At 56.3% G+C, this 56,958-nt stretch carries 54 protein-coding genes and 1 other annotated feature (1 of these 55 only partly in view); of the genes, 22 read left to right on the forward strand and 32 right to left on the reverse strand.

Annotated elements, in window-relative coordinates:
- The 3 genes from MMW58_RS22300 to ybaK form a co-directional block, all read left to right on the forward strand.
- On the forward strand, positions 1-355 hold the final stretch of the coding sequence (locus MMW58_RS22300; protein WP_241722133.1) for a TraB/GumN family protein. 440 nt of this gene lie to the left of the window's left edge; 355 of the gene's 795 nt are visible here — the last part of the coding sequence; its start codon lies off the left edge, out of view; its stop codon occupies positions 353-355.
- Positions 356-607: 252 nt separating this feature from the next.
- Entirely contained in the window at positions 608-1,630 is a 1,023-nt protein-coding gene (locus tag MMW58_RS22305; RefSeq protein ID WP_000156887.1) for an IS110 family RNA-guided transposase, read from the forward strand.
- 291 nt (positions 1,631-1,921) lie between these two features.
- A complete protein-coding gene (gene ybaK / locus MMW58_RS22310; protein ID WP_095094513.1) occupies positions 1,922-2,401 on the forward strand; it encodes a Cys-tRNA(Pro)/Cys-tRNA(Cys) deacylase YbaK in 480 nt (159 codons plus the stop codon).
- 68 nt (positions 2,402-2,469) lie between these two features.
- Here ybaK and ushA read toward each other — a convergent pair whose 3' ends face one another.
- Positions 2,470-4,122, reverse strand: coding sequence for a bifunctional UDP-sugar hydrolase/5'-nucleotidase UshA (gene ushA / locus MMW58_RS22315; protein WP_123706809.1), 1,653 nt, complete (start codon positions 4,120-4,122; stop codon positions 2,470-2,472).
- A gap of 163 nt (positions 4,123-4,285) precedes the next feature.
- Here ushA and MMW58_RS22320 point away from each other — a divergent pair, with 163 nt between their 5' ends.
- Positions 4,286-5,506, forward strand: coding sequence for an MFS transporter (locus tag MMW58_RS22320; RefSeq protein WP_134525344.1), 1,221 nt, complete (start codon positions 4,286-4,288; stop codon positions 5,504-5,506).
- A gap of 323 nt (positions 5,507-5,829) precedes the next feature.
- Entirely contained in the window at positions 5,830-7,506 is a 1,677-nt protein-coding gene (gene ybaL, locus MMW58_RS22325; protein ID WP_045854259.1) for a YbaL family putative K(+) efflux transporter, read from the forward strand.
- Between the two features lie 81 nt (positions 7,507-7,587).
- On the opposite strand, the gene MMW58_RS22330 is transcribed toward ybaL, so the two are convergent.
- The 9 genes from MMW58_RS22330 to MMW58_RS22370 all read right to left on the reverse strand — a co-directional run bounded on the left by MMW58_RS22330 (position 7,588) and on the right by MMW58_RS22370 (position 16,991).
- On the reverse strand, positions 7,588-8,892 hold the full coding sequence (locus MMW58_RS22330) for an inosine/guanosine kinase (RefSeq protein ID WP_241722134.1): 1,305 nt from the start codon (positions 8,890-8,892) through the stop codon (positions 7,588-7,590).
- Positions 8,893-8,955: 63 nt separating this feature from the next.
- Positions 8,956-9,918, reverse strand: coding sequence for a ferrochelatase (gene hemH / locus MMW58_RS22335; RefSeq protein ID WP_133596469.1), 963 nt, complete (start codon positions 9,916-9,918; stop codon positions 8,956-8,958).
- A gap of 127 nt (positions 9,919-10,045) precedes the next feature.
- On the reverse strand, positions 10,046-10,690 hold the full coding sequence (adk, locus tag MMW58_RS22340) for an adenylate kinase (protein ID WP_128878903.1): 645 nt from the start codon (positions 10,688-10,690) through the stop codon (positions 10,046-10,048).
- Positions 10,691-10,882: 192 nt separating this feature from the next.
- Positions 10,883-12,757 carry a molecular chaperone HtpG gene (htpG, locus tag MMW58_RS22345; RefSeq protein ID WP_132511343.1) on the reverse strand — a complete coding sequence of 625 codons (1,875 nt, stop codon included), beginning with the start codon at positions 12,755-12,757 and terminating at the stop codon, positions 10,883-10,885.
- Between the two features lie 159 nt (positions 12,758-12,916).
- Positions 12,917-13,522: a recombination mediator RecR gene (recR, locus tag MMW58_RS22350; RefSeq protein WP_041144365.1), complete on the reverse strand. Its 606-nt coding sequence runs from the start codon at positions 13,520-13,522 to the stop codon at positions 12,917-12,919.
- Positions 13,522-13,854 carry a YbaB/EbfC family nucleoid-associated protein gene (locus MMW58_RS22355; RefSeq protein ID WP_041144364.1) on the reverse strand — a complete coding sequence of 111 codons (333 nt, stop codon included), beginning with the start codon at positions 13,852-13,854 and terminating at the stop codon, positions 13,522-13,524. Before MMW58_RS22355 ends, recR begins: the two co-directional genes overlap by 1 nt.
- Before the next feature lie 57 nt (positions 13,855-13,911).
- Positions 13,912-15,819, reverse strand: a complete 1,908-nt coding sequence (gene dnaX, locus MMW58_RS22360) for a DNA polymerase III subunit gamma/tau (protein WP_241722135.1) — start codon at positions 15,817-15,819, stop codon at positions 13,912-13,914.
- Positions 14,515-14,579, reverse strand: a sequence feature (DnaX frameshifting element). It overlaps the preceding gene by 65 nt.
- Before the next feature lie 92 nt (positions 15,820-15,911).
- The gene (gene apt, locus MMW58_RS22365; protein ID WP_041144362.1) at positions 15,912-16,463 is read right to left on the reverse strand and encodes an adenine phosphoribosyltransferase; all 552 of its coding nucleotides are present in this window, start codon (positions 16,461-16,463) and stop codon (positions 15,912-15,914) included.
- 150 nt (positions 16,464-16,613) lie between these two features.
- Positions 16,614-16,991: a DUF454 family protein gene (locus MMW58_RS22370; protein WP_041147537.1), complete on the reverse strand. Its 378-nt coding sequence runs from the start codon at positions 16,989-16,991 to the stop codon at positions 16,614-16,616.
- A gap of 69 nt (positions 16,992-17,060) precedes the next feature.
- On the opposite strand from MMW58_RS22370, the gene priC reads away from it, so the two are divergent.
- Both priC and rsmS read left to right on the forward strand, forming a co-directional pair.
- A complete protein-coding gene (gene priC, locus MMW58_RS22375) occupies positions 17,061-17,588 on the forward strand; it encodes a primosomal replication protein N'' (protein ID WP_133596465.1) in 528 nt (175 codons plus the stop codon).
- Positions 17,589-17,602: 14 nt separating this feature from the next.
- Positions 17,603-17,776, forward strand: coding sequence for a pleiotropic regulatory protein RsmS (gene rsmS, locus MMW58_RS22380; RefSeq protein ID WP_072051774.1), 174 nt, complete (start codon positions 17,603-17,605; stop codon positions 17,774-17,776).
- Between the two features lie 39 nt (positions 17,777-17,815).
- Here the strand turns inward: rsmS and mscK are convergent, their stop codons facing one another.
- Both mscK and acrR read right to left on the reverse strand, forming a co-directional pair.
- Positions 17,816-21,160, reverse strand: coding sequence for a mechanosensitive channel MscK (mscK, locus tag MMW58_RS22385; protein WP_159235927.1), 3,345 nt, complete (start codon positions 21,158-21,160; stop codon positions 17,816-17,818).
- Between the two features lie 142 nt (positions 21,161-21,302).
- On the reverse strand, positions 21,303-21,953 hold the full coding sequence (gene acrR / locus MMW58_RS22390; RefSeq protein WP_159235926.1) for a multidrug efflux transporter transcriptional repressor AcrR: 651 nt from the start codon (positions 21,951-21,953) through the stop codon (positions 21,303-21,305).
- A 142-nt stretch (positions 21,954-22,095) separates the two neighbouring features.
- On the opposite strand from acrR, the gene acrA reads away from it, so the two are divergent.
- The 5 genes from acrA to maa all read left to right on the forward strand — a co-directional run bounded on the left by acrA (position 22,096) and on the right by maa (position 28,269).
- Positions 22,096-23,277 (forward strand): multidrug efflux RND transporter periplasmic adaptor subunit AcrA, encoded by a 1,182-nt coding sequence (acrA, locus tag MMW58_RS22395; protein WP_133596460.1) that lies wholly within the window; start codon positions 22,096-22,098, stop codon positions 23,275-23,277.
- A 34-nt stretch (positions 23,278-23,311) separates the two neighbouring features.
- Positions 23,312-26,458, forward strand: a complete 3,147-nt coding sequence (acrB, locus tag MMW58_RS22400) for a multidrug efflux RND transporter permease subunit AcrB (RefSeq protein WP_133596458.1) — start codon at positions 23,312-23,314, stop codon at positions 26,456-26,458.
- Positions 26,459-26,933: 475 nt separating this feature from the next.
- Positions 26,934-27,308: an Hha toxicity modulator TomB gene (gene tomB, locus MMW58_RS22405; protein WP_041144356.1), complete on the forward strand. Its 375-nt coding sequence runs from the start codon at positions 26,934-26,936 to the stop codon at positions 27,306-27,308.
- Between the two features lie 26 nt (positions 27,309-27,334).
- Positions 27,335-27,553: an HHA domain-containing protein gene (locus tag MMW58_RS22410; RefSeq protein WP_041144355.1), complete on the forward strand. Its 219-nt coding sequence runs from the start codon at positions 27,335-27,337 to the stop codon at positions 27,551-27,553.
- Positions 27,554-27,702: 149 nt separating this feature from the next.
- A complete protein-coding gene (maa, locus tag MMW58_RS22415) occupies positions 27,703-28,269 on the forward strand; it encodes a maltose O-acetyltransferase (protein ID WP_241722136.1) in 567 nt (188 codons plus the stop codon).
- Here the strand turns inward: maa and MMW58_RS30365 are convergent.
- Positions 28,241-28,378, reverse strand: a complete 138-nt coding sequence (locus MMW58_RS30365; RefSeq protein ID WP_371823018.1) for a hypothetical protein — start codon at positions 28,376-28,378, stop codon at positions 28,241-28,243. The genes maa and MMW58_RS30365 overlap by 29 nt on opposite strands.
- Here MMW58_RS30365 and MMW58_RS22420 point away from each other — a divergent pair.
- Positions 28,368-28,835 carry a YlaC family protein gene (locus MMW58_RS22420; protein ID WP_133596456.1) on the forward strand — a complete coding sequence of 156 codons (468 nt, stop codon included), beginning with the start codon at positions 28,368-28,370 and terminating at the stop codon, positions 28,833-28,835. The two genes, MMW58_RS30365 and MMW58_RS22420, sit on opposite strands and share 11 nt — an antisense overlap.
- Here the strand turns inward: MMW58_RS22420 and pdxR are convergent.
- Entirely contained in the window at positions 28,807-30,264 is a 1,458-nt protein-coding gene (pdxR, locus tag MMW58_RS22425) for a MocR-like pyridoxine biosynthesis transcription factor PdxR (RefSeq protein WP_241722137.1), read from the reverse strand. The two genes, MMW58_RS22420 and pdxR, sit on opposite strands and share 29 nt — an antisense overlap.
- Positions 30,265-30,365: 101 nt before the next feature.
- On the opposite strand from pdxR, the gene MMW58_RS22430 reads away from it, so the two are divergent.
- Entirely contained in the window at positions 30,366-31,076 is a 711-nt protein-coding gene (locus MMW58_RS22430; protein WP_241722138.1) for a GNAT family N-acetyltransferase, read from the forward strand.
- Here MMW58_RS22430 and ykgO read toward each other — a convergent pair.
- The 3 genes from ykgO to MMW58_RS22445 form a co-directional block, all read right to left on the reverse strand.
- On the reverse strand, positions 31,073-31,213 hold the full coding sequence (gene ykgO / locus MMW58_RS22435; RefSeq protein WP_003859006.1) for a type B 50S ribosomal protein L36: 141 nt from the start codon (positions 31,211-31,213) through the stop codon (positions 31,073-31,075). The genes MMW58_RS22430 and ykgO overlap by 4 nt on opposite strands.
- A complete protein-coding gene (locus MMW58_RS22440; RefSeq protein WP_133596451.1) occupies positions 31,213-31,476 on the reverse strand; it encodes a type B 50S ribosomal protein L31 in 264 nt (87 codons plus the stop codon). Before MMW58_RS22440 ends, ykgO begins: the two co-directional genes overlap by 1 nt.
- A gap of 118 nt (positions 31,477-31,594) precedes the next feature.
- A complete protein-coding gene (locus MMW58_RS22445) occupies positions 31,595-32,668 on the reverse strand; it encodes a LacI family DNA-binding transcriptional regulator (protein ID WP_041144349.1) in 1,074 nt (357 codons plus the stop codon).
- Between the two features lie 269 nt (positions 32,669-32,937).
- On the opposite strand from MMW58_RS22445, the gene MMW58_RS22450 reads away from it, so the two are divergent.
- Positions 32,938-34,209, forward strand: a complete 1,272-nt coding sequence (locus MMW58_RS22450) for a maltoporin (RefSeq protein ID WP_045854243.1) — start codon at positions 32,938-32,940, stop codon at positions 34,207-34,209.
- A gap of 217 nt (positions 34,210-34,426) precedes the next feature.
- On the opposite strand, the gene MMW58_RS22455 is transcribed toward MMW58_RS22450, so the two are convergent.
- The 6 genes from MMW58_RS22455 to MMW58_RS22480 all read right to left on the reverse strand — a co-directional run bounded on the left by MMW58_RS22455 (position 34,427) and on the right by MMW58_RS22480 (position 41,741).
- On the reverse strand, positions 34,427-34,741 hold the full coding sequence (locus tag MMW58_RS22455) for a glucose PTS transporter subunit EIIB (protein ID WP_041144347.1): 315 nt from the start codon (positions 34,739-34,741) through the stop codon (positions 34,427-34,429).
- Positions 34,742-34,808: 67 nt separating this feature from the next.
- Complete coding sequence (locus tag MMW58_RS22460) at positions 34,809-36,866, reverse strand: beta-galactosidase (protein WP_241722139.1); 2,058 nt, start codon at positions 36,864-36,866, stop codon at positions 34,809-34,811.
- A gap of 131 nt (positions 36,867-36,997) precedes the next feature.
- Complete coding sequence (locus tag MMW58_RS22465) at positions 36,998-38,200, reverse strand: glycoside hydrolase family 53 protein (protein ID WP_241722140.1); 1,203 nt, start codon at positions 38,198-38,200, stop codon at positions 36,998-37,000.
- A gap of 4 nt (positions 38,201-38,204) precedes the next feature.
- A complete protein-coding gene (locus MMW58_RS22470) occupies positions 38,205-39,056 on the reverse strand; it encodes a sugar ABC transporter permease (RefSeq protein WP_041144345.1) in 852 nt (283 codons plus the stop codon).
- A 10-nt stretch (positions 39,057-39,066) separates the two neighbouring features.
- The gene (locus tag MMW58_RS22475) at positions 39,067-40,374 is read right to left on the reverse strand and encodes a carbohydrate ABC transporter permease (protein ID WP_045854241.1); all 1,308 of its coding nucleotides are present in this window, start codon (positions 40,372-40,374) and stop codon (positions 39,067-39,069) included.
- Between the two features lie 134 nt (positions 40,375-40,508).
- Positions 40,509-41,741 carry an extracellular solute-binding protein gene (locus MMW58_RS22480; protein WP_241722141.1) on the reverse strand — a complete coding sequence of 411 codons (1,233 nt, stop codon included), beginning with the start codon at positions 41,739-41,741 and terminating at the stop codon, positions 40,509-40,511.
- Between the two features lie 354 nt (positions 41,742-42,095).
- On the opposite strand from MMW58_RS22480, the gene MMW58_RS22485 reads away from it, so the two are divergent.
- Together MMW58_RS22485 and MMW58_RS22490 are read left to right on the forward strand one after the other, a co-directional pair.
- The gene (locus MMW58_RS22485; RefSeq protein ID WP_133596445.1) at positions 42,096-43,205 is read left to right on the forward strand and encodes an ABC transporter ATP-binding protein; all 1,110 of its coding nucleotides are present in this window, start codon (positions 42,096-42,098) and stop codon (positions 43,203-43,205) included.
- A 265-nt stretch (positions 43,206-43,470) separates the two neighbouring features.
- Positions 43,471-45,030 carry an EAL domain-containing protein gene (locus MMW58_RS22490; RefSeq protein WP_241722142.1) on the forward strand — a complete coding sequence of 520 codons (1,560 nt, stop codon included), beginning with the start codon at positions 43,471-43,473 and terminating at the stop codon, positions 45,028-45,030.
- A gap of 67 nt (positions 45,031-45,097) precedes the next feature.
- On the opposite strand, the gene MMW58_RS22495 is transcribed toward MMW58_RS22490, so the two are convergent.
- Together MMW58_RS22495 and yczE are read right to left on the reverse strand one after the other, a co-directional pair.
- Complete coding sequence (locus MMW58_RS22495) at positions 45,098-45,451, reverse strand: DUF1428 domain-containing protein (RefSeq protein WP_045855408.1); 354 nt, start codon at positions 45,449-45,451, stop codon at positions 45,098-45,100.
- A 92-nt stretch (positions 45,452-45,543) separates the two neighbouring features.
- A complete protein-coding gene (yczE, locus tag MMW58_RS22500; protein ID WP_133596443.1) occupies positions 45,544-46,158 on the reverse strand; it encodes a membrane protein YczE in 615 nt (204 codons plus the stop codon).
- Positions 46,159-46,245: 87 nt separating this feature from the next.
- Here yczE and yczR point away from each other — a divergent pair, with 87 nt between their 5' ends.
- On the forward strand, positions 46,246-47,673 hold the full coding sequence (yczR, locus tag MMW58_RS22505; RefSeq protein ID WP_159235921.1) for a MocR-like transcription factor YczR: 1,428 nt from the start codon (positions 46,246-46,248) through the stop codon (positions 47,671-47,673).
- 132 nt (positions 47,674-47,805) lie between these two features.
- On the opposite strand, the gene MMW58_RS22510 is transcribed toward yczR, so the two are convergent.
- The 3 genes from MMW58_RS22510 to yeiL all read right to left on the reverse strand — a co-directional run bounded on the left by MMW58_RS22510 (position 47,806) and on the right by yeiL (position 49,445).
- On the reverse strand, positions 47,806-48,021 hold the full coding sequence (locus MMW58_RS22510) for a hypothetical protein (protein ID WP_041144338.1): 216 nt from the start codon (positions 48,019-48,021) through the stop codon (positions 47,806-47,808).
- Positions 48,018-48,275, reverse strand: a complete 258-nt coding sequence (locus tag MMW58_RS22515) for a hypothetical protein (RefSeq protein ID WP_045854235.1) — start codon at positions 48,273-48,275, stop codon at positions 48,018-48,020. The genes MMW58_RS22510 and MMW58_RS22515 overlap by 4 nt, the downstream gene beginning before the upstream one ends.
- Positions 48,276-48,749: 474 nt before the next feature.
- Positions 48,750-49,445 (reverse strand): transcriptional regulator YeiL, encoded by a 696-nt coding sequence (gene yeiL, locus MMW58_RS22520; RefSeq protein WP_159235920.1) that lies wholly within the window; start codon positions 49,443-49,445, stop codon positions 48,750-48,752.
- Positions 49,446-49,584: 139 nt separating this feature from the next.
- Between yeiL and rihB the strand changes: the two genes are divergently transcribed.
- The 3 genes from rihB (at position 49,585) to MMW58_RS22535 (ending at position 52,605) form a co-directional block, all read left to right on the forward strand.
- Positions 49,585-50,517: a ribosylpyrimidine nucleosidase gene (gene rihB / locus MMW58_RS22525; RefSeq protein ID WP_241722143.1), complete on the forward strand. Its 933-nt coding sequence runs from the start codon at positions 49,585-49,587 to the stop codon at positions 50,515-50,517.
- 76 nt (positions 50,518-50,593) lie between these two features.
- Positions 50,594-51,844, forward strand: a complete 1,251-nt coding sequence (locus MMW58_RS22530; protein WP_133596438.1) for a NupC/NupG family nucleoside CNT transporter — start codon at positions 50,594-50,596, stop codon at positions 51,842-51,844.
- A 194-nt stretch (positions 51,845-52,038) separates the two neighbouring features.
- Positions 52,039-52,605: an HD domain-containing protein gene (locus MMW58_RS22535; RefSeq protein WP_133596437.1), complete on the forward strand. Its 567-nt coding sequence runs from the start codon at positions 52,039-52,041 to the stop codon at positions 52,603-52,605.
- Positions 52,606-52,765: 160 nt separating this feature from the next.
- Here MMW58_RS22535 and arsC read toward each other — a convergent pair whose 3' ends face one another.
- From arsC to MMW58_RS22555, 4 genes are all read right to left on the reverse strand, one after another.
- Positions 52,766-53,191, reverse strand: coding sequence for a glutaredoxin-dependent arsenate reductase (gene arsC / locus MMW58_RS22540; protein ID WP_095094441.1), 426 nt, complete (start codon positions 53,189-53,191; stop codon positions 52,766-52,768).
- A gap of 15 nt (positions 53,192-53,206) precedes the next feature.
- On the reverse strand, positions 53,207-54,496 hold the full coding sequence (locus MMW58_RS22545; RefSeq protein WP_241722144.1) for an arsenic transporter: 1,290 nt from the start codon (positions 54,494-54,496) through the stop codon (positions 53,207-53,209).
- 46 nt (positions 54,497-54,542) lie between these two features.
- A complete protein-coding gene (locus MMW58_RS22550) occupies positions 54,543-54,863 on the reverse strand; it encodes a metalloregulator ArsR/SmtB family transcription factor (RefSeq protein ID WP_241722145.1) in 321 nt (106 codons plus the stop codon).
- A gap of 185 nt (positions 54,864-55,048) precedes the next feature.
- Positions 55,049-55,957: a LysR family transcriptional regulator gene (locus tag MMW58_RS22555; RefSeq protein ID WP_095094437.1), complete on the reverse strand. Its 909-nt coding sequence runs from the start codon at positions 55,955-55,957 to the stop codon at positions 55,049-55,051.
- A gap of 95 nt (positions 55,958-56,052) precedes the next feature.
- Here MMW58_RS22555 and MMW58_RS22560 point away from each other — a divergent pair, with 95 nt between their 5' ends.
- Complete coding sequence (locus MMW58_RS22560) at positions 56,053-56,889, forward strand: SDR family NAD(P)-dependent oxidoreductase (protein WP_241722146.1); 837 nt, start codon at positions 56,053-56,055, stop codon at positions 56,887-56,889.
- Positions 56,890-56,958: the final 69 nt, after the last annotated feature.

A 56,958-nucleotide genomic window follows, 5' to 3' on the forward strand; every position in this document is an offset into this window, starting at 1 on the left:
GGCGCGCGAAAGCCGCGTGCGGGTGATGGAGCTGGAGGGGACCGATAGCCAGATTGCGCTGCTGCGCGATTTACCCGACGGCGGGCTGGCGCTGCTGGAAGACACGCTGACCCACTGGCGAACCAACGCCCGTCTTCTGCAGGTGATGATCGGCTGGTGGCTGGAGCAGCCGCCGGCAAAAGGGGCCACCTCGCTACCCACGACCTTTAGCCAGTCGCTGTACGATGTTCTGATGCATCAGCGCAACCTCGCCTGGCGCGAGACGCTGCTGGCTCTGCCTCCGGGGCGCTACGTTGTCGCCGTCGGCGCGCTGCATTTATACGGTGAAGGGAACCTGCCTGATATGCTGACGTAAAAAAATGGCCAATATTTCTATTGGCCCGTCAAAGAGGAATTTCATCATTATTATTATCCCGAGATTCGCACCTCGGATCGTTCGATTGTCGCTCAAAGTGACCATCACTGCCAATACTATTGCGCAAGATGGTACTATTTTTTACACAATCATCAGGCGTATGCTTAACGAATGGAAGGGACTTCCCCTGATTATGCGCCTGATTAACTCTTGTGCAATCATGGGGTACACATCGTCCCGGAGGAATTCGTTATGACTATCACGACTGTCGGTATCGATCTTGCTAAAAATGTGTTTGCTGTTCACGGTGTTGATCAAAATGGTAGAACTGTTCTGGTTAAGCCTAAAGTATCGCGTGCTGCACTTCCTGAGTTAATTGCAAGTTTGCCTCCCTGTGTTATCGGGATGGAAGCATGCTCCGGGGCTCACTACTGGGCAAGATTGTTTCGGCAGTATGGTCATGAGCCACGTCTGATGGCTGCTAAGTTTGTATCGCCTTATCGTATGGCCGGAAAATCAGGAAAAAATGATGCAGCTGATGCTCAGGCTATCTGTGAAGCTGTTCGTCGTCCGCATATGCGGTTCGTACCAGTGAAAGACGAAAGCCAGCAGGCCATGCAGTGTTTACATCGTACCCGTCAGGGTTTTATCGAAGAGAAAACAGCAACGTATAATCGTCTGCGAGGATTGATATCTGAATTCGGTGTCATCGCGCCACAAAGTGCTGATGCCCTGCGCCACATGGTTTCTGTGCAGAAGAGCTCTTTACCGCTTCAGGTTCAGCAATGTGTTGATGATTTGATGGAACACGTTGATCGCATTGAAGCTAACATCACTGAATATGACCGAATTTTGTCCCACATAGCCAAAACAGATCATCGCAGTCAGCGGCTGATGGAGCTAAAGGGCGTTGGTCCCACAACGGCCTGTGCACTGGTCGCCAGTATCGGTAATGCACATGATTTTAAAAATGGACGTCAACTGGCAGCCTGGCTGGGGCTGACGCCATCACAATACAGCAGCGGGGGAAAGTCGAAACTCGGCAGGATCACAAAAGCCGGTGATTCGTATCTGCGAACGCTTCTGGTTCAGGGGGCTCGTTCAGTGCTTATTGGCGCCGGGAAAAGGACTGACTCATTCAGCCGTTGGGTTTGTATGTTGGTTGAGCGCAGAGGGTACTGGCGGGCTGTTGTGGCCATCGCCGCCAAAAATGCGCGGCTGTGTTGGGCATCACTACATTACGGTGATGATTTCCGGCTGTACTCAGTCAACTAAAGCTCGAAGCTGTATAACCATCTGACCTGCAATTCGTTGATGATAAAGGGTTAGACCCCGTGAGGCCTATCTGGCTATTGTACAGGATATACGTATCCGCTTAACGAACAAGAACCTCACGCGCGTCTTTCATCAGGGCCCGAATCGATGACGATTCATCATGGCCGTTTATAGTACCGCAGTCTCTCCCCTTTATTTTTACTGAAGAGCAGACAGAAACCATAAATACCGGCTTTGACATGCCGGGGAAGTCCTTATAGTACATTAGATCGGTTGGTAAGAAGGATAGCGATGACTCCCGCCGTTAAGTTACTCGAAAAAAACAAAATTGCTTTTACGATCCACAGCTACGATCACGATCCCGGCGAAACCAATTTCGGCGACGAAGTGGTGCGCAAACTCGGCCTGAACGCCGATCGGGTTTATAAAACGCTGCTGGTGGCGCTCAACGGGGATATGAAGCATCTGGCCGTCGCGGTCACCCCGGTTGCTGGTCAGCTGGATTTGAAAAAAGTGGCCAAAGCCCTGGGCGCGAAGAAAGTGGATATGGCCGACCCGATGGTGGCGCAGCGGGTAACCGGCTATCTGGTCGGCGGCATCAGCCCGCTTGGACAGAAAAAACGCCTGCCGACGGTGATTGACGCCCCGGCGCAGGAGTTTGCCACCATGTATATCTCAGGCGGCAAGCGCGGGCTGGATATCGAGCTGGCGGCCAGCGATCTGGCGAAAATCCTGGATGCGAAGTTCGCCGATATCGCCCGCCGCGATTAATCCTCGCAGCCGGATCGCGCTGCGCTTCGCCGGGCTAAACTGACGACCCGGCGAGCGCCGCAGTTCCGTTACTGCCAGCTCACCTCGCCTTTCGGCTCAAACGCCGCCGCGTCCAGCGGGGAGTTCTTCTGGATATACTCCTTCAGCACTTCGGCGTCGATGAAGCCGGTATTGACGTAGCCTGGCTTAGCGTCGATATGCGGATAGCCGTCGCCGCCGGTGCCGTTAAAGCTCAGGGTCGCCATGCGGTAGGTTTTCGTCGGATCGACCGGCTGGCCTTTGATTTTCAAATCATTCAGCTTGCCGTCTTTCGCCACAAAGCTGACGTTGGCGAACTGCGGATAGGCCCCGGAATCGGGCTTCATCTGCGCCACTGCGGTGAGATACTCCGTCACCTCCTGGCCGTTCATATCGACATACACCAGCACGTTGCCGAACGGCTGCACCTTCATCACGTCTTTATAGGTAATATCTCCGGCTTCGATGGAGTCGCGAATACCGCCGCCGCTCATCACCGCAAAGTCGGCGCCGCTGCGCGCCATCTGCGCCGCCAGCAGCAGCTGCCCCATGTTGGTCTGCACGAAGCGCACCTTGCTGCGATCGCCCTCAAGATGGCCGTTGACGCTGCCGATTTTCACCTGCAGCTGCGCTTTGCCCTTATTCTGGAACGGCGTCAGCAGCGATAGCATCTGCGCGTTTTCCGGGATCTGCGGCGTATAGAGCACGCGTTCGCTCTGGCCGTTGTCGTAGGTCACCTTTTTCTTCAGGTTGACCGGGATCAGCTGATAGTGCACCAGCTTCATTTCGCCGTTGCGGAATTCAAAATCCGCGCGGCCCACGTATTTACCCCATTCATGCGCCTGAACTATCCAGATACCGTTTTGCCTGTCCGGCGCGCACGGCGTACCGGGAACGTAGTCCACCTGCTTTTTATTCTCCGCCGCCATGCATACCGGGTCCTGCGAATGGCCGCCGACGATCATCGCCAGCGCTCCGGCAGGGAGGCTGCGCGCCATCTCCACGTCGCCCGGGGCATTCGAACCGTGAGCGCCGTTGTCATAATGGCCCATATGGGTCGTAGCCAGAATGACGTCCGGCTTTTCATTCTGCTGCAGCTCCTGAATCACCAGCTTCGCTTCTTCCGCCGGGTTGCGGAATTCAATATCGGTGAAGTACTCCGGGTTGCCAATTTTCGCCGTATCGTCCGTCGTCAGGCCAATCACCGCGATATTCAGCCCGCCGCGCTTAAACAGGGCCCAGGGCTTAAACAGGCGCTCACCGGTGCTTTTCTGGTAAATATTGGCCGACAGGAACGGGAATTTAGCCCACTTCTCCTGCTGGCGCAGCACGCTGAGCGGATTATCAAACTCATGGTTGCCCACCGCCATCGCGTCGTAGCCCACCAGGTTCATGCCGCGAAAATCAGGCTCCGCATCCTGTAAATCAGACTCCGGAACCCCGGTATTAATATCGCCACCGGATAGCAGCAGCACGCTGCCGCCCTCGCTGGCAACCTCTTTGCGAATACCGTCCACCAGCGTTTTTTGCGCCGACAGGCCGTATTCACCGTAATCGCTGCGCCAGAAATGTCCGTGATGATCGTTGGTATGCAGGATGGTGATTTTATAGGTTTTATCCTGCTCATAGGCCTGCGCCGACAGGCTTCCCAGCGATAGCGCCGCCAATAACGCCAGCGCCACGCCCTGTTTCACAAATTGCATCTTTCACTCCCTGATTTAATAACAAGTGCCGAAAGTATAGCGAGTTAAGCCATTAGACAAATATGTTTTCAGAATTGCGGCTTCCTTCAAACCTTAGGCGCGGGTATGTTAGTCAGATAATAATTCCACCTGCATCCTCTAATAAGAACCTTTAAGTGAATCTATGGCAATGAATCAGACCGCTCAACCCTTACCCGGCTCCGCTGCGCCGCCGCAAAAAGCACGCACCTCGTTTCGCATTCTGGGGGCCATCAGCCTTTCCCACCTGCTGAACGATATGATCCAGTCGCTGATCCTCGCGATCTACCCGCTGCTACAGTCGGAGTTCTCCCTCTCCTTTGTGCAGATCGGCATGATCACCCTTACCTTCCAGCTCGCATCTTCGCTCCTGCAGCCGGTGGTGGGCTATATAACCGATAAGCACCCGATGCCGTGGTCGCTGCCCGTTGGCATGTGCTTTACCCTCTGCGGGCTGGTGCTGCTGGCGCTGGCGGGAAGCTTTGGCACAGTGCTGCTGGCCGCCGCGCTGGTCGGTACCGGCTCCTCGGTCTTCCATCCGGAATCTTCTCGCGTGGCGCGCATGGCCTCCGGCGGACGCCACGGCCTGGCGCAGTCGCTGTTCCAGGTTGGCGGAAACTTTGGCAGCTCGCTGGGCCCGCTGCTGGCGGCGGTCATCATTGCCCCTTACGGCAAAGGCAACGTTGCCTGGTTCGTGCTGGCCGCGCTGCTGGCTATCGTTGTGCTGTCGCAAATCAGCCGCTGGTACGCCGCGCAGCATCGGATGAACAAAGGTAAACCTAAGGCCGTCATCGCCAATCCGCTGCCCAAAAATAAAGTTATTCTGGCGGTAAGCATCCTGCTGATGCTTATTTTCTCGAAATACTTCTATATGGCGAGCATTAGCAGCTATTACACCTTTTATCTGATGGATAAGTTTGGCTTATCGATCCAAAACGCGCAGATTCACCTGTTTATCTTCCTGTTCGCGGTTGCCGCAGGAACGGTTATTGGCGGGCCTGTCGGCGATAAAATCGGGCGGAAATACGTAATTTGGGGCTCTATCCTTGGCGTAGCGCCGTTTACCCTTATTTTACCCTATGCCACCCTCGAGTGGACGGGGATTTTGACCATGATAATTGGTTTTATCCTCGCATCGGCGTTTTCTGCCATTCTGGTTTACGCCCAGGAGCTATTACCGGGCCGAATTGGCATGGTTTCCGGCCTGTTCTTCGGCTTTGCATTCGGAATGGGCGGCCTGGGAGCCGCGGTGCTGGGGCTGTTAGCCGATCACACCAGTATCGAGCTGGTCTATAAAATCTGCGCTTTCCTGCCTCTGCTCGGCATATTGACGATATTCCTCCCTAACAATCATCAAAAAGCGTGATTATACGGTAGCCAAAGTGAAACTTTGGCTACCGTCACCCCTTACCCCATCAGGATCGCCCGGCATTACCTGCCCCTGTTTTCCGATCTGTGCTTTTTTGCGGGCTAATTCCAGTTTTCAGCATAATTCAATAATTATTCATAAACAAAACGGCTAAAAGTGTCATAAACTATTACTCGGTTTTTTAGGTTTATGCACCATACCATTCGAGTTGCATCAGGGCCGCGAGCAGGATGAACGCGCGAAGCTAACGCCGAGGCAGCCTGAAGGATGAGGTGCTTAATACCGAAAATGGATTGGCTCACCACATGCAAGGAGACGGAATGCACCACGCAACACCGCTTATCACCACCATTGTCGGCGGGCTGGTCCTCGCTTTTATTTTTGGCATGATCGCCAATAAGCTACGTATTTCTCCACTGGTGGGCTACCTGTTAGCGGGCGTACTCTCCGGCCCTTTTACCCCGGGTTTTGTTGCTGATACCAAGCTGGCGCCAGAGCTGGCCGAGCTTGGGGTCATTTTGCTGATGTTCGGCGTCGGTCTGCATTTCTCTTTAAAAGATTTAATGGCGGTAAAGTCGATAGCCATCCCCGGCGCGATTGCCCAGATAGGCGTGGCAACGCTGCTAGGTATGGCGCTTTCAGCGATGCTGGGCTGGTCGCTTATGACCGGTATCGTTTTTGGCCTGTGTCTTTCTACCGCCAGTACCGTGGTGCTGCTGCGCGCGTTGGAAGAACGCCAGCTTATTGATAGCCAGCGAGGGCAAATCGCCATCGGCTGGCTCATCGTCGAAGATTTAGTGATGGTGCTGACGCTGGTCCTGCTGCCCGCCGTCGCCGGAATGACGGAAAAAGGCGACGTCGGCCTGGCGTCGCTGGCCGTGGATATGGGCATCACCATCGGTAAAGTCGTCGCCTTTATCGCCATTATGATGCTGGTTGGCCGCCGCCTGGTGCCGTGGATTTTGTCGCGCAGCGCCGCGACCGGCTCGCGCGAACTGTTTACGCTTTCGGTGCTGGCGCTGGCGCTCGGCATTGCCTTCGGCGCGGTTGAGTTGTTTGACGTCTCCTTTGCCCTCGGCGCCTTTTTCGCCGGCATGGTGCTCAACGAATCCGAACTCAGCCACCGCGCCGCCCACGATACGCTGCCGCTTCGCGACGCGTTCGCGGTACTGTTCTTTGTTTCCGTTGGCATGCTGTTCGACCCGATGATCCTGCTGGAGCAGCCGCTGGCGGTGCTGGCAACGCTGGCGATTATCATCTTCGGTAAATCGGTGGTGGCCTACTTCCTCGTGCGGATGTTCGGCCACTCTCCGCGCACCGCGCTGACCATCGCCGCCAGCCTGGCGCAAATCGGCGAGTTCGCCTTTATCCTCGCCGGCCTCGGTATGGCGCTGGATCTGCTGCCGCAGGCCGGGCAAAACCTGGTGCTTGCCGGGGCGATTATCTCCATTATGCTCAACCCGGTGCTGTTCGCGCTGCTGGAGAAATACCTCGATAAAACCGAAACCCTCGATGAGCAAACCCTCGAAGAGGTGCTGGAAGAAGAGAAGCAAATTCCGGTCGATATCTGCAATCACGCGCTGCTGGTCGGCTTTGGCCGCGTCGGCAGCCTGCTCGGCGAGAAGCTGATGGCGCAGGGTATTCCGCTGGTGGTTATCGAAACGTCACGCACCCGCGTGGACGAGCTGCGCGAACGCGGCATCCGCGCGGTGCTGGGCAATGCGGCAAACGAAGAGATTATGAATCTGGCGCATCTGGACTGCGCCCGCTGGCTGCTTCTGACCATCCCTAACGGCTACGAGGCGGGAGAAATTGTGGCCTCTGCGCGCGAGAAGTGCCCGAACATCGAGATTATCGCCCGCGCGCACTATGATGACGAAGTGGACTATATTGTCGAACGCGGCGCGAACCAGGTGGTCATGGGCGAGCGCGAAATCGCCCGCGCCATGCTGCTGCTGCTGGAAACGCCGCCGGCGGGTGAAGTGGTCACCGGCTAGGCTCTGACGCCCTCTCGCCTCGGCTGAGGGCGCTCCTGTCCGTCTAACGGTTTCCCTCCCCCTGCGGCGAGGGAAACGCGCCTAGCGCTCCCAGTACGCCTCTTCGAGGCTGTCTTCCCGCTCCGGCAGCCCGCGGGTTAAACGCGGCGAGTGCTGATTCAGTACCTGATAGCTCACGCGGTTCGCGTACTTGCACACCTGCGCCAGGGATGAGTAGGTCAGCCACTTGCACTTGTGCTTGCTGGAGTTGGGGACGTTATTGCGGTGGTAGTTGTTGGCCGTGATATCGTGCAGCAGCGCCGCCAGCGCGCCGTCGCCGGCACCGTTGGTATTCATGATTTTCTCAGGCCCGCCCATGTACGGGGCGATGTGGGAGTAAATACGCAGCGGGTTTTGACAATCCTGATGGCGCATCGCGCGGCTGAACTCGTACTGATTAAACTCGGCAATGGCTCCCGGCAGCAGCGGGTGCTGGGTTTTGCGTTTCGCCTCGTCTTCGGTGAAGCTGGCCATATACAGGCCCGCAGGCCCGGCGGTGCATAGCACCAGATCCACCCACTCCAGCGCCTTATCCGAGGCCAGCAGCGGATCGGCAAGCCCGGTCAGCGCCTCGGCCTCTTCTTCGTTCATCGCCAGAATCGAGACATTTTCCTTCAGGAAGTCCTTCCACCACTGCGGGTTGTCGGCAATGACGTATTTGGTGCCCAGCGTCAGCACCACCGGCACGTCGTGTTTTTTCGCATACTCAATCGCTTTCATCGTGGCATCCGGCATCGGTTCGCCGGGCTTGCAGCGCACCAGATAAGAGGTCAGGACCAGCGCTGAGGCGCCGGCAATCACCTCTTCCGGGATACTTTCCGGACGCAGCTTATTCATGTGCCCAGGGCTGATGGCGAAGGTGCGTTCGCCGGAGTCGCCGATCAGGGTGAAGCAGCGGCCGATCGCCCCGTCCACGCCCTGAAGATAGTTAAGATCGGTACGGCTGGAGGTATTACAAAGATAGCGATAGGCGTAGCCGCCGATGTCGATATTGCTGCACATCACGCCAAGCAGCACCGAGCGATCGTCCGCCAGCACCGAATAGTTGTGCATGGTATTGCCGATGGTGCCACCGGCAAACTGGTGGGTGATAAGATCGTTATGCAGCAGATCCTGATAAAGCGCCTCGGCGATATCATCTTCAATCACCAGCGAATGTCCGGCGCTCAGGCCGTAGCGCTCGATAAACGCCTCATCCACTTTCGCTTCGATATCTACCAGCGTCTGGTCGATGCCGACCACCCAGGAGATAGCGGATTCATTTTCCGGCTGAATTTGCTGCAGCAGCGGATCGCGGGCGTTGACGGGGAAGTAGTGTTTAGATTTGCGTTTACCGGGAAATTTCATAGTGGTGGTTTAGTGGCAGTGGACAGGCGGGGAATAGTAGCATATTCCCCGCGCCGCACGCGATTAGCGATACGCTGCCGTCAGGTTAACCATCATTTCAATATGCGCAGCGTCGGCGTTGAGAGCGGGAATATATTCATATTTCTGCCCGCCGGCCTCGAGGAAGAACTCGCGGTTCTGCACGGCAATCTCTTCCAGCGTCTCCAGGCAGTCGGCGGAAAATCCAGGACAGATAACCTGGACGTGCTTCACGCCCTGCTCGCCCAGCATTTTCAGCGTCTCGTCGGTATACGGAGTCAGCCACGGCTCGCGGCCAAAGCGCGACTGGTAGGTCATCATCACCCGGTCGGGAGAGAGATCCAGCGCGGAGACCAGCTCACGGGTGGTATCGCGGCAGCGCTGCGGGTAGACATCCCCTTCGCGAGCGTAGCGCTGCGGAATACCGTGATAGGAGAGCAGCAGCACGTCCGGCTCGCCGTGTTCGGCAAACGAAGCGCGAACGCTGGCGGCGAGCGCCGCAATGTAGTCCACGTCGTCGGCATAATCACGGATAAAGGAGACACCCGGGATCGCCCGCTTTTTGCCGAGGATCCGCGCCAGCTCGTCCCATACCGCCGCTACGGTGGAACAGGAGTACTGGGGATAGAGCGGCAGCACCACGATATGGTCAACGCCCTGGGCCAGCAGCTCGTCCACGGCGCTTTCAAGCGCAGGCGAACCGTAGCTCATCCCCAGCGCCACCGGCGTTTCCGGCAGTCGGGCGGCCAGCGCCTGCTGCTGCTGACGGCTGTAGACCATCAGCGGCGAGCCCTCTTCCATCCATACCGCCTGGTAAAGCTTCGCCACCCTCGGGGAGCGCAGAGGGAGGATCGCGCCGCGCAGCAGCGGCCACCACAGCAGACGAGGCGTATCAACGACCCGTTTGTCGCTCAGAAATTGTCGCAGATAGCGCTTCACCGCGTCGGGCGTGGGCGCATCGGGAGTGCCTAAATTGGCCAGCAAGATACCTGTTTTCGTCTGATGCATTACCGCCTCTTAACCATTTGAATCGCAGCCAATTGTAGCTGAAATGGCGCTAAACGGAACCAATCATAGAAAAAGGTAGAATGAGAGGTGTTCTCACCCCGTAATGACGGGATGAGAACGCACGGGATTAGCCGAGGATTTTTTCCAGCTCAACGCGAACTTCAGCCACGGCTTTGGTGCCGTCAACTTTGGCGTATTGGGTGTTGCCCGCCTGCGCTTCTTTCTGGTAGTAGCCGATCAGCGGCGCGGTCATCTGATGGTATTCCACCAGGCGCTTACGCACGGTCTCTTCCTGATCGTCTTTACGGGTGCTCAGCTCTTCGCCGGTCACGTCGTCTTTGCCTTCAACCTTCGGCGGGTTGAATTTGATGTGGTAAACGCGGCCGGAAGCGGCGTGGACGCGGCGACCGATGATGCGATCGACGATCAGCTCGTCCGGTACGTCAAACTCAAGGACGTAATCGACGGCGATGCCCGCTTCTTTCATGGCGTCAGCCTGAGGAATGGTGCGCGGGAAGCCGTCGAGCAGGAAACCGTTGCGGCAATCTTCCTGGGTAATACGCTCTTTCACCAGCGCAATCACCAGCTCATCGGTCACCAGCTTGCCGGCGTCCATAATGTCTTTGGCTTGCTTACCCAGCTCAGAGCCAGATTTCACAGCCGCGCGCAGCATATCACCGGTAGAGATTTGCGGAATACCGTATTTCTCCATGATGAACTGAGCCTGAGTTCCTTTACCCGCGCCCGGAGCGCCAAGCAGAATAATACGCATTACGAAAATCCCCTCAAAAGTCGATTCTATTTTTCAAAAACGCTAAACCATACCACCAGAACGCAGATGGCTCAAGGAAGGCAGAACGGCTGAAACGGTTAATGGTCAGTTTATTTTGGCTGAAGAGGGTATTTCGGAAGGTTTGATGCAGATACCCTCCCCCGTTTCGGGAGAGGGTATTGAGGGCAGGAGTTAGGATGCCAGCAGCTGGTTCATGCGGCGGATAAACTGGTTAGGATCTTCCAGCGTACCGCGCTCGGCCAGCAGCGCCTGATCGAGCAGCAGCTCAACCCATTCGCCAAACTGAGCATCATCCTGGGTATCCGCGGCGCGTTTAACCAGCTGATGAGCCGGGTTCAGTTCAAAGATGTACTTCACTTCCGGCGCCGCCTGGCCCGCAGCGGCGAACAGCTTCGCCATCTGGGTGCTCATCTCATCCGCATCGGTGGTGACGATGGCCGGCGTATCGGTCAGACGGTGGGTCAGACGAACCTCTTTCACCCGCTCGCCCAGCAGCGTTTTCACGCGGTCAACGAACGGCTCCAGCGCCTTTTCGGCCTCTTTGGTGCTTTCATCGACTTCATCCGCCAGCTTATCCAGCGACTCGTCGGTTTTGGCTACCGACTGGAACGCCTTGCCGTCGAACTCGGTCAAATAGCTCATCATCCACTCGTCAATGCGGTCAGAGAGCAGCAGCACTTCGATGCCTTTCTTACGCAGCAGCTCGAGGTGCGGGCTGCTCTTCGCGGCGGCGTAGCTGTCGGCGGTGATGTAGTAAATCTTCTCCTGCCCTTCTTTCATGCGGGAGACGTACTCTTCCAGCGACACGGTCTGGGCGGCGGAGTCGGTATGCGTGCTGGCGAAGCGCAGCAGCTTAGCAATGGTCTGCTGGTTCGCAGCGTCTTCCGCCGGGCCCTCTTTCAGCGCCAGGCCGAACTGCTGCCAGAAGGTCTGATATTTTTCACCATCGTCTTTCGCCAGCTTTTCCAGCATCTGCAGCACGCGCTTGCTCAGCGCGCTGCGCAGGTTGCGGGTGACGCTGCTATCCTGCAGGATTTCGCGCGATACGTTCAGCGGCAGGTCGTTGGAATCAACGAGGCCGCGGACGAAGCGCAGGTAGTTAGGCATGAACTGCTCGGCGTCGTCCATGATGAAGACGCGCTGAACGTACAGCTTCAGGCCATGTTTATGATCGCGGTTCCACATATCCCACGGCGCCTGGGACGGGATATACAGCAGGCTGGTATACTCCTGCTTCCCTTCAACGCGGTTGTGGCTCCAGGTCAGCGGATCGCTATAGTCGTGGGCAATGTGCTTATAGAACTCGTGGTACTCGTCGTCTTTAATTTCCGACTTATTGCGCGTCCACAGCGCCTGCGCCTTGTTGATTTTCTCCCAGGAGATAACGGTTTCACCGTCAACTTCTTCCTGTTTTTCAATCTCTACCGGCAGCGCGATATGGTCGGAGTATTTGCTGATGATCGAGCGCACGCGCCAGTCGTTGAGGAAATCATCCTCGCCTTCGCGCAGATGCAGAGTGATCTCGGTCCCGCGATCGGCCTTGGTGATGTCGGCAACGGTGTAGTCACCTTCACCGGCGGACTCCCAGAATACGCCGTTTTCGGCGCTGTCGCCCGCGGCACGCGTGCGTACGGTGACCTTATCAGCAACGATAAACGCGGAGTAGAAGCCGACGCCAAATTGACCGATCAGCTGGCTGTCTTTGGCCTGATCGGAGCCCATCGACTCGAGGAACGATTTGGTGCCGGATTTGGCAATCGTCCCGAGATGATCGATAACCTCGTCGCGATTCATCCCGATGCCGTTGTCGGCGATGGTCAGAGTGCGGTCGTCTTTGTTAAAAGAGACCCGTACGCGCAGCTCGCCGTCGCCCTCGTAGAGATCCGGCTGCGACAGCGCGCGAAAGCGCAGCTTGTCGGCCGCATCGGAGGCGTTGGAAATAAGCTCGCGCAGGAAGATTTCTTTATTGGAATAGAGAGAGTGGATCATCAGGTGCAGAAGCTGTTTTACTTCTGACTGAAAACCGCGAGTTTCTTGTCCTTTCATCTAGCTTAACCTCAACAATGCCATGTTTAATGGTAAAAAAACCGTTGAGTGTGAGATGGGGACGACGGGAAAATTTTTCAAGCAACGGCGGCGAAAAATGCCGAATGCGCGAAATAATTCAGGCTGCGGGCGACGCGCGCCAGCAGCCTGAATGTCGGACTAAAGCCGGATCTTATGCCGTCCGGCGAGGGAGTGCGACAGCGTGGTGCCGTCAACCATCTCCAGCTCGCCGCCAACCGGCACGCCGTGGGCGATGCGGCTGGCCTCGACGCCGTACTGCGCGCAGAGTTCGGCAATGTAGTTCGCGGTCGCTTCGCCTTCCACCGTGGGGTTGGTGGCGAGGATCACTTCCTGCATCGATTCGTCACGCAGCCGCTGCTCCAGGCGGTCAAGCCCGATGTCATCCGGGCCGATGCCGTCAAGCGGCGACAGGTGGCCCATCAGGACGAAGTAGCGGCCGGAAAACTGCCCGGTCTGCTCGATGGCGTAGATGTCCGCAGGACTCTCCACCACGCAGATCTGCCCGTTCTCCCGGCGGCGCGGATTGCTGCAAATATTGCACACCTCCTGCTCGGTGAAGGTGCGGCAATCGGCACAGTGGCCGATTTCCGACATGGCGCGCGTCAATGACTGCGCCAGACGCATCCCGCCGCTACGATCGCGCTGAAGTAGCGTAAACGCCATACGCTGCGCCGACTTCGGGCCAACGCCCGGTAGGCAGCGCAGTGCTTCCATAAGCTGAGTTAACAGCGGGCTGGTTTGCATCAGAACGGCATCTTAAAGCCAGGCGGCAGCTGCATACCGGAAGAGACGGAGGCCATTTTCTCTTTCTGGGTCTCTTCAATGCGGCGCGCCGCGTCGTTGAAGGCCGCAGCCACGAGGTCTTCCAGCATATCTTTGTCATCTTCCAGCAGGCTTGGGTCGATCTCCACGCGACGGCAGTTGTGCGCGCCGTTGATGGTGACTTTAACCAGTCCTGCGCCGGATTCACCGGTCACTTCCAGCCTGGCAATCTCTTCCTGCATCTGCTGCATTTTGTCCTGCATCTGCTGGGCCTGCTTCATCAGGTTACCCAGGCCGCCTTTTCCACCAAACATAGGCTTCTCTCTCAGTAAGTCATCGTTAAGGATGATGATGGCAAGTCGAACTTGTCATCAAATGGGGCGAATACTCTCTTCATCCAGGTCTGCATCGAAGAACCGGCGCAGCGTCTGGATGTTGTTATCCGCAATAATCGCTTCACGCGCCTGCGTGAGCTTCTCTTCATAAATTGCCTGCCGCCACTCCAGCGGCGTGCGCATCGCGGGATTATCGTCTTCCACGATGGTCAGTTCAACCGCTGCGCCGTATAAAACGCCGAGCGCTTCCGCCAGCTTTTGCTGCGCGCCAGCGGAGTTGAGATGCCGCTGGCTCGGCCGCAGATGCAGGCAGATACGGTTACCGTCCTGCTCTTTCCATGCGTTGAGCGCCACCTGCTCGACCAGCTTCGGCACCGCAAGCTGGTTAACTTCCGCCGCCCAGCTATCGCGTTCGACCGCTTCAACGGCAAGCTTTGCCGCCAGCTCCGGGGTTTTCTCATGCTCCAGCGCTTTCTTCAGCGCCTTCGGCGTGGCGACTTCTTCCTTCACCGTTTCGACGACGGTCGTCGATTTCCAGCGATAGGCTTCTTTCTTCGCCGGGGCCTGCTCCAGCGCCGCTGCAGCAGGTCGTGCCTGCACGCGCTCGGTAATCGAACTCAGACGCTCCAGCGCAGAGTTATTCACCGGCCGCGCGCGTGATGCGGCTGCCGGTTCACTCTTTTTTGGGCTGGGTGCTCCCTGATTACGCTGCAGATGGCTCCGCGCCGCCAGCACCTGACTGGTGTTCTGCGGCAAATTCTGCGGCGGCGGTGGTTGAACCGGCGGCGCCGCTGCGGCCTGCTGCGGTGCGGCGGCTATGGTCGGCACCCGCCGGACCTCCGGTTCGGGCAGCGGCTTATGCGGATGGAAAGCCAGCGCGCGCAGCAGGGTCATCTCAACGCCCATGCGCCGGTCAGGGGCATAGGGCAGCTCTTTACGGCCAATCAGCAGCGTCTGATAGTATAGCTGTACATCGGCAGGCGGGACGGTGCGCGCAAGCTCACGCATGCGCTGCTCTATCGCGGCCATATCGGCGCCCAGCGCCGAGGGCGACAGCTGTACCATCGCGATGCGGTGCAGCAGGCTCTGCATCTCGACCAGCAGCGCCTCCCACTCTACGCCGCGCGACGCGGCCTCGTTAACGCCGGCCATCACCCGCTCGCCGTCGGCGGCTACCAGCGCCTCAATTAATGAGAGCGCCTGGTCGTCGTCCAGGGTGCCAAGCATCGCGCTGACCGACTCCGTCGTCAGGCGACCATCGCCGCTGGCAATGGCCTGATCGGTGAGGCTCAGGGCGTCACGCAGGCTGCCGTCCGCCGCGCGCGACAGCAGCTGCAGCGCGCGGGCTTCAAAGGCAATCTGCTCTTCGCCGAGGATATGCTCAAGCTGATGGCGGATCTGCTCGACGTCCAGCGCCTTCAGATGGAACTGAAGGCAGCGCGACAGGATCGTCACCGGCAGCTTTTGCGGATCGGTGGTGGCCAGCAGGAATTTGACGTGCGCGGGCGGCTCCTCCAGCGTCTTTAACAACGCGTTGAAGCTGTGGCGCGACAGCATGTGGACTTCATCGATCAGGTAGACTTTGAAGCGGCCACGGGCCGGCGCGTACTGAACGTTGTCCAGCAGATCGCGGGTATCTTCGACTTTCGTCCGCGAGGCGGCATCGATCTCTATCAGATCGACGAAGCGCCCCTGCTCTATTTCACGGCAGTTGTCGCACACGCCGCACGGCGTGGCGGTAATGCCGGTTTCACAGTTCAACCCTTTTGCCAGCAGGCGCGCAATGGAGGTTTTACCTACCCCGCGGGTGCCGGAAAAGAGATAAGCGTGATGGATGCGCCCTAACGACAAGCCGTTCGCCAGTGCGGTCAGCACATGTTCCTGGCCGACGACGTCAGCAAAGGTTTGTGGGCGCCATTTACGGGCTAAGACCTGATAACTCATGGGCTGGCTCTGAAACGCTGGAAGGTGAAATCACGAAGGGGCCATGCTATCACAGCCCCGCCGGATCGGCGAGGCTATGTATCGGGAAATGCTTAGTGACCCGGGAACGGAACCAGGCTGTAGCTGTTGATGCCCAGCTTATCCAGACGCTGCTCGCCGCCCAGATCGAACAGGTTGATGACGAAAGCGGCATCCTGCACCTCACCGCCCAGACGGCGGATCAGCTTCACGGTCGCATCGATGGTGCCGCCGGTCGCCAGCAGATCGTCAACCACCAGCACCTTGTCACCTTCTTTGATGGCGTCAACGTGGATTTCCAGGCTGTCGGTGCCGTACTCGAGCTCGTAGCTCTCGGAGATAGTTTCACGCGGCAGCTTACCCGGTTTACGTACCGGAACGAAGCCAACACCCAGCGCCAGCGCAACCGGTGCGCCAAACAGGAAACCGCGCGCTTCGGTACCCACCACCTTGGTGATGCCGGCGTTTCTGTAACGCTCGGTCAGCAGCTCGATGCTCAGGGCATAGGCCTGCGGGTCTTCCAGCAGGCTGGTGACATCACGGAAAAGAATACCCGGTTTCGGATAGTCCTGAATGCTTTGGATGCTGTTCTTCAGATATTCAAGCTGCTGTGCAGTTGCGGTCATAAGTTTATGCCTGATAAAAACGGTGTTACTCACGGACGCGCCAAACGGGCCAGGGAAACATTTGATTAACCTTTGACCAGGCGTACCCGCGCTCGAAAACGCTCGAATTTACTGACTGTCAGCGACAATTGCAACAGGCATTATGGCGCATCAGTGCTTTTGTTGCTTTGCATCAACCACCGGAATACGCCACATAAATATCAGCAGGCAGGCCAGAATCACCAGCAGCATGATGCGTACCCACGTAAGCTTAACCAGCCACAGGGAAATGGCAAAGGTCAGTATAATCATTGCTATCGCCCGGGGCTTGGCGCCGGGCGGCATGGCGCGGTGCTGCTGCCAGTGGCGCAGGTAGCCGCCAAACCACGAGCGATACAGCAGCCAGTGATGAAAACGCGGCGACGAGCGGGCAAAGCACCAGGCTGCCAGCAGAATAAACGGCGTCGTCGGCAGTAAAGGCAGGAAGACGCCCAGCGTTCCCAGAACTACCGCCAGCCAGCCAATGATGATTAAAATAATACGTGGCATAATGCGAATCGTTATCAAGCAGATGTGGCTACTGTAGCACAGTTGCTTCTCAGACCAGGGAGGAGTTATTTGAAAACAACCCGGCTTTTACACTCGCTGGAAGAGCAGCTTGCCCGGCTAGCCGCAGAGGTCGCGCCGCTGGCCAACCACGCAACGCTGAGCGCCCGCTTCGATCGCCAGCTGTTCCGTACCCGCAGCACGCTGATGCAGGCCTATCTGGATGAAGCCCGGCATAATTTTGCCAATTTACAGCAGGCCGTTGCGCACCGGCAGCTGCCGCAGGTTGCCTGGCTGGCGGAGCGCCTGAGTGCGCAAATTGCCGCCATCAGCCGCGAGACGGCAACCTGGTCGCTGCGCAGCTGGGACAGCGCGGCATCGGGGCTAGGCCGCTGGCAGCGACGTCGGCTGAAGCATCAGGAGTATGAGCGTCGCCTGCTGGCCATGCGCAACGATCGCCAGCGGCAGTGGCTGCAGGCGACGACGCTCGATGAGCAGCAGCGCCTGGCGAAAGAGGTGGAGGCCTATGCCGGACGCCTTGCCCGCTGCCGCGATGCGCTGGAAAAAATAGAGAGCGTGCTGGCACGCATGATGCGCTAACGGAAGGAGTGAGAATGTCGCTAGAAAACGCCCCGGATGAAGTCAAACTGGCCGTTGATTTAATCATGCTGCTTGAAGAGAACCAGGTCAGCCCGCGCACGGTGCTCGGCGCGCTGGAAATCATTCGCCGTGATTATGAAAACAAGCTAAAGAACGCGCCGGGATCGGCGCAGAACGAAGAACGGTAGCGGGCTGCGGGGCGGCGCATCGGCCGCCCCGAGAGTTAATTAGCCGAGCGCCGGGGAAGGATCGTCCCCTTTAACTTCACGCTTCAGCTCCGTCACCTCATCACCCTTTTCATTACGCAGATGCACTTCCAGCTGGTTGAAGGCGATGTTGATGTTGTTTTCACGGCACAGGCGGTCGATGGTGCGGTTCAGTTCGTCCACCGTGTAGCTGCGATCGCGCAGTTCGCGAACGTAGAGACGCAGTTCGTGATCCAGCGTGCTGGCGCCAAAGGTCGTGAAGAAGACCGACGGCGCAGGTTCAGGCATCACCTTCGGATGCTCGTGCGCGGCCTGCAGCAGGACCTCCTTCACCTTATCCAGATCCGAACCGTACGCCACGCCGAGGCGGATGACGACGCGGGTAACGGTGTCGGACAGCGACCAGTTGATCAGGCGCTCCGTCACGAACGCTTTGTTCGGAATGATCACCTCTTTGCGGTCAAAGTCGGTAATGGTGGTCGCGCGGATGCGGATCTTGCTGACGGTGCCGGAGAAGGTCCCGATGGTAACCGTATCGCCGATGCGTACCGGGCGTTCAAACAGGATGATCAGGCCGGAAACGAAGTTACCGAAAATTTCCTGCAGGCCAAAGCCCAAACCTACCGACAGCGCGGCCGCCAGCCACTGCAGTTTGTCCCACGATACCCCCAGCGAGCCGAACACCGTCATCGCGCCGATGGCGATAATGGCGTAGTTCAGAATCGAGGTGATCGCATACGACGTCCCCTGGCGCATGTTGAGCCGCGACAGGATCAGCACTTCCAGCAGGCCCGGCAGGTTGCGGATGAGCGCCCAGGCCACCATCGAGGCCACTATCGCAAACAGCAGGCTGCCCATGGTGACGCTTTTTACCACGTTGACGCCGGCTTCGGTGCCGTTGTAGTGCCACAGGGTGATGCTGTCGAGATAGGCAAATACGGTGATCAGATCCGACCAAATGGCCCAGAACAGGATGCCGAACAGCGCGATCATCACCAGCATGGTGATGCGCAGCGTTTGCTGGTTGACCTGCTCCAGCGCAATCGTCGGCTCCTCCTGCGGCTCGGCGCCTTCGGCGCCCTCTTTGACCAGGTGCTGACGACGAGCCAGCGCGCGACGCCAGGCGATGCGGCGGGCCGCCACGCTCAGGCCGCGCAGCACGGTCTGATACAGCAGATTCCACAGCATCACCAGATAGACGGTTTCAATCCAGCGGCCGGCAAGGCGCAGCGTGGTATAGAAGTAGCCGGTTGCGGTCAGCGCCATCAGCGCGATGGGGACGATCGACAGCACGGTGACGGTCGCCAGGCGCAGGCTGTGCGACTCCTTGTCGCGCCAGCTTTCGCGGCACATCGGCCACACCAGCACCGCGATCAGCAGCAGGTTGATAAAGATAACGAACTGCCCCAGCACATCGTCCATCAGATGCAGCGGAGAGAGTTCGGAGATAACCGACCACAGGTTCAGCGGCAGCAGCGCCAGGCTGACGCGGACAATCTGCCGACGCCAGTGGCTGGTGAGCTGCGGCGGCATATTGAAGTGGCTTACCGCCACGCCGTCTTTTTCCAGAACCTTCCAGCACAGGCCAAACACCAGCCAGAACAGCGCCAGCTTCTTGCTGTAGGCCCACAGCAGATCGCTGATATTGAGCTGCATCGTCAGCAGAATCAGGCCCGCGGCGAGGATCAGCAGCACCACCGGCAGCGCTCTTATCAGATCGATCAAAATCGCTTTTGGCGTATGCAGCTGGGTATCGTTACGCAGCTGCCCGACCTGCGACGCCAGCTTTGCCTGGTAGCTGCGCAGCCACTGCAGGCGCCAGCGGATAAGGCCGGCAATCAGCAGCAGCGGCAGCCCGGCAAGGAAGGCCACAAAGACGGCGGGCCAGGCTTTTTCCCAGTTCACGGTGATTTTCATCGCCTTAAACTGCCCCTTCAGCGCCTCAGGGAAGGATTTGATCCACTCCCAGTCCATGGGCTTGTTGCTGTTAACCCAGAAAATTTGCTGGGTCAGGATAGCTTTCAGGGCGCTGGAGACGCTCATCAGCTGCTGCTGGTTAATCTGCAGGTTGATCGCCATCATCAGCTGATTACCCAGCTGCTTATTGAACTGATCGAGCAGCTCGCGGCGCATATCCACCACGTCCAGCAGGGCGTCGTGGACTTCCGGATTCACGTCGCTGCTGTGCCCTTCTTCCAGTTTTGCGACGTAGGCGTCGCTCTGGAACAGGGCGTCGCGCTGCTGGTTCACCTCAAATTGCTCGAGGCGCAGGTCGGCGATGCGGTTGGTCATATCCTCCAGCTCGTCGGCAGACGGCAGCGTCTGCTGCTGCTGGTAGAGGATACGCGACAGCAGCAGGCTGCCTTTGAGGACCGAAATCTGTTCTTTAATATCGCGTTCCGACTGCAGCGCGCGATCGAGCCAGTTTTTGACCTTGATATTGCGCTGCACCAGCTGGTTGCCGCTTTCAGTCGCCGAAATCAACCTCTGGCTAAGCTGGTGGTTAATCTCCAGCTCCTGCTTCACCAGCGGATTGGCCTGAATGCGTGCGGTTTCATCTGGCGTTACCGCTTCCTGCGCGGTTTTTTCCGTCAGCGTCAGCCGCTTGCTGTTAACGGCTTCCTGCAGCAGCTGCAGCTGATGCTCCAGACGGTTGCTGTTGGCGCTGACGTAGTCCCGCTGCTTCTGCAGCGTGTCCTGCAGGACGGTATTTCCTTCCAGACTTTTACGCTGCTGGTCGATCTGCGCGTTCAGCAGCGCCTGCTGCGTCAGCAGAAGGCTCTGCTGGGTTGGGCGCAGGGCCTCCTCCCCCACCGAGGTGCCGTTCAGCCGGTTACGGATCTGCTGCAATTGCTGGGACGCCGAGTACATCGCGTTCTGCACGCGCTCCGGCTGGGTTTGCAAAGCAACCAGCTGGCTGTTGTACGTCGCCAGATCGTTCTGGGCATTTTGCAGATCGTCGAGGGTCTGGGTGACGCGGGCTTCCAGCTGACGGAGCGACAGCGAGGCCAGCGTTTTACGCGTGGCCTCATCGTCAGGCACATCGCCGAGCGCGTTCAGGCCATCGACCGCCTGGCGCATTTTCGCCGGGGCCTGATCGACCTGCTGGCGCAGCTGGGCCGACTCCGACTTGATGCGCTCAATTTTATCGAGCGTTTCGAGGGTTTGCGTCAGGTCCTGCTGAACCAGCTTGTCCTGAGGGGTGAGCTCTTTCTGCTTATTCAGCGTATTGAGCTGGCTCTGCACTTCGGAGCGATCGGGTAAATCGGCCGCAAAGGCCCGCGTTGCGCCAAGGCTGCCAACGAAAAACATCAGTACAATTACAAAAGCGGAAATGGCGTTTCGCCAACGAATAGTATGCAGCATAGTGTTAACATGAATGATTGCAGAAGCCGGAGAATACCGGGGGTCGTCGCAGCGCGCAGAATAGCACTTCTACCCGCGCGCGAATAGCGGCGGATAGCGGCATTTTTTCGCGCCGGTTCGGGCCGGGAATTTGCGCGAAGCGCTAGATCGCAGCCTCGGCTGGAGCCCGCAGTGACGGGCAAAACTGATACATCTCGAGAAGCGTCTCGACAAATTCGCGCGCGTCTTTTTGCAGATCGAAAGAGTCCGGCGCAAATAGCCAGTTTTCCATCAGGCCAGAAAGGTAGCTGCGCATTAAAATCGCCGCCCGCCGGGTTAATAAATTGGCCGGCAGCATCTTCGCCGCAATACATTCGTTAAGGGTGTGCTCGATGCGATCGTAGCTCTCGAGACAGAGGCTGCGCTGCGCCTCCTGGACCACCGCCATCTCGCCAACAAACTCACATTTATGGAAGATGATTTCCATCATCAGCCGCCGACGCTCTTCTGTCACCGTTGCTTCAAGAATATAGACTAAGATCTCACGGACAACTGACAGTGGATCGTTGGGGAATTTTGCCCGATACTCAACTTCGAGGTCACTAATGCTGGCCTCCGAAAGCACCCATATTTCATTAAATAAATCTGATTTATTCTTGAAATGCCAGTAGATAGCCCCCCTCGTCACCCCTGCAGCTTTTGCAATTGCTGCCAACGAGGTAGATGATACGCCTTGCTGCGAAAACAAACGCAGAGCAACGTCCAGAATGTGTTGCCGGGTTTCAAGTGCCTGTTGTTTGGTTTTTCGTGCCATAGGTCGATGAGTTTACAGAGGTTACGTTTACATACATTTGTGAATGTATGTACCATAGCATGACCATAATAGAAACACAGCAGTGGGTTTGTGGTCGTTTGAGCCACTGAACAATTTGAAATTGGACACTCGAGGTTTACATATGAACAAAAACAGAGGGTTAACGCCTCTGGCGGTCGTTCTGATGCTCTCAGGCAGCTTAGCGCTAACAGGATGTGACGACAAACCGGCTCAACAAGGGGCCCAGCAAATGCCGGAAGTCGGCGTTGTGACGCTCAAATCCGCACCTCTACAAATCACCACCGAGCTGCCTGGCCGCACCAGTGCATATCGCGTTGCTGAAGTTCGCCCTCAGGTGAGTGGCATTATTCTGAAACGTAACTTCACTGAAGGCAGCGATATCCAGGCAGGTGTGTCCCTTTATCAGATCGATCCGGCAACCTATCAGGCCAGCTACGAAAGCGCGAAAGGCGACTTAGCCAAGGCGCAGGCGGCGGCAAATATCACCCAGCTGACGGTTAAGCGCTACCAGAAACTGTTAGGCACCAAATACATCAGTCAACAAGACTACGACACCGCAGTTGCTGACGCTCAGCAGAACAATGCGGCCGTCGTGGCGGCAAAAGCTGCCGTGGAAACCGCGCGTATTAACCTGGCGTACACCAAAGTCACGTCGCCTATCAGCGGCCGTATTGGTAAATCGGCCGTAACGGAAGGTGCGCTGGTACAGAACGGCCAGACCACCGCGCTGGCCACCGTTCAGCAGCTGGACCCGATCTACGTTGACGTGACCCAGTCGAGCAACGATTTCCTGCGCCTGAAACAGGAGCTGGCAAACGGTAAGCTGAAACAGGAAAACGGCAAAGCCAAGGTCGAGCTGGTCACCAGCGATGGTCTGAAGTATCCGCAGGGCGGCACGCTGGAATTTTCTGACGTGACCGTTGATCAGACCACCGGTTCTATCACTCTGCGCGCTATCTTCCCGAACCCGGATAACTCCCTGCTGCCAGGTATGTTCGTCCGCGCGCGTCTGGAAGAAGGCACCAACCCTGACGCACTGCTGGTACCACAGCAGGGTGTAACCCGCACTCCGCGCGGTGATGCCAGCGTAATGGTGGTGGGCGAAGGCGATAAGGTCGAGGTTCGTCAGGTCACTGCAACGCAGGCGATTGGCGATAAATGGCTGGTCACTACCGGGGTGAAATCGGGCGATCGCGTCATCGTCACCGGACTGCAAAAAGTAAAACCAGGCGTGCAGGTGAAAGCGCAGGAAGTAGCCTCTGACGATAAGCAGCAAGCCGCAAGCAGCGCTAAGTCAGAGTAAACCAGGTCTTAACTTAAACAGGAGCCGTTAAGACATGCCTAATTTCTTTATCGATCGCCCCATATTCGCATGGGTGATCGCCATAATAATCATGCTAGCTGGGGGACTTGCGATCCTGAAGCTGCCTGTCGCGCAATATCCAACGATTGCGCCGCCGGCGGTGACAATTTCCGCAACCTACCCGGGAGCTGATGCGAAAACGGTGCAGGATACCGTCACGCAGGTTATCGAACAGAACATGAACGGTATCGATAACCTGATGTACATGTCCTCCAACAGTGACTCAACCGGTACGGTTCAGATCACGCTGACCTTCCAGTCCGGTACCGACGCGGATATCGCGCAGGTGCAGGTGCAGAACAAACTGCAGCTCGCGATGCCGCTGCTGCCGCAGGAAGTACAGCAACAGGGCGTGAGCGTGGAGAAATCCTCCAGCAGCTTCCTGATGGTTGTCGGCGTTATCAACACCAACGGCACCATGACGCAGGAGGATATTTCCGACTACGTTGGCGCCAACATGAAGGATGCGATCAGCCGTACGTCAGGCGTGGGCGACGTTCAGCTGTTTGGTTCCCAGTACGCGATGCGTATCTGGATGGATCCGAACAAGCTGAACAACTTCCAGCTGACGCCGGTCGATGTCATTAGCGCCATTAAAGCGCAGAACGCCCAGGTTGCAGCCGGTCAGCTAGGCGGTACGCCGCCGGTGAAAGGCCAGCAGCTGAACGCTTCGATCATTGCACAAACGCGTCTGAAATCTGCGGACGAATTTAGCAACATCCTGCTGAAAGTGAACCAGGACGGTTCGCAGGTTCGCCTGCGCGATGTGGCGAAGGTCGAGCTCGGTGGCGAAAACTACGACATCATCGCTAAGTTTAACAACCAGCCGGCTTCCGGTCTGGGTATCAAACTGGCGACCGGCGCTAACGCATTGGATACCGCAAACGCCATTCGCGCTGAACTGGCAAAAATGGAGCCGTACTTCCCGTCAGGCCTGAAGATTGTTTACCCGTATGACACCACGCCGTTCGTGAAAATCTCCATTCATGAAGTGGTTAAAACGCTGGTTGAAGCCATTATCCTGGTCTTCCTGGTTATGTACCTGTTCCTGCAGAACTTCCGCGCCACGCTGATTCCAACCATCGCGGTTCCGGTGGTCCTGTTAGGGACATTCGCCATCCTCTCCATCTTTGGCTTCTCGATAAACACCTTGACCATGTTTGGTATGGTGCTGGCGATAGGCCTGCTGGTGGATGACGCCATCGTGGTGGTAGAAAACGTCGAGCGCGTCATGGCCGAGGAGGGGCTCCCGCCGAAGGAAGCAACCCGTAAATCCATGGGCCAGATCCAGGGCGCGCTGGTCGGTATCGCGATGGTGCTGTCGGCGGTATTCATCCCGATGGCCTTCTTCGGCGGCTCAACCGGGGCGATTTATCGTCAGTTCTCCATCACTATCGTTTCGGCGATGGCGCTGTCGGTACTGGTGGCATTGATTCTGACTCCGGCGCTGTGCGCCACGATGCTGAAACCTATCGCTAAAGGCGGTCACGGCGAGCACAAAGGCTTCTTTGGCTGGTTTAACCGCATGTTCGATAAGAGCACCCACCACTACACCGATAGCGTAGGCAACATCCTGCGCAGTACCGGTCGTTATCTGGTGCTGTATCTGATCATCGTTGTCGGAATGGCCTTCCTGTTCGTTCGTCTGCCGAGCTCGTTCCTGCCGGATGAAGACCAGGGCGTGTTCCTGAGCATGGCGCAGCTGCCTGCTGGCGCCACCCAGGAGCGTACGCAGAAAGTGCTGGATGAGATGACGGACTACTACCTCACGAAAGAGAAGGCCAACGTTGAATCCGTGTTCGCGGTTAACGGCTTTGGCTTCGCGGGGCGTGGTCAGAACACCGGTATTGCGTTCGTTTCTCTGAAAGACTGGAGCGAACGTCCGGGCAGCGAGAACAAGGTTGAAGCGATTACCGGTCGGGCGATGGCGCGCTTCTCGCAGATTAAAGATGCGATGGTCTTCGCCTTTAACCTGCCGGCTATCGTCGAGCTGGGTACCGCAACCGGCTTTGACTTCCAGCTGATCGACCAGGGTGGCTTAGGCCACGAAAAACTGACCCAGGCGCGTAATCAGCTGTTTGGTGAAATAGCGAAGCACCCTGACCTGCTGGTCGGCGTGCGTCCGAACGGCCTGGAAGATACGCCGCAGTTCAAGGTGGATATCGATCAGGAGAAAGCGCAGGCGCTGGGCGTCTCCATCAGCGACATCAATACCACGCTGGGCGCAGCCTGGGGCGGTAGCTACGTCAACGACTTTATCGACCGCGGTCGCGTGAAGAAGGTGTACGTGATGTCCGAAGCGAAATACCGCATGCTGCCGGAAGATATTGGCAACTGGTACGTTCGCGGTAGCGACGGACAGATGGTGCCGTTCTCGGCCTTCTCAACGTCGCACTGGGAGTACGGTTCACCGCGTCTGGAACGCTATAACGGTCTGCCGTCAATGGAAATCCTCGGCCAGGCGACTCCGGGTAGAAGTACCGGTGAAGCCATGAACCTGATGGAAGAGCTGGCGGGCAAGCTGCCGGCTGGCGTTGGCTACGACTGGACCGGTATGTCCTATCAGGAACGTCTGTCCGGTAACCAGGCTCCGGCACTGTATGCCATCTCGTTGATTGTGGTATTCCTGTGTCTGGCAGCTCTTTATGAAAGCTGGTCGATTCCGTTCTCGGTTATGCTGGTTGTACCGCTCGGGGTTATCGGCGCGCTGCTGGCCGCAACCTTCCGCGGTCTGACTAACGACGTGTACTTCCAGGTTGGTCTGCTGACCACCATCGGCCTGTCGGCGAAGAACGCGATACTTATCGTAGAGTTTGCCAAAGACCTGATGGATAAAGAAGGCAAGGGCCTGATTGAGGCGACGCTGGAAGCGGTACGTATGCGTCTGCGTCCAATCCTGATGACCTCGCTGGCCTTTATCCTCGGGGTTATGCCGCTGGTTATCAGCTCCGGCGCAGGCTCCGGCGCGCAGAACGCCGTAGGTACCGGCGTAATGGGCGGGATGGTCACCGCGACGGTTCTGGCAATCTTCTTCGTGCCGGTATTCTTCGTGGTCGTTCGTCGCCGTTTCAGCAAGAAAACGGAAGATATTGAGCACAGTCATCCGACCGGGCATCATTAATCTCTGAACTCAGGGCCGCATTTGCGGCCCTTTTTTTATCGATGAAAGCGCACACAATGTGATTGTTTAGCGGATGTTCTGCTATATAATCAGCAAAGATATGACATAACCTATTTTTACCAGATTATTCTTCACGGTTTTACCCTTCGGTCTCACTCAGAATATTCTTAATACCAGCGTTATCCGTGGCTGCCGACGGGTGCATGACAAAATAACCTGCTAAACCAATGATCCATAAGGTGTGCTTTGCGATAGCCATCACCTTGATATGTTGCGGTATAATAGAGTCCGGTGCTTTAAGATAAATTAAGGGTAATAATTGTAATTTTTCGTAATAGCACGGTGAAATCTGTTTAAGAGTGGATTATAGTTAAATCAACAGGATTACAATGTATGTGCCAGGTCTGTTAGTCGTGTTCATCCCACAACGGTGCTTGTTAGTCGTCGTTTAAAACCACTCAAAAGGGGATGTGTTATGGACGAATACTCGCCAAAAAGACATGATATCGCACAGCTTCGATTTCTCTGCGAAACCCTGTATCATGATTGCCTTGCAAACCTGGAAGAGAGCAACCACGGGTGGGTTAATGACCCGACCTCGGCTGTCAATCTTCAGCTTAATGAATTGATCGATCACATTGCTACCTTCGCGCTTAATTATAAAATTAAGTACGCTGAGGATAATAAACTGATTGCTCAGCTCGATGAATACCTTGATGACACTTTCATGTTGTTTAGCAGCTACGGCATTAACAGCGTAGACCTGCAGAAATGGCGTAAATCGGGAAATCGGTTATTCCGTTGTTTTGTTAACGCCAGCCGGGAAAATCCGGCAAGTCTTTCTTGTTAGTATTATTACAATCTAAAGGTGAATTTATGTCTGGTGAACCATTAACCAAAACAGACTATTTGATGCGCTTACGCCGTTGTCAGACAATTGATACGCTGGAACGCGTAATTGAAAAAAATAAATACGAACTTCCGGACAACGAATTGGCTGTATTTTACTCAGCGGCCGATCACCGTCTTGCCGAATTGACCATGAATAAGCTGTACGACAAAATCCCGACGTCGGTGTGGAAATTCATTCGCTAATTCATTTCAGGTAACGACCAGGCGGTAATCAGTCCCCTCCCCTCACTTCGGGTATATTTGTGATATTACTCGCATAAATAGCCAAACGGCGTATCTGAAACCGGTTTCTTTTTTATACTGTGGCCCACCCGCTATTTGAGGAAAGCCCCATGAGTGAAGAGAAGCTTAAGATGATCGCCGGAGAGCTGTATCAGCCCGGAGATGCGACGCTACGCGCGGATCGCCTGCATGCCAGGCAGGAGCTGCATCGCTACAACCATTCGGCGCCGGAAGAACGTGAACTACGCAAAAACTGTCTGACAGCGTTATTTGGTCAGGCGGGCGATGCCTGGATTGAGCCCACCTTCCGCTGTGACTATGGTTACAATATTTATCTCGGCAGTCATTTCTACGCTAATTTCGACTGCGTCATGCTCGACGTCTGCCCGATAAGGATCGGCGATAACTGCATGTTGGCACCCGGCGTACATATCTATACCGCCACTCATCCTCTCGATGCGGTCGAGCGCAACAGCGGCAGAGAGTACGGTAAACCGGTCACCATCGGGAATAACGTCTGGATTGGCGGCCGCGCCGTAATTAACCCAGGCGTGACGATTGGCGATAACGCCGTCATCGCCTCCGGGGCCGTGGTCGTCAAAGACGTTCCGCCGAATGCGGTCGTTGGCGGCAATCCCGCGCAAATCATCAGGATGCTGGAAGCGGAAAAAGAGTAACTGTTATGCTTTTCCGCAACTGATCTGTTACTTTTCCATCTGATTCCCGCAACATAAAATAGCCTTCAGGCTGGGCCTTAGTAGAATTCGGGGACAAAATGACAGAAATACAGCAACTGCTGACCAATACCATTGATGAGCTCAATGTGAAAGAGAAGCGCGACAACCGTCCGCGCTTCAGCATCAGTTTTATTCGCAATCATCCGTGGCTGTTCGTCGCGATGTACGCCGCCTTTGCTGCGACCTTCGTCGTCATGTTCACCTCAGAGACGCTGGTGGATTCCGTATGGCTACTGGTGGTGCTGTTTGTCCTGCTGAACGGCTTCTTTTTCTTTGACGTCTATCCGCGCTATCGCTACGAAGATATCGACGTCCTGGACTTTCGCGTCTGCTACAACGGCGAATGGTACAACACCCGCTTCGTCCCGCCTCAGCTGATCGAGCGGATCCTGCAGTCGCCACGCGTAGCGGGCGAGCAGAAAACGCAGCTGCAAAAAATGATTGCTACCAAAGGCGAGCTGTCGTTCTACGATGTCTTCAGCCTGACCCGCGTCGGCACTGCCTGATAAGACGATTTAACGTCCGCAGCGCCGGATCAAAATGCGAAGCGGACGTATTGCCATATCCCAGCACCAGCCCGCTTCGCGCGCGCCGTGCGTCCAGATAGAAGCGGCTTAACGCCGCAGGGGCCTGCTGATACTGGCGGGCCTGCTCAACCACCGCCACATCATCAATCCCCTCAACGGCGACCGTCAGGTGCAGCCCGCCCTCGCCGCCGAGAATGTCACAAGGCTGGGTCAGCTCCCTGGCCAGGGCCTCGCGTAGCTGCAGCTGACGCTTACGGTACAAACGGCGCATGGCGGCCAGATGACGGGCATAGTGGCCCTCTTCGATGAAGAGCGCCAGCGCCCGCTGTTCAGCCCGATGGCCGCCCCGCAGCAGCGCGCTAACCGCCCCCTGAGCCGCGGCGGCCAGCGCCGGTGGCATGACCACAAAACCAATCCGCAGCGCCGGGAACAGCGTTTTACTAAACGTACCGAGATAGACCACCGGCGCGTCTTTTACCATTCCCAGCATCGCCGGGATCGGCTCACCGCTGTAGCGAAACTCGCTATCGTAGTCATCTTCCACGATCCAGGCATTATGCTGGCGCGCATACTCCAGCAGCGCCAGACGTCGCCCGGCGCTCATCACCGCTCCGCATGGATACTGGTGCGAAGGGGAAGTGAAAATGAGCCTCGGCGTTTCGCTCTCATCCACCTCCGGACGCATGCCTTCGCTATCGACCGCCATCCCCTTCACCCGCAGTCCGGCCTTCAGAAATACGCTTTTGGCGCCTAAATAGCCCGGCTCCTCTACCCAGGCGGTATCGCCGGCGACGCTCAGCAGGTGGGTACACAAATTCACGCCCTCAAGCGCGCCTTCGGTAATGACAATCTGCCGGGCATCGCAGCGAATCCCGCGCGACAGCGCGAGGTGGCGCACGATAGCCTGCCGCAGCGCCAGCTCCCCGGCCGCATCGCCGTAGCCCAGCAGCGTGCTGCCCTCCTCGCGCAGGACGCGATCGAGCAGGCGTCGCCAGATGGAGAGAGGAAAGTAGTTAATCGCCGGCGTACCGGGAGTAAAGGCCAGCGCAGGAGAATCGCGCCTGGCCCCCGCCGGGAGCTCCAGCAGCCGCTCCGGCAGCGCAATCGCCGGTAGCGTAACCTTGCTCTCCTGCGCAGAGCTCAGCGCCGCCACGTACGTCCCCTGCCGGCTGCGCAGCAAATAGCCTTCCATCGCCAGCTGCTCCAGCGCCGCGTTTACCGTATTGCGCGACAGATTGAGCCAGCTGGCGATGGCGCGTGAGCCCGGCAGACGGCTGCCTCCTGCCAGAGTCCCCTGCAAAATAGCGCCACGCAGCGCGTGGTACAGCGTCCGCTGCAGCGTCTCATCTCCCCTGTCTCGCAGGGCATGTTCCAGTAAAGTGAAAAAGGCATCGTCAGGGATATTCATTGCGGCTCCTCGTGGCACCATAAAAATATAATTCAATGGCACTTTTTATGGAACCAGTAAGGCCTTAGTCTCAGCGCATACCTCCATACAAGGAAAGCAAAATGAGTCAGCATAACCACTTCGGCCAACCCGTTGGCGATGCCCTGCCCGACTGGCAGCCGCGTCCCGCTCCACAGCGGCAGACCCTGCAAGGACGCCTCTGTTATCTGGAGCCGCTGGCCGGAAAGCACGCTGAGGCGCTCTTCGCTGCCCATCAGCAGGCTCCGGATACGCGCAGCTGGACCTGGCTGCTGCGTGAGCCCGATAGCAGCGTCGAAGAGTTTAGCGCATGGGTAACCGGCGTAGCCGAACTTAACGACCCGCTTCATTTTGCGGTGATTGACCGCCAGACCCGGCTGCCCGTCGGCTCACTGGCGCTGATGAGAATTGATGCCAATAATGGCGTTGTCGAGGTGGGGCACGTGCATTTTTCGCCGCTGCTTAGCCGAACGGCAATGGCTACCGAAGCGCACTGGCTGCTGATGCGCTACGCGTTTGATACCCTCGGCTATCGCCGCTATGAATGGAAATGCAACAGTTTGAACGAGCCTTCGCGCCGGGCGGCACGGCGGCTAGGTTTTCACTATGAGGGGCGCTTTCGTCAGGCGCTGGTGATAAAGGGCCACAACCGGGATACCGACTGGTTTTCGATAATCGATACGGAGTGGCCGCAGATTGATAGCGCTATGCAGAGATGGCTGGCCAGCGACAATTTCAGCGCCGATGGCCAGCAGATCCGTACCCTTGAGAGCCTTCGCCCTCAGGCGGGCTAGCGCCTTTTTTTCCGCCCCTGCACGGCCTTAAAGCGGGGGTTGCTTTTGCAGATGACGTACAGCCGCCCTTTGCGTTTGACTATCTGGCAGTCCGGATGGCGCTGTTTGGCGCTGCGTAAAGAATTAAGTACCTGCATTATTCGCTCCTTTTCGCATCAATAAAGCTGCCAAAACGCTTACGGAAACGAGCGGTGCTCCCTTCACTGGAGAAGGTTTTCTGCTTACCGGTGTAGTACGGGTGCGATTTGGAGGAGACGTCAATCGGCACGTACGGATAGGTCACCCCTTCCAGATCGATCTCACGCTCGGTTTTTATCGTCGAACCCACTTTAAAATATTCATTAGCGCTGGTGTCGTGAAACACAACGGTGCGGTAATGCGGATGAATATTCGCTTTCATGATGACCTCATTCGATACGTTATAACATAACAACAAGGTTACGCCGGTAGACAACAAAGATCAACCATGAACAGCAAAGGGATTTAGGCGGCGGGCTGAGACGCCCGTCCGCTGGCTATCAGGAATTCAGCTGATGGGCAAGCGCGCGCAGCTGCTCGGCAATGGCCTGCAGGTTCTTCCCCTGCTCCATTTTGGGCCCGGTGGAGTGACGCACCACCAGCCGCGCCGGAAGGATGGAGGAGGTGTTCAGCTTTTCGCTATCGCCGCTGTCCAGAATGCGGCGCACGGCCTCTTTCCCCTGTAAATCAAGATCCAGTGAAACGGTGGTTAGCGCCGGATAGAAGAAGGAGCTTTCATAGGTATCGTCATAGCCAATGACCGACTTCTCACCGGGGATCGGCACCTGATGCTGATGGAAAGCGCTCAATACCCCCAGCGCCATCTGGTCGTTGCCGACCAGCACCGCGCTAAATTTCGGCGTCTCGCGCAGCATCTGTAAAGCCCCGGCGTAGCCGCTTTGCGCATCCCAGTTGCCGCGGATCACCGTTACCGGCTGCAGGCCATAGCCCTCCAGCGTTTCAAGCCAGCTTTTCAGCCTCAGCCTGGCCGATACGGAGCTTTCCGGGCCGGCCAGCAGCGCAATTTCACGGTGGCCCATCTCATAGAGATATTTCACGCTCGCACGGGTGCCATCGGCCGGGTTAAACGAAACGTTAAACACCGAGCTATAGGGATCAACGTCTAAAAACAAACATACGATGTCGTCATTGTCAGCGGCGATTTTCTGCGCCTGTTCGGTATCCAAAGGGACGTTAATGATCACCTTGTCTACCAGCTGAGACTTCAGCTCATTGATCGAATCCTGGATACTTTGGTTGACGCTCTCATCAATCATTGAGATCAGCACCTGATACCCTTCAACGTTAGCGTAGCGTTTCACCGCCGCCGCCACCTGCGAAGGCGCGTGCAGCGCGAGCGAAATGGTCACCAGACCGACGGTCCGACTTTGCTTACCCACCAGCTGCTGAGCCAGGCGATTTGGCACGTAGCGCAGCAGCTCAATAGATTTCTCCACCTTGTGACGCGTGGCTTCGGATACATTGGCAGATTTATTCAGTACCCTGGACACCGTCTGATAAGAGACCCCCGCATGGCGAGCGACATCTTCTAAGGTTGCACTTTTAGACTTCATGGTCCGGTTCCTTATGTTGTTATCCCTGGATTGTAACAGGGGCTATTTGAAAAAACGCTCCCCGCAACGTTCCCCGGCGAAAAATTGCCAATAAAAGTATTACGCTCACAATACATAAAATTGTGAATGGACTCACCAACCGTAACAAAATGCGCTGTTTTATTTGCAGTTAGTCACACTATCGCGATCGTTCATTTGCCTGAATTTACGTTTAGGCATTTTATGACATCGTTAATGTGAACGTAATACAAAACAATAAGAGGATAGACATGAACACTACGCTGCGCACTCTTTCTGCTGCGTTAACCGCCGCGCTGATTTCACCCTCCGTAATCGCGGCCACCGCTACGGTTCCGGGTATCGATTTTCATGGTTATATGCGCGCCGGGGTTGGGGTCTCCGGTGATGGAAGTCTCGCCGAATGGCAAAAGAATAAGATTGGCCGCCTGGGCAACGAATCCGATACCTACGGCGAGCTGGAGCTCGGCTCGGAAGTCTATAAAAAGGACGACGTCAGCTTCTACCTTGATAGCATGGTCAGCATGGTGTCAGACGGCTCCAACGATAACGAAACCACGCTTAACGACGACGCGCAGTTTGGCCTGCGTCAGCTCAACCTGCAGATTAAAGGCCTGGTCCCGGGCGACCCGAACGCGGTGATATGGGGCGGCAAGCGCTATTACCAGCGCCACGATCTGCACATCATTGATACCAAATACTGGAACATTTCCGGCTCCGGTGCCGGGCTCGAAAACTACACCCTGGGCCCGGGCGCGGTCTCGTTCGCATGGATCCGCGGCGACGCTAACGACGTCGACTACCGCGTCGATGGCGACAGCAACGTCAATATTAACTACCTCGATCTGCGCTACGCCGGCTGGAAGCCGTGGTCCGGCTCGTGGACCGAATTCGGTATCGACTACGCTATGCCGAACACCACCAAAAAGCAGGACAGCTACGGCGGACTCTACGATGCTGAAAACGGCGTCATGCTGACCGGTGAGATAAGCCAGGATATGCTGGGCGGTTATAACAAGCTGGTGCTGCAGTACGCCAATAAAGGGCTGGCGCAAAATATGGTCTCCCAGGGCGGCGGCTGGTACGACATGTGGAACTACGTCAACGACGCCAGCGGCTATCGCGTTATCAATACCGGCCTGATCCCGATAACCGAGAAGTTTTCCATTAACCACGTTCTGACCTGGGGTTCCGCCGACGACATCACCGACTACACCAATAAAACTCGGCTGCTTTCCCTCGTCGCCCGCGGACAGTATCAGTTTACGGAGTACGTACGGCTGATCGGCGAGGTGGGCGGGTTCTACCAGAAAGATAGCTACAAGAACAATACCGACTACAAACAGGCGGGTGAGAAGTACACCATTGCGCTAGGCCTCGCCGACGGTCCTGACTTTATGTCGCGCCCGGAGCTGCGTATTTTTGCCTCCTATCTGAATGATTCAGAGCACGGCAAGCCGTTTGAAGATCAGACTGCCAGCAACACGTGGAACTTTGGTGTCCAGGTAGAAGCCTGGTGGTAACAAATATCACGTAATATCGTTTTATCTCCAGCTGTAAGGTTGTTAATTACCCTCCGGTAATGAGTATTGCCATTGCTATTTTAATATCCTGAATAATTCGGGTCGCGGGACGGCGGCAGTCATGAAAGCATTTTTAACGACAGCAGCTGCCCACCTACGGCGTGAAATATGCGGCGTATATCAGGGATAACTCACCGTTGAGTTATCCCTTTTTTATTTAACGACGGGCGGTAAAGTGGCCGTCTAATAATTGACGCAGGGCATCCGACTGTTTGCCAAAAATAGCATGCACCTGCTGTCCAAGAATAATAACGCCCAATGCCCCCTGCTGCTGTAAAGCCTGAGAGTCGACGACCGCCAGATTATTTACCGTGACCCGCAGGCGGGTAATACAGGCATCAACGTTCACAATATTCTCCTCGCCGCCAAAGGCGGAAATGAGGGACTGAACCTGCTGCTTTTCCACATCGCTTAGCGGAACCGTCGGGCGGGGCTGGGAGAAATAGTGCAGGAAGGATTTTAAACTCACCATAATACGCTCCAGATGATAACAGATAAAAAAAAGCCTGCTCGCGAGAGCAGGCACGGGCAGAGAGGAGTTACGCTTTGCGGCTGAGGATGCGGCAATCCCAGGCGCTCAGGCTCAGAGGCGCATCAGCCGCGGCGCCGGAGAGGCAGTCGCGATAGCCCGGCGGGAGCGTCACGCTATGCTGCTGGGCGCTGTAGTTTTGCAGGAACACAAAGGTCGTTTCACCGTCGGTACGCGCCGTTGCCACGACGCCCGGCGGGAAATCCGCGTCGACGGCCCGCGGCAGCGCCAGCTCTTTGCTTATCGAGGCGAAGAAATCGCGCTGGAAGGCCAGGTCGTTGCGCGACGCCACGTGCCAGGCCTTGCCTTTGCCAAAGCGGTTAACGGTGACCGCCGGCCGCCCGGCGTAGAAATCATCCCGATAGGTCGCCAGCGGCTGCGCGCCCTCAGCATGGATAAGCTCGCAGAGGTGGCGCACCTGATAAGGGCCCTGCAGGCCGCTCTCATTGCCCGCCAGCCCCTGAACCAGATTACGTTCGCCCTCATTCAGGCAGTCAATCTCCTCCGCCCAAATTCCCAGCAGGTTGCGCAGCGGGCCCGGGAAGCCGCCGAGGTGGCAAAGATCGCTCTCGTTTACAATCCCGGTCCAGTAGGTGGTCACCAGATGACCGCCGCCGGCAACGAACGCTTCGGCGCGCTCGGCAAAGCCGTCGCGAACCATATAGAGCATCGGCGCAATCACCAGCCGATAGGGGCTTAAATCGACATCAGCATCGATGATATCCACCGCAATGCCCTGCTCCCAGAACGGGCGGTAGTGCTCGTTAACGGTATTTTCATACTCCATACCCATATTGCGCGGCCCCTGGGCATCGTCCAACGCCCAGCGGTTTTGCTGATCGAAAACGATCGCCACTTTAGCATCGGTGCTACAGCCCACCACCTCCGGCAGCTGACTCAGCATCTCACCCAGCCGGGTCACTTCCCGGCCGACGCGGGTATCAAGGTGCCCGACGTGATCGATAATGGCGCCGTGGAATTTCTCCACCGACCCCCGGCTCTTGCGCCACTGGAAGTACTGCACCGAATCCGCGCCGTGGGCCACAGCCTGCATGGAGGAGAGAATGTGCATGCCCGGCTTTTTCAGCTTGCTGGTCGGCTGCCAGTTGGTTGCGCTCGGCGTCGACTCCATTAGCACAAACGGCTTACCGCCCTTCAGGCTACGCATCATGTCGTGATACATCGCGGTGTAGCAGGCCAGCGTCGTCTCATCCTTGTCGCGATGCCACATCGGGTAGCTATCCCAGGAGATGAAATCGAGGTTTTTTGCCAGCTGCCAGTAGTCGTAATCGTAGAAATATTCCATAAAGTTTGTGGTCACCGGCAGGTCGGCATTTGCCGCTTTCAGCGGAGCAACTTCATGGCGGCAAAAATCGCTCACCTGGGCGGTGTTAAAGCGATGCCAGTCGAGGTTGAGGCCGTGGATGGAGACCTCCCCCTGCGGGGACGGAGACTCAATCTGCGACCAGTCGCTATAGGTGTGGCTCCAGAAGGTGCTCCACCAGGCATGATTGAGATTATCCAGCGTCTCATAGCGCGCCTTCAGCCAGTCGCGGAAGCGCTCCTGGCAGATATCACAGTGGCACTCGCCGCCGTATTCGTTGGAGATATGCCAGCCCAGCACCGCCGGATGCCGTGAATAGCGCTCCGCCAGCAGGCTGTTTATTTTGAAGCTTTTTTCCCGGTATACCGGCGAGCTCATGCAGTGGTTGTGCCGCCCGCCGTGCAGCGCCGGCACGCGGTCGCGCCCCACGCGCAGCACCTGCGGATAGGCCTGCGACATCCAGGCCGGCCGCGCCCCGCTCGGAGTGGCAAGAAATACGTGAATGCCGGCGGCATAGAGCTTATCCAGGATGCTATCCAGCCAGCCAAACTCAAATACGCCTTCCCGAGGCTCAAGTTTGGCCCAGCTGAAAATACCCACCGACATGACGTTGCAGTTTGCCTGCTGCATCATGGCAATATCCTGGTCGATAATATCGGGATAGTTTTCCCACTGTTCCGGGTTGTAGTCCGCACCATGCAATAGCGCATTAACCTTCGGACTCAAAGGCGCAAATTTTTTCATAATAAACATCCTGAAGTTTAACATTCATATATTCCCTGAATAACTTGAGCATCGGCCGACGGGAAATTAATCCCATATCGGGGTAGCCAAATGCCGCCGGCGCCTGCGAAGCTCAATACGTCTCGGGGATATTAATTAAAGACTTTCATCGACGGTAATACTTTACCCTGGCAATCAAATAGCGCCTGGTTTTCACGGGCATTGCCCTGCTTCCACTCATCATGAATATATTTCATTCCCGCCGGCGTGGCCCAGGTATTTCCCGGCACGGCAATCCACGTGGGCTCCCAATAAAATATGCCCTTTCCGCGATGGTCGGGAACATCGGCAACGGCCTGCATTAAATCGTGAACGTAATTATATTGTCCCTGCACCGTTGCCGGATAGCCGCCGTCTTTTTCCTCTTTGGCCTGGAAACTATTTTCGGCACTGTCGCAATTCTCCAGGGTATAGGCGTAAGCGGCCTCCACCACGATAACGTCTTTGTTATAGCGTCTGCTGATATCGTCCATATTGGCCTTCAGCGCGCTAATCGGACCATTCCAGTAGGTGTACATCGACAGGCCAATGATGTCGTACGGCACGTTGCGCTTGCTGATTTCGTCAAACCACCAGCGGAAGGTATCGTTTTTGGTGCCTTCAGCCAGATGGAGCATGATTTTGACCTGCTCGCCGCCCTTCAGATTCTCCTTCAGACCATCGATGGCGGCGTTCAGCAGGCCGGCCAGCCGGTCAAACTCGCCGCCGCCCTGCCCCCAGCTTTTGCCTTCCGGCCACAGCATGCCGCCGTTAATTTCATTGCCAATCTGCACCATATCCGGCAGCACGCCCTCCTGCTTAAAGCGGGCGATGGTATCGCGGGTATAGTCGTGGATAGTAGTTTTCAGCTGCGGATAATCCATCTTTTCCCAGGCTTTCGGCTTGAACTGCTTGCCCGGGTCGGTCCAGAAATCGCTGTAGTGGAAGTCGAGCAGCAGCTTCATACCCTGCGCTTTTGCCCGCTTAGCCAGCGTCAGCGTTGCCGCCAGATCGTTATCGCCGCCGCCGTAGGCCTGGCCCTGCGCATCTTTCGGGTCAACCCACAGGCGCAGGCGCACGTAGTTAACGCCGTCGGCCTTGAGGATCGCGATGGGGTCCTGCAGCTGGTTGCTGTGGTTATAAAACTTTGCCCCGTGCTTTTCGGCATCCAGCAGGGTGGAAATATCCGCGCCTTTGATAAAGTCGGCGGGCATAGTGTTAAAAGAGCGCGTTTGCAGCGTATCGGCAGCATGCAAACTGGCGGAAAAACTGCATGCCAGACAAACAGCAAGCAGCGCGGGCGTTAATCTTTTCATGGGGTTATCCTTTTGTACTGCCAGAGGTCAGGCCGGAAACAAAGTATTTTTGTAATGCCAGATAGAGAATCGCTACCGGTACCGCAATCAGCACCGCACCCGCCGCATAGGTGGTGTAGCTGGCGCCCATTTTCTGCGCCACCAGGTTATACAGGCCGATCGGCAGCGTGTATTTGTCCGGCGTGCGCAGGATAGTGCTCGATAAAATGAAGTCCCCCAGCGGACCGGTGAACGAAAACAGCGCGACCACCGCCAGAATCGGCTTCGACAACGGCATGATGATTTCGAAAAAGATCCGCAGGCTGCTGGCGCCGTCCATACGCGCCGACTCGTCCAGATCTTTGGGGATCGCGTCGAGGTAGCCCTTCATCAGCCAGGTGTTCATCGGGATCATGCCGCCAACGTAGATCAGCACCAGCGCCAGATGGCTGTTGATCAGGCCCAGCAGCTGCGAGAGGACAAAGATCGCAATCAGCGCCGAAAACTGGGGGATCATCTGCAACAGCAGAAACAGCATCAGCCCGTTCTGCCGTCCTTTAAAACGAAAGCGGGAGAAGGCGTAGGCGGTGAAGCTGACGCTGATGAGGGTCAGCGCCATGGTCATGAAGCTGATCTTCATCGAGTTCCAGTACCAGGTCAGATAGTTCACGTTACCGTTGAACAGATCGGCGTAGTGCTGGAAGGAGAGATTCTCCGGAATAATCGAGGTGCTGAGCAGGCTGTTGCCGGCGTTCAGCGACGCCCCAACCGTCCAGACCAGCGGATAGATGATGATCGCCGACACCGCGGCGATAACCAGCCAGGTGAGCGACAGGCGAATCCACTTTTCGCGTTTAATACTGGGTGATTTAGCCATGTTGCTTCCCTTACGCCATCTCGTCATTTTTAAAGGATTTAGTGGCGCGGAACTGCCACAGCGCCAGGCCGACGACAAAAATCGACAGCAGGATGGTAATGGTCGCCGCAATGGCATATTGCGAAGACGACATCGTCAGCTTGTAGATCCACGACACCAGGATATCCGTCCCGCCGGCGTTCGACCCCGCCACCGCAGGCCCGCCGTTGTTGAACAGGTAAATGATGTTGAAGTTGTTAAAGTTGAAGGTGTACTGGGTGATGATGATCGGCGCAATCGAGTACAGCACCAGCGGCAGCGTAATCGTCCGCAGACGGGTCCAGGCGCTGGCGCCATCCATCGTTGCCGCCTCATACAGATCGTCGGGGATCGCCTGCAGCACGCCGGTGGTCATGGCGAATACGAACGGGAAGCCCAGCCAGGTCTGCATCATAATCAGCGCGGTTTTAGTCCAGAACGGGTCGGTCAGCCACGCCTTCGGGCTGATGCCAAAGAAGGAGAGGATCGCGTTGTTAATCACCCCGAACGAGTCGTTAAACATTCCCGCAAACACCAGAATGGTGACGAAGCCCGGCACCGCCCACGGCAGGATGAAAATGGTGCGGATCATCGGCTTGAAGCGCAGATCTTTCTGGTTGACGAGGATCGCCAGCAAAACGCCAACGGTACACTGCAGGGTGGTCGCCAGCAGGGTCCAGACCACCGTCCACTGCAGGACGTCAAAGAACGTCGAGCGCCAGATAGAGAGGGTAAAGATATTAATAAAGTTCTTTAATCCCACCCAGTCCACCAGCTTCGCCGGCGGCGTGTGGTAGAGGTTGTAGTTGGTAAACGCAATCGCGAAACCGAACAAAATCGGGAAGATCACGACAAATACCAGCAGAATGAAGCCGGGGGTAATCATCAGATACGGGAAGCCGTCTTTGAGCAGCATCTGGTACTGCTTGCGAACGCTGTTTAGCGCCACGCCCTCATCGCGCTTTTTGCCGTTAACCCAGGCATCGCGCAGCGAGAGAGAGTAGACCAGCACGCCAAAAGCGACGATCAGTACGCTGATTATCCCTTCCGCCAGCAGGAAAATAGAGTTGTCTCGCGGCACCTCTTCACCGAGGGTGTACAGCCCCCACAGCCCCTGATGCAGGAAGTCGTAAAAAACGCTCATAAAACTGCTCAGCAGCACGAGGAAAACCAGCCCCTTCAGCCACTGACGATGATAAAACTGGCCAAAACCCGGCACCACAGCCAGCAGCAGGCCGCACCACGCATGGCGTCCCGCGCCGCGCGCTGCGGCAATATTTTCGCTGGGATTGATAATCACACACGACTCCTTCTGAAAACGGGAGGTTCCCCGCCCGTTCTGTTACAGCGATACCCTGGATCGTTCGCGCTGCGTTACAGCGCGAATCAACGTCGCCAACCTACGCGTCGCCTGCAGAGTGGCGAACATCGCAATTACTGGTTACTGGCCTGCATCGCTTCAATTTGCATTTTGATCTGTTTTTCCGCGTTATCGAGCGCCGCCTGCGGCGCCTGCTTGCCGGTCAGACTCAGCTCCAGCGCGGCGTTAGCCGGCCCCCAAACCTCGCCCATCTCCGGGATCCCCGGCATCGCCGTGGCGCGCGCCGACTGCACCGCCACCGCGCTGGCCTTCTCATCATTTTTGATTAACGGGTCGTCAATCATCGCCTTCAGCGCCGGGATTTCACCGGTGGCGACGTAGCGGGCCTTCGCGTACTGCGGCTGATTGATAAACTCAATAAACTGCTGCGCCAGCGCTTTGTCTTTGCTCCAGGTCGACACCACGTAGCCTTTCACGCCGAGGAAAGAGCTCATTGGCTTACCGTCCGGCAGCGTCGGCAGCGGTACGACGCCGTAGTTGATCCCCGCCGCTTCGTACGGCTGGAAGGCCCACGGGCCGTTGATCACCGCCGCCGCTTTTTTCTCGGTAAACAGCGAGTCGATCGCGTTCAGGCCGTTATCGCCAAGGATCCCCGCCGGGAAGACGTTATCGCTGTAGAATTTTTTCAGGAAGGTCACCGCCTCGACGGCCCCCGGTTTATTCAAACCGACGTCCTGCGGGTTAAAGCCGCCGTTGGCGTTTTTGCCAAAGATATAGCCGCCCATCGGGCCAATCGCCCCCCAGCTGTAGTAAATCTGGTCAAACTTCGCCAGCAGGCCGTATTTGTTCTGCGCACGCTGCGCCTTCGAGAAGTCATACCACGCCTGCAGGCTATCCAGCGGCTTGTCGATCAGGTCTTTGTTATAGATCAGCACCAGAGTTTCTACGGCTTTCGGCACGCCGTAGAGCGCATTATCGAGGCGGAAAGCGCCGATCGATGCCGGCGTAAACGCCTCTTGTTTCGCCTGCTCCAGCTTCAGCGGCGACAGCAGCCCCTGAACCACCGCTCCGCCCAGCTGGTCGTTGGGGATAACCAGTACGTCAGGGCCAATACCCGCCGGGCCATCGAGACGCAGCTTTTCCAGCTGCTGCGCGTAGGGCATTTCCTGCACGCTGACCTTCACGTCGTACTGTTTTTCAAAATCGCTCACCGCGGCTTTGATGCCGTCGGATTTTTTGATGTCTTCCCAGACGTTAAGCTGGCCGGCGGCCTGCGCCTGCAGGCTAACCAGCTGTCCGGCAGCCAGCGTCGTGAGGATAAGTGCGGCAAGAGTGTTCTTTTTCATTATCAACCTCATGTGAAGGTATAACAATTTATTGGTTTTTATTAAGCCATTCGACGTTTGTCGATGTTTACATCAGGCATTTTACGGTGATTTATAACGCTAAAACCCAACTTTCGTGATTTGTTATACGCTACGCTTTGAAGGCGGATAAAACCATATGAAGCTACCAGTTGTGTGATCGTGCTTGCAGAAATGAAACATCGGTGTAGGGCGCAAAAATACTGGAAGTTATAGTCACAGCATGATTTCAGTGCTGTTGATCATCGGTCAGACGAGTTGTTACACGTAATACAAAAACCCGCTGCAACCCTAATCCCAACGGCAAATAACGACTACTAACCCCGGGGAACGTTGATGTCCAATATACGACTGAGGAATGTCACCAAACGGTTTGGCAGTACCGTGACGCTGCATCAGGTTAATCTTGATATCGAAGATGGTGAATTTGCGGTTTTCGTTGGGCCTTCCGGCTGCGGAAAGTCAACCCTGCTGCGAATGATTGCCGGTCTTGAAGAGGTCAGCGATGGTGAGGTGCTGATTGGCGATGAGGTGATGAATGACGTTGTTCCCGCCCACCGCGGCGTGGCGATGGTATTCCAGTCCTATGCGCTCTATCCGCATATGACGGTCGCGGAAAACATGGGCTACGGCCTGAAGGTCAATAAAGTGCCGAAAGACGAGATCCGCCGTCAGGTTGAAATGGTGGCGAAAACCCTGCAGCTCTCGCATCTGCTGGACCGCAAGCCCAAACAGCTCTCCGGCGGCCAGCGCCAGCGCGTGGCGATCGGCCGCGCCATCGTGCGCAATCCGCGGGTGTTCATGTTCGATGAACCGCTCTCTAACCTCGACGCCGAGCTGCGCGTCGAGATGCGTCTGCATATCGCCAAACTGCACCATGAGCTCAAAACTACGATGGTGTATGTCACCCACGATCAGGTTGAAGCCATGACCCTTGCCGATAAGATCGTGGTGATGAACTACGGCAAGGTTGAGCAGATGGGCTCGCCGATGTCGCTGTACTACAACCCGGTCAATAAATTCGTTGCCGGGTTTATCGGCTCGCCGAAGATGAACTTCCTGCCCGCAACGGTCACCGCATGGCAGCCGGGCCAGCTCAGCGTGAAGATGGCGCAGGATCATCACCTGACGCTGAATATCACCACCGCCCCGGTACGGCCCGGCGATAGCGTCACGTTAGGGATCCGCCCTGAGCATCTGTCGACCGACGTTCGCAGCGGGACGGTCGTCGGCTTCCAGTGCGAAGTCGTTGAACGTCTGGGGAACAACACCTATCTGTTCGGCCAGTGCTACGGTCACGATAATGTCAAAATCCTGCTCCCCGGCGACGTGCACTTCCGCCCGTGGCAGAAAATCGACGTCGCCTTCGACGACGGCTTCTGCATGGTCTTTGATGAAAATGACCTGCGCATCAGCGCCGATATTGCCGCCCCGGACGCCCACTAGACCTTCATGATGAGCAACATCTCGCTGTCACGATCGTCGATTAAGCTGTTACGGAATGCTTAACGCTAGCGCGGAAGGCATTCCGGCCCTCGTTTTTTCCGCGCGTTCAACGCTTTGAACGCTGCGGATCGTCCATCTTAGCCCGATATCGGCGGCATCTTCCGGTTCGGGCATTTTTTACATCCAATAATAATTCACCTCTGCCGTAACCTTTTTACGCTATCGGGTATACTCAGCGAACCCCCTCTGACATAAGGATATTCTCATGACGACCCGGCATCTGGTGAGTCTGGTTACGGGGGTGCTGATTCTCGCCATTATTTTACCCACCGGGCTGAGCATCTGGCTGGCAACGAGTCAGGCAAAAACGCAGTTTTATAGCGAACTGGATAACTACTCCAAACGCGTTTTAATGCGGGTTCAGCAGGTTGCCGATCGGGCGAAAGAGGCGCTGCAGGAAGCGGAGGCCATTCCCTACGCCCCGTGTAGCCCGCAGCATTTACAGGCGATGCGGCGCATTGCCTATACCCATCGCTACGTGCAGGAAGTGCTGTGGCTGCATGATTCAGTCCCGCAGTGCTCTTCGCTTGAAGACCGCAGCGCGCCCGTCAAATTTCCCGAGCCCGATAGCATCACCTCCGACGGCTACCGCGCCTGGCTGACAACCCTCAACGATCTCGGCTTGCAGCGCCGAATGACGGCCCTGGGCAGCGATAACCACATGGTGATGATAGATCCCGCATCGTTTATCGACGTCGTCCAGCTGGGCCCGGATGAGATCCACACCGTTCTGTTTGGCACCCGGCGCGAACGGGCGATCGTCAGTAGCGAAAAGATCGATCCGCTTATCTGGGAGAAAATCAAAAACCAGAATGCCAAAACGCTGACCCTCGACAATACCGTTTTCCGCATTCGCCGCATCCCGGAGCTGGGCCTCGGGATTGCGACCTGGTCTTCGACCTTGCCGCTGCAGGAGCGATGGCGGCATCAGCTGCTGCTGTGGGTACCCATCGGCCTGTTTACCAGCCTGCTGGCCTCATTTTTAATTCTGCGGCTGCTGCGTCGGCTGCGCTCGCCGCGCTATGCGATGCTGGATGCCCTGAACTCCAACGCCATCCAGGTCTACTATCAGCCGGTTGTTTCGCTGCAGAGTGGCAAAATCGCGGGGGCGGAAGCGCTGGCGCGCTGGAAGCAGCCCGACGGCAGCTTTCTGTCGCCGGATATTTTTATCCCGCTCGCCGAACAAACCGGGCTTATTACCCGCTTAACCGAAGATCTCGTCCGAACCATTTTTGCCGACCTCGGCCCCTGGCTACAGCGACGCCCGGAGGTCCATATTTCGATTAATCTGTCAGTTGATGATTTGCGCTCGCCACAGCTGCCGATACTTCTGCGCGAACAGCTTCAGCACTGGAATATCGCCGCGCGGCAGATCATTCTGGAGATTACCGAGCGCGGCTTCGTTGACCCGCAAACCACGCTGCCGGTGATCGCCAGCTACCGTCAGGCAGGGCACCGCATCTCCATCGATGATTTCGGCACCGGCTACTCCAGCCTGAGCTATCTGCAGCGGCTGGACGTTGATACCCTAAAAATCGATAAATCGTTTGTTGATACGCTGGAGTATAAACCGCTGACGCCGCACATCATCGAGATGGCAAAGGCGCTCGACCTGGCGACGGTTGCGGAAGGCGTGGAAACCGAACGCCAGCGCGACTGGCTGCGCGATCACGGCGTGATATACGCCCAGGGCTGGCTGTACAGCAAAGCGCTGCCGAAAGAGGAATTTATTCTGTGGGCGGAAAATAACCTGAAGAGAACGTGAACGCCGCGCAGCTGGCTAACACCATCCCCGAAACCGGCGGGCCGGCGGGGATGGTGCTGCTGGCAGATTATTCATCGAGTAGCGGCGCAAAGCCGCCAAAGATCATGCGCTGGCCGTCAAAGGGCATTCCCTCTCCCAGCGCCTTCATCCGCGGGTCCGTCATCAGTTTTGCGTTGGCGCTATCCCTCGCCTCTTTCGACGGATATTCGATCCAGCTGAATACCACCTCTTCATCGTCCTCGGCTTTTACCGCCATCCGAAAGTCGGTGTACTTGCCTTGCGGCACGTCGTCCGCCCAGCACTCCACAACGCGCAGCGCGCCAAACTCTCTGAACAGTGACGCGGCCTTCGCTGCCATCTCGCGGTATGCTTCCTTATTCTCCGCGGGCACGGCAACGACAAAACCATCAACGTACTTCATGAGCATTATCTCCGAAGTGAGCAGCGCAGCCGGCGAACCCGGCCGCATCTGCAGCGTTAAGTTTAGTTCTCATCGCCGAAGACGGCATAAAATCAGGATGCGGCTTCGCGACCGGCGTTAACGGGCTGCGCAGCGACGGGCTGGCGGAACCAGGGCAAACAGAGCTGAATAAGCGGCCCGATGGTCAGCGCATACAGCACGGTGCCGACGCCAAAGGTGCCGCCGGCCATCCAGCCAATCAGCAGGACCGATACCTCGATGGCGGTGCGGATCCCGCGCAGCGACCAGCCGGTACGGGCATGGAGTCCGGTCATCAGGCCGTCGCGCGGCCCGGGGCCAAATCCGGCGCCAATATACATACCGGTTGCCAGGGCGTTGAGGACCACCGCGCCGACCAGCAGCAGGCTGCGCGCCACCACCGATTCAAGCGGCGGCAAAACGGCCAGGGTCGCATTTGCCGCCAGGCCCAGCACGATCACATTGCTGATGGTACCCAGCCCGGGCATCTGGCGCAGGGGGATCCACAGCAGCAGGACCGCCGCGCCGGTCAGGATCATGACCGTGCCAAAATCCAGACCAAACTGTTTACCCATGCCGAGATGAAAAACATCCCACGGGTCGGCTCCGAGGTTAGCGTGCACAAAGAGCGCGGTCGACACGCCGTACAGAACAAGGCCGATATAGAGCTGCAGTAGACGACGTAACATTTTTTGCCTCTGGATGATTGCGGACCTCTCCATCATCGGCAAAAATGGATTGATAATTAATGGCCAGTTTTACAAAAGTGGATCGCTATGGCTTCTCGTCGATTTGGTACGCAATCTTTGGTGCGCCTGCTGGGAAACTGGCAGGAGTCCGCCTCCCGCACCCCGCTCTGGCGCCAGCTGGCAGAAGCCCTGAGGCTACTGATCCTTGACGGCCGCCTGACGCTGGAAACGCGCCTGCCCGGCGAGCGCGAGCTGGCGACGGCGCTGAGCGTTAGCCGCACGACCATCGCCAGCGCGCTCGGCCAGCTGCGGGAAGAGGGGTATCTTTACAGCCGCCAGGGCAGCGGCTCACGCATCGCCCTGCCCCAGCGCCAGGCTGGAACGGTGGAACAGGCCGCCAGCGCCACGTCGGTGAACCTGGCCACCGCCGCCCTCAGCGCCGGGCCGGAAATCCATCAGGCCTACCATCACGCGCTGGGCGTGATGCCTCAGCATCTGACCAGCACCGGCTACGATCAGCAGGGACTGGCGACGCTGCGCGAGGCGATAGCCCGCCGCTACTGCGAGCGCGGTTTAGCGACCCAGGCTGATGAAGTGATGATTGTTAACGGCGCGCTTAGCGGCCTGGCGCTGGTGCTGCGCTTAATGACCGGACCCGGCGACCGCGTGGTGGTCGATGCCCCAACCTACCCCATGGCGATCAGCGCGATTCAGGGAGCCTCCTGCCGGCCGGTTGGCGTGGCGCTGCCCGCCCAGGGCTGGGACTGCGACGGCCTGGCGGCAACCATTGCGCAAACCGCCCCGCGCCTGGCCTGGCTGATGCCGGACTTTCACAATCCCACCGGCCGCTGCATGGATAGCGCCACGCGACAGCGGGTGGCTGATATTGCGGCCCATACGCGCACCACGCTGGTGGTCGATGAGACAATGGTTGATTTATGGTACAACGCCCCGCCGCCTCCGCCGCTGGCGGCCTTCAATCCCGAGGCGCCGGTTATCACCATCGGCTCTGCCGGCAAAAGCTTCTGGGGCGGGCTGCGCATTGGCTGGATCCGCGCGTCGTCCCGAACCATCGCCTCGCTCGTCCAGGCCCGCGACTCCCTTGACCTCGGATCGCCTCTGCTCGAACAGCTGGCCTGCTGCTGGCTGCTGGAAAATGAAAAACAGCTGCTGCCGCCGCGTCGGGCAATGCTGGCCGCCCGCCGGGATATGTGCGGTAAATTAATGGCTGAATATTTTCCCCACTGGCACTTTACGCCGCCGGAGGGCGGACTCTCTTTTTGGGTTGAACTACCGGGGATGCTGGCGACGATACTTTCCGCGCGGGCAGAAAGCCGCGGTATTCATATCGGGACCGGGACGCGCTTTGGCCTCGCAGGGGCTTTCGATCGCTATCTGCGGCTGCCGTTTACGCTGGAGGATGAGGCGCTGCGCAGCGCCTTCACTACGCTACAGCCGCTGTGGCATAGTCTTGCACAGCAGAGTGAAAATACGCGGGCGCGGAAAATAATATAATAAAATATCGACGGGCTGGGTTCAGCCCGTCAAAAATCATCGTCCATGACGGATATGAGATGTTTTTATAAAATTGCAGTTCATCTTGTCATCGCAATATGTCAGCGGAATGACAAAATCAACCGCATTTCATTAATGCTGGCGCGGAATGGGAAAACTTTTTAACGAGATAATAAAACCATCGTCATCTTTTTTTATTTTTGCCCCGGTTTCACACCAGTCGGACGCAATGCGAAAGAACTCATCGCTGCCGATATTCCAGTTCAGGCGAACGTGCTTCACATACCCTGAACGTAACATGTCGCAGGCTTCGCTGTAGTTGCTGGCTGTAGAGAGTTGTTGTTTCATTTTCTCTTCTTCAGAATCTTTCTTAATGCTTTGATTTCTTTAGGGGTTAATGGGGTTGCTTCCTCTTCGGTATGCTGGCTGTCAATGTCCTCTTCCGAAACCCCCGCCTCGTCCGCTGAATCCGCTATTTGAAAAGCGAGTAGCAGCAGTTTCTCCGTCGCAGTACCCAGATTTTCGTTATTTACTTCCGCATAGTGACGCAGCTTCTCTTTTAATTCTGCATCAATTTTTACGTTCAAAACCACTGTGGTCATAGTCACGCTTCCCGTGCAATAAATTCATCATAATTAATACACGAAGTTAACATGTTGATCCAGACATATATTTACGGCTTGTAATCTGGCAACAAATTCCCACTACTAATCTGCCAGTTATTTATGACGAATGCATGACGGATATATTTCAGTATTATTTCAAAATTATGACAGCTCATTTTTTGGGTAGCAGAAGAGTCGACTTTGTGCAAAAAAATAAATTCGCTGCCGCTGCCGGGCGACGAGCCTCTTCGGGTCGCGTAGAAGCAGATGAAGAACGGATCCTGACCGATAATCAGCCACTGCGTTGCGTGGAACGGCTTCACTCGATGGAAGGCGACTGCCGACCCCTGCGAGATCCACCCTCAGGCTATCCAGTTTGGTTTCATACCTGTCGCGGGCGGCCTGCTTCCCGTCCCGCAGGCTGGCTCAGTTTGCTACTTCCGCCTTCGGGCGGCTAGCGCGGCGCGAGCCTCACTTACTGCCGGCAGCTGTCGTATTGGGGTCCATCTCGCGCGCCAGCGCCGTTAGCGCTTTTTTATTACTTATCGCATAGCCGGTATTGAGTTTGAGCAATATTCCCTGAGCGCACAGCTGCGCAATCACGTACAGCAGGTGGCGATAGGTTACGCCAAGATACTCCGCGACCTGCGTATGCTTTTCTTTGTAGTGCGCATCGTGCTCGGTCAGCAAAATAAAAGCTGCCAGGCGATTGAGCAGCGGATAGGCCTGGTTACGCGTCGACGTAACAATATTGCGGTGATTCTTGCCAACCAGCCCGAGGCAGACGTTGCGCAGAAATAACGTATCGTTGAGCAGTGCGCTGCGTAAGATTTTGACCGGCAATGCCAGACACCAGCACTCTTCAATGGCCTGCACCGCGCGAGAGGGATGCTGTTCATCTAACACTTCTATTTCCCCTATAAAACAGGGGGCGCTAAAGAAATCGACCAGGGATATTCGGCCATTGGCTAACGTGACGTAAAGTTTGGTCCGTCCGCGCACCAAATAAAAAAGAAAGGTCGGTAAAGTCCCCTCCCGCACAATGTAGTCTCCGGCCTGGGCATGGAGTAAATGTGTGTTGCGGATCACATCCATTGAAAATTTATCGGCATAGCCAGACTCCTTTATCAATTGATTTTTAAAGGATTCATTCTGTACTTCTTTCATCTGTCGCCTGCCTATATGAGATTTCTCATGCCTGCAATATTTTGCCGCTGATAAGGTGAAAACGTCAACCCTACTTCACCTGCTTATTTCTTCATAAATAATATCCAGGTGAGCCAAAAATAAAAGATGAGGAATAAAAATGACAGCGCGTAAAATAATTCTGGACTGCGACCCGGGTCACGATGACGCAATAGCAATCATGCTCGCCGCAAAACATCCGGCAATTGAATTACTGGGTATCAGCATCGTTGCAGGAAATCAAACGCTCGATAAAACCTTGATTAACGGCCTGAACGTTTGTCAAACCCTGAATATTGACGTTCCGGTACACGCCGGGATGCCGCAGCCGATTATGCGTAAACAAATTGTCGCCGATAACATTCATGGCGAAACCGGACTGGACGGCCCGATATTCGGCCCGCTCACTCGCGAGGCCGAAAAAAAGCACGCGGTTAACTTTATTATTGATACGTTAATGGATAGCGCAGGAGATATTACTCTGGTCCCGGTGGGGCCGTTAACTAATATCGCGGTCGCGATGCGGATGCAGCCGGCGATTATTCCAAAAATACGCGAAATCGTGCTGATGGGCGGCGCCTATGGTACCGGAAACTTCACCCCCTCTGCCGAATTTAATATTTTCGCCGACCCCGAGGCCGCTCGCGTGGTCTTTACCTCTGGCGTTCCGCTGGTGATGATGGGGCTCGATTTGACCCACCAAACGGTTTGTACCCCGGATATTATCGCGCGCATGGAGAATGCCGGCGGTCCGGCAGGTAAGCTCTTCAGCGACATGATGAACTTCACGCTGAAGACGCAACACGACAACTATGGCCTGGAAGGCGGCCCGGTGCACGATGCCACCTGCGTCGCCTATCTCATCAACCCCGACGCCTTCAAGGTGCAGGAGATGTACGTCGAGATCGACGTCAACAGCGGGCCATGCTATGGCCGCACGGTCTGCGACGAGCTGGGCGTGCTTGGCCAGGCACCGAATACCAAAGTTGGCATAACTCTGGATACCGCCTGGTTCTGGGAACTGGTCGAAGAGTGCGTGCGTAAATATCATTAATTAAACCACCATGGGCAGAATGCAGTCGCCCATACCGCTATGAAACATCCCAAAGATGACATGAAGAGAGATCATTATGGATATACTGAGAAGCATTCTTGGTATGGTGGTACTGCTGGCGATTGCATTTCTGCTATCAGTCAATAAAAAAAATATTAGCCTACGCACCACCGGAGCGGCACTGTTAATACAGATTATTATTGGCGGCGCCATGCTATATCTCCCGCCAGGAAAATGGCTGGCCGAGAAAGCGGCAAACGGAATTCATCACGTATTATCCTACAGCGACGCCGGCAGCGCCTTTATCTTTGGCGCCCTCGCCGGACCGCAAATGGATAAGGTGTTTGACGGTGCCGGCTTTGTTTTTGCCTTTCGCGTCTTACCAGCCATTATATTTATTACCGCGCTGGTGAGTATCCTGTATTACATCGGCGTCATGGGGTTTTTAATTCGTATATTAGGCGGATTATTTCAGAAGGCCCTGAAGATTAGTAAGATCGAATCTTTTGTCGCGGTGACGACGATATTCCTTGGGCAGAATGAAATTCCGGCAATCGTCAAACCGTTTATTCATCGCCTCAACCGCAATGAACTCTTTACCGCAATCTGCAGCGGCATGGCGTCGATTGCCGGCTCAACGATGGTGGGATACGCGGGGCTCGGCGTGCCGATCGAGTTCCTGCTGGCCGCCTCGCTGATGGCTATTCCCGGCGGAATTCTGTTTGCTCGTTTACTCAGCCCCGCCACGGAAGAGTCGAAGGTCGATTTTGATAATCTCTCATTCAATGAAACCCCCGCGCGCAGCTTTATAGAAGCTGCGGCATCCGGGGCCATCATTGGCCTGAAAATCGCCGCCGGGCTGGCAACGGTGGTGATGGCATTCGTTGGCATCATCGCGCTGATCAATGGGATTCTGGCCGGCATCGGCGGCTGGTTTGGCTATGGTCATGCAAGCCTGCAGGCTATTCTGGGCGTGGTACTGGCGCCGCTGGCGTGGCTGATGGGCGTTGACTGGAGTGACGCTGCGCTGGCAGGCAGCCTGATCGGCCAGAAGCTGGTGGTGAATGAGTTTGTTGCCTATCTGAGCTTCTCACCCTATCTACACGCTCCCGGCCTGTTGGATAGTAAAACTATCGCCATTGTGTCGTTCGCCCTGTGTGGATTCGCCAATTTTGGCTCCATCGGCGTGGTGGTGGGCGCATTCTCCGCCGTGGCGCCGGATCGCACCTCGGAAATAGCCCGTCTGGGCATGCGGGCCCTGCTCGCAGCGACCCTGTCGAATCTGATGAGCGCCACTATCGCCGGTTTCTTTATCGGTATTGGCTAAACGTTAGGCCTCTGCGATGGCGGCCGCTCAGGGCTGCCATCGTCCAGCGGGCGGGTCCCCTCGGTCACCCGCCCGCTTCCTGAACCACGGCGGTAGCCCCTAACATGCGCGCTCACCGTAAGCCATGCCTATGGGCCAGGCAGGAGAAATAGCGCCCATACTTACGATACATTCTCTGAATGAAGGAAAATGCCATGACGGCGTTGGAACAACAGTTAACGTTTCTGCGAGAAATCGACAAACTTAAAACGGTGATACGCCAATCACCGTTGCTTGATAAAAGCCGCAGGGAAAACTCCGCCGAGCACTCCTGGCATCTGGCGATGTACGCCTTAATCTTGAGCGAATACGCCAGCGGTACGGTTAATCCCTCTCGGGTGATAAAAATGCTCCTGCTGCATGACGTTGTCGAAATAGACGTTGGCGATCATCCCATTCATCACGCTTACTCAGGCGAGCTCTATCAGGAGGAGTCAGCGGCCGCGACGCGGCTGTTTGGTTTATTGCCGCAGCCGCAATGCACTGAGCTCAATAATTTGTGGCAAGAGTTTGAGCTGGCAGAAACCGCAGATGCGCGATTTGCTAAAGCCCTCGATCGCTTTCAGCCCCTGCTGGTGAATATCTTTACCGATGGAGGAACCTGGCAAGAAAACGGCGTATCGCTTGAACAGGTATTAACCCGCTATGGGCCGACGATAAAAAGGGGCTCACCTGCGCTATGGGAAACGTGCGAGAGTTTGATAATGAAGCATTTTTGCTAATATTTGACGACCATGACGCGGGCAGAGCGTAGATACATATTGCCCAGCGGGCGACTTCGGGCTACCGCGCAAAATACAAATCAGCCCATACCATCCGCTCAGAACCTCACGCCCAGGGGCGCGGACAACACGGATGATGCGGGATAGCCTGTGGTTAAACTTAAATCAGTCGCTTGCCATCCTTATCAACGACTTTTTCCCCGTCTTCCTTAATGAACTCTCCCTGCTGGGGCGCAGGCAGAATCTCGAGCACCACCTCTGACGGGCGACACAGACGCGTTCCCAGCGGTGTAACGACGATCGGGCGGTTGATCAAAACCGGATGACTCAGCATGGCTGCAATCAGTTCTTCATCGCTGAAGCGGTCTTCAGCTAAACCAAGCTGGTCGTATGGTTCAACATTTGTCCGCAATAATGCGCGAACACCGATCCCCATTGCGCCGATCAGCGCCTTAAGTTGCGCCCTGGTCGGTGGCGTTTCCAGATAGAGAATCACGGTTGGTTCAACACCGCTATTTTGAATCAAAGCCAGCGTATTACGGGATGTTCCACATGCTGGATTGTGATAAATGGTTATATCAGTCACGGTTCTTCTCCTGTCTTACAGGGAAAGCGACAGGCGCAGAGCCAGCGCGCTAAGGGTGACCAATAACACAGGCAGCGTCATAGCCACGCCCATCCGGAAATAGTACCCCCAACTTATTTTAATGTTTTTCTGATCAAGTACATGTAACCAAAGCAAGGTTGCGAGACTGCCTATTGGTGTGATTTTCGGCCCCAGATCGCAGCCAATCACATTGGCATAGATCATCGCTTCCTTGATAACCCCTGATGCCGTACTTCCATCTATCGATAAAGCGCCAATCAGGACAGTGGGCATGTTGTTCATGACCGATGACAAGAACGCAGATAAGAAGCCGGTTCCCAGCGTAGCTGCCCAGATGCCCCGATCCGCAAACTGATTGAGAACAGCGGAAAGGTATTCGGTGAGTCCTGCGTTACGCAGACCATAAACAACCAGGTACATTCCAAGAGAGAAAATAACTATCTGCCAGGGCGCCCCGCGCAACACTTTGCCCGTGTTGATGAAATGCCCGCGTTTAGCAACAAGGAAGAGTATTAACGCCCCTGCTGCGGCAATAGCGCTTACCGGGATTCCAGCAGGCTCCAGCACAAAAAAGCCGGCTAAAAGAAGCAATAACACGATCCAACCCGTTCTGAACGTCGCCAGGTCTTTAATAGCCTCTGCTGGTGCTTTCAATCGCGATAGCTCGTAAACGGCGGGAATGTCTTTACGGAAGAACAGATGAAGCACGGCAAGCGTGGCAGCAATAGCGGCAAGATCCACCGGTACCATCACGGAAGCGTAATCACTGAATCCCAGCTGGAAGAAGTCAGCGGAAACAATGTTCACAAGATTAGAGACGATCAGCGGTAAACTTGCCGTATCCGCGATAAACCCGGCGGCCATAACAAAAGCCAGCGTTGTTCCTTTGCTGAAACCCAGCGCCAGCAGCATAGCAATAACGATCGGCGTAAGAATCAGCGCCGCGCCATCATTAGCGAAAAGTGCAGCAACGGCAGCCCCCAACAAAACGATGTAGGTAAACAGAATCCGCCCGCGTCCATTCCCCCAGCGGGCAACATGCAGAGCACACCATTCAAAAAAACCCGATTCATCAAGCAGTAAGCTGATAATGATGACCGCGATAAAGGCCCCGGTAGCATTCCAGACAATGTGCCATACAGCCGGAATGTCGTTGACTTGTATAACCCCCGTAACTAAAGCCAGTGCCGCTCCAGTAGAAGCCGTCCAGCCAATACTGAGGCCGCGAGGCTGCCAAATCACAAAGATAATGGTGAGTACGAAGATTGCTCCTGCCAATAACACGACAAACCCCTTAAACACATTCGATTTAGTGAATGTGTATTTATTATCAGCCGCAGATCGCGGCATTGGCGCTATTTAAAGACTCCCGCACTTGATCGCGTTGACTACTCCAGGCAGTTTCGATGATGGAAGCCACCCAGGCAGGCATGTGCGGGGAAAGTCGATAATAAATCCATTTTCCTTCACGCCGATCCAGCACCAATCCGGCCTCTCTCAGCAAGGCTATATGCCGGGAAACTTTGGGTTGAGATTGATGAGTGACCGAGCAAAGCTCGCATACGCACAGCTCCCCCGCCTCTCGCAGCAGTAGAATAATCGTCGTGCGCGTCTCGTCTGCAAGTAGCTTGAAAAGTTGAACAGGTCGCATCCGTAAGCAGCTCCAGTGGAAAATTAATACATATGTTATTCCATATGTATTAAAAGTAAAGCCTGGCGTTGCAGACTCGGAGTAACAATGCGACCGGTTCAGCCACTGCTTGCAGGACTGCACAAAAATGGCAGGGCCGATTCCAGCCGACGGTGACATTCACGGGTCAGAGCAGTTTATAATTTCTAATCGACAAGGCGATCAACGAAGTCAAGCAGTACACGGGTTTTAGTGGGGACATATCGGCGCGAAGGGTAGTATGCGTAGAGAGGGAACCGATGATCTGACCACTCAGGGAAAACCTGTACCAGCTGATTTGCGGCCACGTAATCTTCAATACCCAGCTCAAAAAGCTGCGCTATACCCAGTCCGGCAAGACAAGAGCTGTATACAGTCCCCGGATCGTTGACTGTCAGCATACCCTGCGGCTCAACAAGTAGTTTCTTACGACGCTGATGAAACTCCCATGGAAACGGTTTTCCTGTGACGGGCTCCCTGAACAAAATACATTTATGCGGTGGAGACTCCAGCTCTCGGGGATCCGTCGGATGGCCGAATCGCTGCAAATAGTCCGGTGATGCCATAGCCAACACTCTGGTATCAAATAACTTTCTGGCTACCAGCGATGAGGATTGAGGATGGCCAAAGCGCAGAGCAAGATCAAAACCGTCCGCAACCAGGTCACCTGGCTCATCCTTGCTTCGCAATTCAATTTCTAATTCCGGATAACGATCCATGAAGGCCCCAAGGCGAGGGGCCAGAATGAATCTTGCGAACAGGGGATCGACATTGACTCGCAATTTTCCGCGGACACGTTCAGCGTCCCCTGCTGCGCTGCTGGTCGCTTCTGCCAGAGCGCCGATAAGTGGCATGACTTCCTCATAGAAGCGTCGTCCTTCATCCGTCAGACGTACCTGCCGTGTCGTGCGCTCGAAGAGGCGAATGCCCAATCTGGCCTCAAGGCGCGCGATGGCTCTGCTGACGCCGGACTGTGACATATCCACAATCTCTGCCGCTTTTCCAAAACTGCGCGTGTCGACTATTGCAGCCATGACGTCCAGGCCTTCCAGAAGCTGCTTGCTGAATGCGCTCATTTATGACTCCGACACATAAATATTGTGATTCCCATGCTATCGCATTTCAAAGCACGGCGGGACAGAATTGCACCAACGCGAAAGAGCGTTGCTCCATGAACGAAGCGCTTTCTTTAAATGCCGGGGCGATTGACCGGCACAAACAGGATAACCAGATGGCAAGAATCTTCATCACCGGATCGTCTGATGGCCTGGGCCAAATGGCGGCGAAACTGCTCGTAGCCCAGGGTCACCAGGTCGTTCTGCATGCCCGTAATAAAGCACGCGCAGAATATGCCCTTGCACAGCTCCCGGGAGCCCGGTCGGTACCAGATGCCGATCTTTCGAGTATTGAGGAAACGAAGGCTCTGGCATATCGCAGTAATGATATGGGGCACTTCGACGCCGTGATTCATAACGCGGCAGCGGGCTTTCAGGAGCCTGGACGCATCGCAACCGTCGACGGTCTGCCCCATGTGTTTGCAGTGAACTCACTTGCACCTTACATCCTGACAGCGCTGATCAATGTGCCCAAAAGGCTTATCTATATCAGCTCAAGACTGCACCTGAATGGCGATCCGTCCCTGGCAGACCTTGCGTGGGAGACACGCCTCTGGAACGGAATGCAAGCCTGCTCTGACCCTAAGCTACATGTTGTGCTGCTCGCTTTTGCCGCTGCCCGCCGCTGGCCCGAAGTCTTATCTAACTGCGTCGAACCTGGCAGGGTTGCAACGAAGATGGGCGGAGCAAATGCCCCTGACGACCTCGATCTTGCCTGTCGTACTCAGGCCTGGCCCGCTGCCGGGGTCTCTCCCGCACGTCGCGTAGCGGGCGACGACGTCTATCACCAGACATCGGCAGAAGCTATGCGTGCGGCATTCGAGCCTACGCTTCAGGATAGCTTCATGAAGAGATGCGCCCGGTTTAGCGGAGTTGCGCTTCCCGCCCACTAATCACGTCCAGGTTATATCCAACCCCGCGGTCGATTTGCCCGGGGAAGGTAGCGCTATGCCTGAAAAAAG

The sequence above is a fragment of the Klebsiella sp. HC6 genome, from assembly GCF_022605325.1.
In the GTDB taxonomy this organism is placed as follows: domain Bacteria; phylum Pseudomonadota; class Gammaproteobacteria; order Enterobacterales; family Enterobacteriaceae; genus Klebsiella; species Klebsiella terrigena.

What these genes read in the sequence shown, in the direction of transcription:
- hemH (WP_133596469.1), bottom strand. Translation starts at nt 9,918, where the DNA reads ATGCATCAGACGAAAACAGGTATCTTGCTGGCCAATTTAGGCACTCCC.
- acrA (WP_133596460.1), top strand. Translation starts at nt 22,096, where the DNA reads ATGAACAAAAACAGAGGGTTAACGCCTCTGGCGGTCGTTCTGATGCTC.
- ybaL (WP_045854259.1), top strand. Translation starts at nt 5,830, where the DNA reads ATGCACCACGCAACACCGCTTATCACCACCATTGTCGGCGGGCTGGTC.
- MMW58_RS22470 (WP_041144345.1), bottom strand. Translation starts at nt 39,056, where the DNA reads ATGGCTAAATCACCCAGTATTAAACGCGAAAAGTGGATTCGCCTGTCG.
- rihB (WP_241722143.1), top strand. Translation starts at nt 49,585, where the DNA reads ATGACAGCGCGTAAAATAATTCTGGACTGCGACCCGGGTCACGATGAC.
- MMW58_RS22530 (WP_133596438.1), top strand. Translation starts at nt 50,594, where the DNA reads ATGGATATACTGAGAAGCATTCTTGGTATGGTGGTACTGCTGGCGATT.
- yczE (WP_133596443.1), bottom strand. Translation starts at nt 46,158, where the DNA reads ATGTTACGTCGTCTACTGCAGCTCTATATCGGCCTTGTTCTGTACGGC.
- tomB (WP_041144356.1), top strand. Translation starts at nt 26,934, where the DNA reads ATGGACGAATACTCGCCAAAAAGACATGATATCGCACAGCTTCGATTT.
- maa (WP_241722136.1), top strand. Translation starts at nt 27,703, where the DNA reads ATGAGTGAAGAGAAGCTTAAGATGATCGCCGGAGAGCTGTATCAGCCC.
- MMW58_RS22410 (WP_041144355.1), top strand. Translation starts at nt 27,335, where the DNA reads ATGTCTGGTGAACCATTAACCAAAACAGACTATTTGATGCGCTTACGC.
- adk (WP_128878903.1), bottom strand. Translation starts at nt 10,690, where the DNA reads ATGCGTATTATTCTGCTTGGCGCTCCGGGCGCGGGTAAAGGAACTCAG.
- recR (WP_041144365.1), bottom strand. Translation starts at nt 13,522, where the DNA reads ATGCAAACCAGCCCGCTGTTAACTCAGCTTATGGAAGCACTGCGCTGC.
- MMW58_RS22560 (WP_241722146.1), top strand. Translation starts at nt 56,053, where the DNA reads ATGAACGAAGCGCTTTCTTTAAATGCCGGGGCGATTGACCGGCACAAA.
- MMW58_RS22555 (WP_095094437.1), bottom strand. Translation starts at nt 55,957, where the DNA reads ATGAGCGCATTCAGCAAGCAGCTTCTGGAAGGCCTGGACGTCATGGCT.
- acrR (WP_159235926.1), bottom strand. Translation starts at nt 21,953, where the DNA reads ATGGCACGAAAAACCAAACAACAGGCACTTGAAACCCGGCAACACATT.
- dnaX (WP_241722135.1), bottom strand. Translation starts at nt 15,819, where the DNA reads ATGAGTTATCAGGTCTTAGCCCGTAAATGGCGCCCACAAACCTTTGCT.
- MMW58_RS22550 (WP_241722145.1), bottom strand. Translation starts at nt 54,863, where the DNA reads ATGCGACCTGTTCAACTTTTCAAGCTACTTGCAGACGAGACGCGCACG.
- MMW58_RS22320 (WP_134525344.1), top strand. Translation starts at nt 4,286, where the DNA reads ATGGCAATGAATCAGACCGCTCAACCCTTACCCGGCTCCGCTGCGCCG.
- pdxR (WP_241722137.1), bottom strand. Translation starts at nt 30,264, where the DNA reads ATGAATATCCCTGACGATGCCTTTTTCACTTTACTGGAACATGCCCTG.
- MMW58_RS22485 (WP_133596445.1), top strand. Translation starts at nt 42,096, where the DNA reads ATGTCCAATATACGACTGAGGAATGTCACCAAACGGTTTGGCAGTACC.
- MMW58_RS22370 (WP_041147537.1), bottom strand. Translation starts at nt 16,991, where the DNA reads ATGCCACGTATTATTTTAATCATCATTGGCTGGCTGGCGGTAGTTCTG.
- MMW58_RS22535 (WP_133596437.1), top strand. Translation starts at nt 52,039, where the DNA reads ATGACGGCGTTGGAACAACAGTTAACGTTTCTGCGAGAAATCGACAAA.
- MMW58_RS22495 (WP_045855408.1), bottom strand. Translation starts at nt 45,451, where the DNA reads ATGAAGTACGTTGATGGTTTTGTCGTTGCCGTGCCCGCGGAGAATAAG.
- MMW58_RS22510 (WP_041144338.1), bottom strand. Translation starts at nt 48,021, where the DNA reads ATGAAACAACAACTCTCTACAGCCAGCAACTACAGCGAAGCCTGCGAC.
- apt (WP_041144362.1), bottom strand. Translation starts at nt 16,463, where the DNA reads ATGACCGCAACTGCACAGCAGCTTGAATATCTGAAGAACAGCATCCAA.
- MMW58_RS22420 (WP_133596456.1), top strand. Translation starts at nt 28,368, where the DNA reads ATGACAGAAATACAGCAACTGCTGACCAATACCATTGATGAGCTCAAT.
- MMW58_RS22330 (WP_241722134.1), bottom strand. Translation starts at nt 8,892, where the DNA reads ATGAAATTTCCCGGTAAACGCAAATCTAAACACTACTTCCCCGTCAAC.
- MMW58_RS22445 (WP_041144349.1), bottom strand. Translation starts at nt 32,668, where the DNA reads ATGAAGTCTAAAAGTGCAACCTTAGAAGATGTCGCTCGCCATGCGGGG.
- ykgO (WP_003859006.1), bottom strand. Translation starts at nt 31,213, where the DNA reads ATGCAGGTACTTAATTCTTTACGCAGCGCCAAACAGCGCCATCCGGAC.
- yeiL (WP_159235920.1), bottom strand. Translation starts at nt 49,445, where the DNA reads ATGAAAGAAGTACAGAATGAATCCTTTAAAAATCAATTGATAAAGGAG.
- MMW58_RS22455 (WP_041144347.1), bottom strand. Translation starts at nt 34,741, where the DNA reads ATGGTGAGTTTAAAATCCTTCCTGCACTATTTCTCCCAGCCCCGCCCG.
- mscK (WP_159235927.1), bottom strand. Translation starts at nt 21,160, where the DNA reads ATGCTGCATACTATTCGTTGGCGAAACGCCATTTCCGCTTTTGTAATT.
- MMW58_RS22355 (WP_041144364.1), bottom strand. Translation starts at nt 13,854, where the DNA reads ATGTTTGGTGGAAAAGGCGGCCTGGGTAACCTGATGAAGCAGGCCCAG.
- acrB (WP_133596458.1), top strand. Translation starts at nt 23,312, where the DNA reads ATGCCTAATTTCTTTATCGATCGCCCCATATTCGCATGGGTGATCGCC.
- MMW58_RS22480 (WP_241722141.1), bottom strand. Translation starts at nt 41,741, where the DNA reads ATGAAAAAGAACACTCTTGCCGCACTTATCCTCACGACGCTGGCTGCC.
- MMW58_RS22430 (WP_241722138.1), top strand. Translation starts at nt 30,366, where the DNA reads ATGAGTCAGCATAACCACTTCGGCCAACCCGTTGGCGATGCCCTGCCC.
- MMW58_RS22465 (WP_241722140.1), bottom strand. Translation starts at nt 38,200, where the DNA reads ATGAAAAGATTAACGCCCGCGCTGCTTGCTGTTTGTCTGGCATGCAGT.
- MMW58_RS22305 (WP_000156887.1), top strand. Translation starts at nt 608, where the DNA reads ATGACTATCACGACTGTCGGTATCGATCTTGCTAAAAATGTGTTTGCT.
- MMW58_RS22440 (WP_133596451.1), bottom strand. Translation starts at nt 31,476, where the DNA reads ATGAAAGCGAATATTCATCCGCATTACCGCACCGTTGTGTTTCACGAC.
- htpG (WP_132511343.1), bottom strand. Translation starts at nt 12,757, where the DNA reads ATGAAAGGACAAGAAACTCGCGGTTTTCAGTCAGAAGTAAAACAGCTT.
- MMW58_RS22450 (WP_045854243.1), top strand. Translation starts at nt 32,938, where the DNA reads ATGAACACTACGCTGCGCACTCTTTCTGCTGCGTTAACCGCCGCGCTG.
- ybaK (WP_095094513.1), top strand. Translation starts at nt 1,922, where the DNA reads ATGACTCCCGCCGTTAAGTTACTCGAAAAAAACAAAATTGCTTTTACG.
- yczR (WP_159235921.1), top strand. Translation starts at nt 46,246, where the DNA reads ATGGCTTCTCGTCGATTTGGTACGCAATCTTTGGTGCGCCTGCTGGGA.
- ushA (WP_123706809.1), bottom strand. Translation starts at nt 4,122, where the DNA reads ATGCAATTTGTGAAACAGGGCGTGGCGCTGGCGTTATTGGCGGCGCTA.
- MMW58_RS22490 (WP_241722142.1), top strand. Translation starts at nt 43,471, where the DNA reads ATGACGACCCGGCATCTGGTGAGTCTGGTTACGGGGGTGCTGATTCTC.
- rsmS (WP_072051774.1), top strand. Translation starts at nt 17,603, where the DNA reads ATGTCGCTAGAAAACGCCCCGGATGAAGTCAAACTGGCCGTTGATTTA.
- MMW58_RS22460 (WP_241722139.1), bottom strand. Translation starts at nt 36,866, where the DNA reads ATGAAAAAATTTGCGCCTTTGAGTCCGAAGGTTAATGCGCTATTGCAT.
- MMW58_RS22515 (WP_045854235.1), bottom strand. Translation starts at nt 48,275, where the DNA reads ATGACCACAGTGGTTTTGAACGTAAAAATTGATGCAGAATTAAAAGAG.